Source organism: Streptomyces sp. NPDC046939 (assembly GCF_040644575.1).
In the GTDB taxonomy this organism is placed as follows: domain Bacteria; phylum Actinomycetota; class Actinomycetes; order Streptomycetales; family Streptomycetaceae; genus Streptomyces.
Genome location: NZ_JBEYWV010000011.1, coordinates 112,568 through 154,027 on the forward strand (window position 1 = coordinate 112,568; position 41,460 = coordinate 154,027).

Sequence of the window (41,460 nt, forward strand, 5' to 3'; positions counted from 1 at the left end):
GAAGTCGAGGCCGCGCCGGTCGGCGGCGCGCCGCAGCTCGGCCAGTTTCGCGGGGGTCAGCAGGAGCGGGCGGTGCCGGCCGTGCGCGCCCTTCTGGTTGCGGCCCCGCGCGTGGTACGGGACGCCGCGCCGGGAACCCGCGTACAGGACCGGCTCCCGGCCCGAGGGGCGGTAGCGGAGGCGGCCGGTCGCGGCGTCCCGCTCGAAGACGCCCCCGCGGCCGACGGTGAACAGCGCCACGTGATCGAAGAAGTTGAGCCCCAGCCCCCGCAGCAGCACCGGGGACCCGGGGAGGATCGCCCGCAGGTCGAGGTCGGCCGGGTTGGCGGGCAGCAGATAGACGAGGGAGTGCCGGGCGGCGAACCCGGCGAGCCCCCTCTGCACCGGGTCGGCCCGCTGCGGAAGGTGCCCCTGGGCGAGGACCACCGCGTCGAGGCCGCCGATCCGGGTGCCGTCGGCCAGGGTGACGCTCTGCAGCCCGCCCGGCCCGTCCTGGAGGCGGACGGCGCGCAGCGGATGGACCACGACCCGCACGCCGGGCGGCGCGCCCCGCACCACGCGCCGGAACACCCACTCCAGGTAGTGCCCGTAGAAGGCGCGGGTCGGGTACGAGTCCGGGGTCAGCGCCCGCGCCTGCGCAAGCAGCTCCTCGTCGACGGAGCCCGCGTACGCGGAGGACGCCACGTGCCGCGCCCACTCGTACAGGCTGGGCCCGGGCGCGACCTCCCCGGCCATCTCCACCGTCGGGTCCGTGAACAGGGTGACCTGCGAGGCGACCGTGTTCATCAGCAGGTGGCGCGACTGGCCCGTGCGCCAGACGCGGCCGGGCCCCGGCCGGTCCGGGTCCACGACGTGCACGGTCACCGCGACACCGGGCGCGTGCGTACGGGCGTCGGCGCACAGCCGCTCCAGCACGCTGAGGCCGCGCGGCCCGGCCCCCACGACACAGACCCTGAGCCGTCGTCCGCCGCCCCCGCCACGGTCCGGGCCGTCCCCGGACGGGGCGAGGGCCCGGCGACCGTCGGCGGGCCCCGGCCTCGTGGGCCGGGGCGCACCGACCGGAGCGGCCGCGCGGGATACGCCGGACGCTCCGTCCGGGGCGGGCGCGCCGACGGCGGGGTGGCTCTCGCCGGCACCCATCAGGTGGTCACGGGCGGCGCTCCGGCCGCCGCGACGACAGGCGTCCCCGGACCGTCCTCGGCCTCGGTGACCGCGGCGGCCGTCTCCACGGCGCAGAGGCCGAGATGCTGTGCGAGGCGGGCGCGGATCGCCTCGCCGAGAGCGGCGGCGGCGTCCGCGTCGGGTTTCGTCTCCCAGATCACGACCACGCACTCCTTTCCGGAAAAGCCGGCGGCCGAAAGGGCCGACACGGAATAAGAGTCGACGTGGAGCGCGCACACTCCACCGCATCCGGCGAAGTTTTCCGAATTCCGCCCCACACGCGGGTGAAGTCGCGTGAATTGTGGGACGGCAGCGTCCGGAATTGCTCACAGTGTTTTGCCTGGGCTTGACCGCACCTGATGAGGGTGCGAATCTCGTGCACACGACACAGAGGGGGACGCCATCATGACGGGTGCCGCGCGCGACGGCCGGCCGACAGCCGGTCTCGACCCCTTGCGAAGACTGCGGGTGCTCGCCTCGGCCGCCGCGCACGCCGGCTGCGTCGAGCGCCACTTCGACGTCCCCTTCGACACCCTGTGGTCGCTCGTCTCCGACCTGGAACGCGAACTTCCGCATCTCCTGCCCGAGGTGCGCTCCTTCACCCTCACCGCCCCCGCCGACGGCTCCGGCGGCGGGCGGCTCCAGGGCGAGGCCGTCGGCGCCCTCGGCCGCCGCGAGCGCTTCGAGGTGGTGCTGCGCCCCGGGTGGTGCCTGCTGCAGAGCGGGGCGCACGTGCACGGGATGGCCGCCGTGCCGGACCGGACCGGCTGTACGGTCGCCGTCTTCAGCGGCCCCCGCGTCAGCGGCGCGGAACCTCCGCCGCACCGGCACGAGCCCGGGGCCGAAAGGTGCTCGGCCCTGCTCCTCGACCGGCTCGCGCGGCGGCTCGCGGCCAGGTCAGTCCCAGGCGGTCCGGAATGACCGCCGCGCCCTGAACAGCCGCGACCGCACGGTCCCGACCGGAATCTCCAGCACGTCGGCGACCTCCTGCTCGCTGAGCCCCTCGACATGACGCAGCGTCAGGACCACGCGGTGCTCGGGCGCGAGACGCCTCATGGCGTCGGCGATGTCCGAGGCCAGCAACGTGTCCTCGGGGTGCGCCCGGTCCTCCCACTCCACCGGCACGGTCGGCCGGCCCTGGCGGCGCTTGGCGAACTTCACCGCCTCGCGCGCCGCGATCACCCGCACCCAGCCGAACAGCGCGGCAGGGGACTTGAGCTGCCGGATGTTGCAGAAGACGGCGATGAGCGCCTCCTGCGCCGCGTCCGGTCCGTCCTGCAGCGCGACCGGGCCGCAGATGCGGCCCACGTACGGCTCCAGCACGCTCAGCAGCTCGTCCATCGCCAGCAGGTCGCCGCGCTGCGCGCCCTCGACCAGGGCGGCCAGGACCTCCGGGTCCCGGTCGGTCACGTACCTGTTCTCCACTTCGGTCACAGCACCCCCGTGGCCCTCGGGAAAGAGTGCACGAAGGGGTGGCGACCAACCGGTGGAGAATGCACATCCGGAAGATTGTTTTCCGTCCGCAATTCGCGAGTTGTGTCATCGCGAGGAGACCTTCGCTCCACGATATCGACCCCCGTCGATGCCCCCGTTGACGGCGAATCCCTCTGGATACACGCCGTATCGAACCCTATCAGCGGATGAAGATTCCCGAGGCATTTTCCAGCCCTTCGCGAAGTTTCCCGGCCGCCGCGGAGTACGGGCCGCGCACGACCCCTCTATCTATCCGCCTGAGGCTCCTGCCTCGGTCACGGGGGCTTCATCACGACGTCCGAAGGGCGTGAGCACGATGACCGACTGGCCCGTCACCGCACTCGACCCCGTGCGCCGCCTCCGCGTCCTCGCCGCGGGCCTGCCCGCGGCCCTGTACGCCGAAGCCCGCCTCGATCTGCCCTTCACCGCCGTATGGCCGGCGGTGACCCTCCTGGCGGCCGGCCACCACCCACCGCTCGACGTCGTGCTCCGCCCCGGCCTGTGCCTGCTCCAGGGCGACCACGTGCTCGCCGCGACGGCCGCCGCCCCGGAGGGCACGGGCACCCGCCTGGCCCTCCTGGCCGCCCTGCGCCCGCCCCCGACGGCCGCCGCCTGCGCTGTACGCTGACGGCACAGCCCTTGACCTGCACACAGCGGGCAGGGAGCGACTCATTGGGAGTGAAGCATGTATCGCACCATGTTCAAGTCCAAGATCCACCGCGCGACCGTCACCCAGGCCGACCTCCACTACGTCGGCTCGGTCACCATCGACGCGGATCTGCTGGACGCCGCCGACCTGCTGCCCGGCGAACTCGTGCACATCGTCGACATCGACAACGGGGCGCGGCTCGAGACCTACGTCATCGAGGGGGAGCGCGGCTCCGGCGTCATCGGCATCAACGGGGCCGCCGCGCACCTCGTGCACCCGGGCGACCTCGTGATCATCATCAGTTACGCTCAGGTCGACGACGCCGAGGCGCGGTCGCTGCGGCCCAAGGTCGTGCACGTGGACCGGGACAACAGGATCGTGGCGCTCGGCGCCGACCCGTCGGAGCCCGCCCCGGGCGGCGACACCGAGCGCAGCCCGCACTCCGTGCCCGCCTGATCCGCACCCTCAGCCCGTCAGGAGCGCCCCATGAGCGACATCGACATCCGCGACGACCGCGCACGGGGCCTCCTGTCGGCCACGCAGGACGGCGAGACCGTCGGCGTCATCCAGTACTTCGTGCTCGACCACGACGGGCGAAGCGCCCTCGTCGCCGTGCACACCGTCGTCGAGCCCGCGCACGAGGGCAAGGGCATCGCCGGGTCCCTCGCCCGCGAGCTGTACGCGACGGCCGCCCGCGAGAGCCTGGCCGTCGTGCCGCTGTGCTCGTTCGTCGCGCGGTGGGCCGAGCGGCACCCGGGCGAGGCCCCGGCCGCACCGGCGGAGCTGGTCGCGAGCGCGGAGGAGGCCCTCGCCGCCGACCCCGACAAGTGGTGACCCCCGCCTGAGAGCCCGTCGGTAGGGTGCCGGACATGATCCTCGCCCTCCTCCACACCTCCCCGGCCCACGTCCCCGTCTTCGACGCCCTGCGCGACGCCGCCCACCCCGGGCTCACGCTGCGCCACGTCGTACGCGAGGACCTGCTGGTGCGGGCGGGGGAGCACGGGCCCGCGTCCGTCGCCGACGACGTGCGTACGGTCCTGGAGGCGGCGGCGCGGGACGGCGCGGACGCCGTGCTGTGCACCTGCTCCAGCATCGGCGCCGTCGCCGAGGACGTCGCGCCCGCGCTCGGCGGTGTACCGGTGCTCCGTGTGGACCGGCCGATGGCCGCGCGGGCGGTCGCGGCGGGGCGCCGGATCACCGTCGTCGCGACGGTACGCAGCACGTTCGGGCCCACCCTGGCCCTCATCGAGGAGGAGGCCGCGCGCGCCGGGCGCGACGTCGACGTGCGCACCCTCCACGTCGACGGGGCCTGGGAACGCTTCCTCGCCGGGGACCGGGACGGCTACCTGGGGCTGGTCGCGGCCGCCGTGGACACGATCACGGACGCCGATGCCATTGTGCTCGCACAGGCATCCATGGCCGACGCCGCCGACCGCGCCCGCGCCACCGGGACTCCGGTCCTCTCCAGCCCCCGCCCCGGGCTCGACGCCGCGGCGGCGGAATGCGGTGCCGCCCAAACGGCTTGAATTCTGGTGTAGTTGGCGCGCATCACCAAGTGCACCGAGCGAGAGGAGCCGGCATGACCGACCAGGACCACGAGGTCACCATCAGCCCCACCGGCTGGGTCGCGGACCAGGCCCGTACGTACGAGGAGTCCGGCGGCACCAAGGGCACCACCATCCAGGGCGTCCCCTGCCTGCTGCTCGACTACAAGGGGCGCAAGTCGGGGCAGTGGCGGCGCACCGTCCTGATCTACGGGCGGGACGGCGACGACTACCTGATCGTGGCCTCCTACGGCGGCTCCGACAAGCACCCGCAGTGGTACCTCAACCTGCGCGACGAACCGAACGTCCGCCTCCGCGTCGGCCCGGACCGCTTCCCCGCCCGAGCGGAAACCCTCTCTCCCGAGGAGAAGGCCCGGGTCTGGCCCTCCCTGGTCGAACTGTTCCCGAACTACGCGGACTACCAGAAAAAGACGACCCGAGACATCCCGGTCGTCCGCCTCACCCGCACGGAGGACTGACGCGAGCGCGCATGCGCGGCTGACGGGGTTCCACCCGGGTGGCTGACACAGCCCCACCCGGGCGGCCGAGTCCCCCCGCACGGGTAGCCGGCACGACCCCGGCCGGACGGGCGCACTGCCCCGGCCGGGCGGGCGTCCCCGGCCCTCCGTACGCGTGAGCCCCGCAGGCGGGGGCAGGCGGGGCGGGAGAGAGTGGGTGACGAAACCCTCCGAACCGATGGAGGCAGTGCGATGACTCAGCCGTTCCCCGATCCTGTCCCGCCGGGGCCGAACCCGGTTCCCGGGCCCGATCCGGTGCCGCCGAATCCGACGCCGGTGCCGGGGCCGGGGCCGGACGTGCCGGACCCGGTGCCGCCGTCGCCGGGCCCGTTCCCGACGCCGCAGCCGCCGCCCGCCCCGCCCGCGCCGGGCCCGGGCCCCGGCCCCGACCCGGCGCCGCCGGAACCGGAGCCGTCACCCGTCTGAGACCCGGCCCCGGCCACCGCTGAGGGTCAGGCGTCGACCTCCGACCGGTCCCCGCCCCACAGCGTGTGGAACGAGCCCTCCCGGTCCACCCTGCGGTACGTGTGCGCGCCGAAGAAGTCGCGCTGGCCCTGGGTGAGTGCGGCCGGGAGGCGCTCCGCGCGCAGCGCGTCGTAGTAGGCGAGCGCGGCGGCGAAGCCGGGCGTGGGCACGCCTTGCGTGGTCGCGGCGACCAGGACGGCGCGCCAGTCGTCCTGGGCCGCCGCGATCTCATCGGCGAAGCCCTTGTCGGCCAGGAGCGAGACCAGGCCGGGCTCGGCCTCGTACGCGGCGGTGATCCGGTCGAGGAAGGCGGCGCGGATGATGCAGCCGCCGCGCCAGATGCGGGCCACGGCGCCCGCGTCGATGCCCCAGCCGTACTGTTCGCTGCCCGCGGCGATCTCGTGGAAGCCCTGCGTGTACGAGACGATCTTCGAGGCGTACAGGGCCTGTTCCACCTTGTCGGCGAAGGCCCCCGCCTCCGACTCGTTCAGCGCCCGGGCCGAGGGGCCCGCAAGACCCCGCGACGCGGCGCGCAGGTCCGCGTGGCCGGACAGGGAGCGGGCGAAGACCGCCTCCGCGATGCCGGAGACGGGAACGCCGAGGTCGAGCGCGATCTGGACGGTCCAGCGGCCGGTGCCCTTCTGTTCGGCCTGGTCCTGGACGACGTCCACGAACGGCTTGCCCGTCGCCGCGTCCACATGGGACAGGACCTCCGCCGTGATCTCGATCAGGTAGGAGTCGAGGCGGCCGGTGTTCCAGGTGCGGAAGATGTCGGCGATCTGCGCGGGGGAGTACCCGGCGACGTCGCGCAGCAACTGGTACGCCTCGCCGATGAGTTGCATGTCGGCGTACTCGATGCCGTTGTGCACCATCTTGACGAAGTGGCCCGCGCCGTCCGGGCCGACGTGCGTCACGCACGGGGCGCCGTCCTTCGCCTTCGCGGAGATCTTCTCCAGCATCGGGCCGAGCGCTTCGTAGGATTCGGGGCTGCCGCCGGGCATGATGCTGGGCCCGTGCAGCGCGCCCTCCTCGCCGCCGGAGACGCCGGTGCCGACGAAGTGGATGCCCCGCTCGCGCAGCTCCTTCTCGCGGCGGCGGGTGTCGGCGAAGTGCGCGTTGCCGCCGTCGACGATCATGTCGCCGGGTTCGAGCAGCGGCGCGAACTCCTTGATCACCGCGTCCGTCGGCTCGCCCGCCTTCACCATGATCACGAGGCGCCGCGGCCGCTCCAGCGCGGCCACGAAGTCCTCCGCCGACTCCGTCGGCACGAAGACGCCCTCCTCCCCGAACTCCTCCACCAGCTGGTGCGTACGGGACGCGGTGCGGTTGTGCAGCGCGACCGCGTACCCGTTCCGCGCGAAGTTGCGGGCGAGGTTGCGCCCCATGACAGCGAGCCCGGTGACACCGATCTGGGCTGTAGTGCTCATGCCTGTCGCTCCTGGAGTCAGAATGTGAATGATCTTGTTCAGTTGTCGCACCGTACGGCGTAGCCTTGCCTTCCGCACTCTCTACGATGCCGGAGCCGCGCGTGCCTCATTTCGACCTGCCGCTCGACGAACTGCGTGCCTACCGGCCCGCGTTGACGGCCCCCGACGACTTCGACGCCTTCTGGGAGAAGACCCTGGCCGAGGCCAGGGAGCACGACCTCGGCGCGCGGTTCGAGCCGGTGAGGACCCCGCTGACGGCGGTCGACATCTTCGACGTTACGTACGCGGGCTTCGGCGGGCATCCCGTGAAGGGCTGGCTGATCCTGCCGGCCGGTACCACCGAGCCGCTGCCGGTGGTCGTCGAGTACATCGGCTACGGCGGCGGCCGGGGCCTGCCCCACACCCACCTCACGTGGGCCGCCGCCGGGTTCGCGCACTTCGTGATGGACACCCGCGGCCAGGGCAGCGGCCACAGCGTGGGCGACACCCCGGACCCGGTCGGCAGCGCCCCCGCCGCCTCCGGTTTCATGACCCGCGGCGTCCAGGACCCGTACGCGTACTACTACCGGCGGGTCTACACGGACGCCGTGCGCGCCGTGGAGGCGGCCCGCTCGCATCCGCTGGTCGACGCCGCGCGCACCGCCGTGACCGGCGGCAGCCAGGGCGGCGGCATCACCATCGCGGTCGCGGGCCTCGTCCCGGATCTGAAGGCGGCCGCGCCCGACGTGCCGTTCCTGTGCGACTTCCGGCGCGCGGCCACGCTCACGGAGCGTCACCCCTACCGGGAGATCGCCCTGTACCTCAAGGCGCACATCGGTGAGGACGAGCGCGTGTTCCGGACGCTCTCGTACTTCGACGGCATCAATTTCGCGGCGCGCGCCACCGCGCCCGGACTGTTCTCCGTGGCCCTGGAGGATCTGACCTGCCCGCCGTCGACGGTGTTCGCGGCACACAACCACTGGGCAGGCACGGAGCGCTCCATGGAGGTGTACGCGTTCAACGACCACGAGGGCGGCGGACCCTTCCAGGAGGCCGTGCAACTGCGGTGGCTTCCCGGCCACTTGAGGGGCTGAAAGCAGCCAGCGTGTTTCCCGGCGCCTCTTGTCACCCCGGTGCGCGGGCGGCAGACTGCCGCCCCGACGCATGCCTGTGCGGTGGGTGACAGAGGGGGCTTCCATGGCGATACGCGGCCGGCACCGCCGGTACCAGCCGAGCCGGGTCAACCGGGCGTCGCTCACCGTCACCGTCGGCGGCGCCGGTATGGCGATCCCGCTCATCGGGGCGGGCACCGCGCAGGCCGCCGACCTGCACACGTGGAACAAGGTCGCCGCGTGCGAGTCCAGCGGCAACTGGAGCGTCAACACCGGGAACGGCTTCTACGGCGGCCTGCAGTTCACCCGCTCCACCTGGGCCGCGTACGGCGGCACGGTCTACGCGGCCCGCGCCGACCTCGCCACCAGGGAGCAGCAGGTCGCGGTCGCCGAGAAGGTGCTGAAGGGGCAGGGGCCCGGTGCCTGGCCGGTGTGCGGGCAGCGCGCGGGGCTCTCCCGTACGGCGGACGCCGCCCGGACGACGCAGACCCCGCGGCCGCAGAGCGGGCCCCCGACGCGCACGGTCCGGGACGTCAAGCCAGAGGTGACCCCGCAGTCGACCGCCGGACGCGCCGAGATGTACACCGTGATCAGCGGCGACACGCTCTCCGGGATCGCGGAGACCCGCCGGGTGTCCGGCGGCTGGTCGCGGTTGTACTCGGTGAACCGCAGGACGATCGGCCCCGACCCGGATCTGATCCTGCCCGGTCAGCGGCTCTCGGTGCCGGGCGGCGCGTCCGCGAAGCCCGTACCGCGACCTGAGAAGCCCAAGGCGGAGAAGCCGAGGACGGAGCCGAGGAAGAAGACCCCGGAGCCGCGGAAGAAGACCGAACAGCACCACAAGACCGAGCAGCACCAGAAAGCACGGCCGAAGGCGCAGCCGCAGCCGAAGAAGACCGAGCCCGCGAAGGCCCACCCCAGGAAGGCCGCGCCCAAGAGGACCGAGGCCGCGCGGCCCGCCGCGCACGGGGTCGTCGCCCCGGTGAACGCGGGCATCGGCACCCCGTACCACGCGGCCGGTTCCTCCTGGTCGAAGGGGTACCACACGGGCGTGGACTTCGCGGTGCCGACCGGCACCTCCGTGAGGGCCGTCGCCGCGGGCCGAGTCGTCTCGGCGGGCTGGGGCGGCTCGTACGGCTACCAGGTGGTGATCCGGCACGCCGACGGCCGCTACAGCCAGTACGGGCACCTGTCGGCGCTCTCCGTGCGCGCCGGCCAGGGCGTCGTCGAGGGCCAGCGCATCGCCCGCTCCGGGTCGACCGGGAACAGCACGGGCCCGCACCTGCACTTCGAGATGCGGACGGGGCCGGGCTTCGGCAGCGACATCGACCCGCTGGCGTACCTGCGGGCCCACGGGGTCAGGATCTGACGTTCCGGTCCGTCGAACCGCTGCCGGACGGCCTGGGCTGACGCGGCAGCGAATCGAGCGCCGCCGGGCTGTCCGGCACCGTGGGCACCGGGGTGTGCTGGGCGACGACGTGCGCCGCGCTCTCCCGGCCGATGCGCTCGGTCGTCAGGAGGATGAGGCCGCCCGCGGCGACGACACCGCACCCCAGGGCGAGGACCGTGCCGATCGTGCCGTGCCGGAACGTCTCCCCGAACAGGGTGAGGCCGACGGCCGCCGCCACCACCGGGTTCACGACCGTCGCCGTGGCGAGCGGAGCGGCGAGTCCCGCGCCCCGGTAGGACGCCTGTGACAGCAGCATGCCGGCCGTGGCCAGCGCCGCGATCGCGAGCAGGGTCGTGAGCTGCTCGAACGGTTCGCCCGACCAGTCCACGGCCACCGACTTCGTGAACACCGACGCCATGCCGAACGCGCTGCCCGCCGCGACCGCGAGGAGCACCGCCCGCACCACGGGATGCCGGTGCGCGGCCCGCGCCGACATCATCAGGAGCAGGACACCGCCCGCCGTCGCCGCGCCCACGAGCAGGCGCTCGGCCCCGTCGAGCGAGTCCTCGGAGGCCGAGCCGGTCAGCGCGAGGAGGCCCGCGAGACCGACCGTCGCCATGATCGCCCCGCGCCACGCGGTGGCCCCGGCCCTGCGCCGTACGAAGAGGGCCGCCATCGGCAGCGCGAGCACGATCGTCAGCGCGCCCAGCGGCTGCACCAGGCTCAGCGGGCCGAAGGCGAGGGCGACGACGTGCAGCAGCGCGCCCGTGCCGTTCAGCGCGCCCGCGCCCCACCAGGCGGGCCTGCGCAGCGGCGCGTACGACTCCGGCGACGTCTGGGCGACCCGCTCCTGCACGATCGCGCCGCCCGCGTAGGCGACCGCCGAGACCAGGGAGAGCAGCACGGCCAACGCCAGGGCACTCATCCGGTGCCCCCTGCGGTGCGGTGCTGCGCGCGGTCGGTTCTCATACCCTCCACGATCTCTCGCCCCCGCCTTCCTGTCGTCCGACCTGAGCACGCATTGGGTCCTACTGCCGATGGAGTACGCCGCCTCCTGAGTCATCCCCAGGAGGGGTGCCACCGGGGCGGCGCGGACCCCGGCCCGTCCGCACTCCTTCCCGCACTCTTCCGCGACGGCCCTCCATGGGTGACCATGAAGTCGAGAGCGAGCACGACCGACCTGAGAGCCTGTGCAAGGACGACCGGAGACGGGGGCCCGCGCGTGCGAGTGGGACTGCTCAGCAGGGAGTATCCGCCGGACGTCTATGGCGGCGCTGGAGTCCACGTCGAGTTCCTCGCGAGGGAGCTGCGACCACTCGTCGACCTCGAGGTCCACACCTGGGGCGAGGGGTCGGGCGACGGCGTGCGCCGCCACCGCGCCTGGCCCGCGCTCGACGGCGCCAACGACGCGCTGCGCACCCTCTCCGTGGACCTGTCCATGGCCGCCGCCCTCGAAGGCCGCGAGCTGGTCCACTCCCACACCTGGTACACCAACCTCGCGGGCCACCTCGCCGCCCTCCACCTCGGCATCCCGCACGTGATGACCGCGCACTCCCTGGAGCCGCTGCGCCCCTGGAAGGCCGAGCAACTCGGCGGCGGCTACGCGCTGTCGGCGTGGGCCGAACGCACGGCGATCGAGGCGGCGGACGGCGTCATCGCGGTGTCCCGGGCGATGCGCGACGACATCCTCGCCTGCTACCCGGCGCTCGAACCCAAGCGGGTCCGCGTCGTGCACAACGGCATCGACGTGTCGCTGTACCACGCCGACCCCGGCACCGACGTGCTGACCCGGCACGGCATCGACCCGAACCGCCCGTACGTCGTCTTCGTCGGCCGCATCACACGGCAGAAGGGCGTACCCCATCTGCTGCGCGCGGCACGAGAGTTCACCCCCGACGCACAACTGGTGCTCTGCGCGGGGGCCCCGGACACGCCGGAGATCGGGCGGGAGTTCCGCGAGCTGGTCGACGAGCTGAAGCGGACCCGCGACGGCGTGCACTGGATCCCGTCCATGCTGCCGCGCCCCGAGATCGTCCAACTCCTCACGCACGCCGCCGTGTTCGTCTGCCCGTCCGTGTACGAGCCGCTCGGCATCGTCAACCTGGAGGCGATGGCCTGCGGCACCGCGGTCGTCGCGTCCCAGGTCGGCGGCATCCCGGAGGTCGTCGCGGACGGGGTGAACGGGCTGCTCGTGCCGTACGCGGAGGCCGACCCCGGCGCGTTCGAGGCGGGCCTCGCGCGCGCCGTCAACGAGGTGGTCGGCGACCCCGGCGCGGCGCGCCGCATGGGGGAGGCGGGCCGTGAGCGGGCGGCGGCGGAGTTCGGCTGGGCGGCGATCGCCCGGCGCACGGTCGAGGTGTACGGGGAGATCCTCGACGGCGCCTGAGACGCCGCACGGCGGAGACGCCACAACCCTGAGTCGCCACAACATGGAGGGGGCGGTCATGCGCGGTGGGCCTTCGGTGCTCGGCATCGTACTGGCGGGAGGGGAGGGGAAGCGGCTGATGCCGCTGACGGCGGACCGGGCGAAGCCCGCGGTCGTCTTCGGCGGCACGTACCGGCTCGTCGACTTCGCCCTGTCGAACCTGGTCAACGGCGACATCCTGCGGATCTGCGTCCTGACGCAGTACAAGTCGCACTCGCTGGACCGGCACGTCACCACGACGTGGCGGATGTCGAGCCTGCTCGGCAACTACGTGACGCCGGTCCCGGCGCAGCAGCGGCTCGGGCCCCGCTGGTACTCGGGCAGCGCCGACGCGATCCTGCAGTCCCTCAACCTCGTCCACGACGAACAGCCGGACTTCATCGCGGTGTTCGGCGCCGACCACGTGTACCGGATGGACCCGCGCCAGATGCTCACGCAGCACATCGAGTCCGGGGCGGGCGTCACCGTCGCGGGCATCCGGGTGCCGCGCGCGCAGGCCCCGTCGTTCGGCGTCATCACCCCGGCGCGCGACAGCACGCGGGTGGAGGCGTTCCTGGAGAAGCCGACGAACCCGCCGGCGCTGCCGGGCAGCGCGAACGAGGTGTTCGCCTCGATGGGCAACTACCTCTTCACCACGAAGACGCTGGTCGACGCCTTGTTGCAGGACGCCGAGGACGAGGACTCCGCGCACGACATGGGCGGTTCGATCCTGCCGATGCTGACCGAGCGCGGCGTCGCCCAGGTCTACGACTTCGACGAGAACCACGTCCCCGGCGAGACCGAGCGCGACCACGCCTACTGGCGCGACGTCGGCACCCTCGACACCTACTACGAGGCCCACATGGACCTCATCTCGGACGAGCCGGTGTTCAACCTCGACAACCGGCGCTGGCCGATCTACACCCACCCGGGCCAGCTGCCGCCCGCGAAGTTCTGCGCGGCGGGCATCGCGAGCGAGTCGATCGTCAGCCCCGGCTGCGTCATCCGCGGCCAGGTCACCGGCTCGGTCCTCTCACCGGGCGTGACGGTCGCGGACGGCGCGGTGGTCCAGGGCTCGGTGCTCCACGACAACGTACGCATAGGCCGCGGCGCCGTCGTGCGCGGCGCCGTCCTCGACAAGAACGTGGAGGTCCCGGCCGGGGCGACGATCGGCGTCAACCCGCAGCGGGACGCGGAGCTGTACACCGTCTCGAAGAACGGCGTGATCGCCCTCGGCAAGGGCCAGGCGGTGCACTGACCCGGTGCACCGACACGGGTGTGGGCGGCCGGAATCCGGCCGCCCACACCCGTGGCCCGTCACAGCACCCGGCGCCGCCGTCCCAGCCATGTCTGCGCGATCACCACGACCGCCAGGAACGCCCCGCTGACCACCTGCTGATAGGCGGAGTCGAGCGAACCGATTTGGTTGATGACGTTCTGGATGACCTTCAACAGGAGGACGCCCACCAGCGAGCCGCTGATGAAGCCGAAGCCGCCCGTGAGCAGGGTGCCGCCGATGACGACCGCCGAGATCGCCTCCAGCTCCATGCCGGAGCCGAGGATCGTCACGCCCGACACCAGCCAGGCCGCGTTCAGCGCCCCCGCCAGGCCCGCGCAGAGACCGGAGAGCGTGTAGACGCCGATCTTCGTGCGGGCCACCGGCGCGCCCATCAGGGCCGCCGCGTCCTCGTTGCCGCCGACCGCGTACACGTACTGTCCGAAGCGGGTCCTGCGGAGCACCACCGCGCCGAGCACGAACAGGACGAGCGTGATCCAGACCGGCAGGCCGATCCCGAACAGCTTCTCCTGGCCGAGCGAGGCGAAGACGGTCGACTTGTCGACCAAGTACGTCTCCGAGCCCTCGTCGGTGACGGCGAGGAGGATGCCGCGCGCGCCGAGCATCGCCGCGAGCGTGACGATGAACGGGGCGAGGCGGGAGCGGGCGATGAGCAGGCCGTTGACCAGGCCGATCAGTCCGCACACCGCGAGCGGGAGGAGCAGCGCCACCAGCGTCCCGTACTGCGAACCCCACGCCGCCAGGACACCGCCCAGCGCGAACAGCGAGCCGACCGACAGGTCGATGCCGCCCGTGATGATCACGAAGGTCATGCCGAGCGCCACGACCGCGAGGAACGCGGACGACAGCGCCATGTTCTCCAGGTTGTCGCCGGTCAGGAACGTGTCGAAGGAGAGCGACGCGGCGATCACCGCGATCACCAGGGTGACCAGCGCGCCGTGCTGCTGCGCGAGCGCGCTCAGCCGTTCCGCGCGGGTCGCGCCGAGCGCCTCCTCCTGCGCGGCCTCGGCCGGCTGTGCCGCGTCGACCTTGGTCATCGTCATCGCTTCCCCCGTTCCCTGGCCGCGTAGACGGCGAGCACGATCACCACGGCCTGGGCGATCTGCGTCCACGACGGCGGCAGGTCGTGCTTGATGAGCGTGGCCGTCAGGAGCTGGATGAGGACCGCGCCCGCGACGGTGCCGCCGATCCGGACCCGGCCACCGGTGAGCGGCGTACCGCCGACCACGACCGCGGTGATCGCGGAGAGTTCCATCAGATTGCCGAGCGAGGTCGGGTCGCTCGCGGTGAGACGGGCCGTCGCCAGGACGCCCGCCGTCGCGGCGAGCACGCCCGACACGACGTAGACCAGGATGAGGACCCGGCGCACCGGCAGGCCCGCGAGCTTCGCCGCCGGGCGGCTGTCGCCGATCGCGAGCAGCTGGCGGCCGAACGTCGTACGCCTGACGACGAAGGCGACGAGCAGCGCGAGCGCCGCCGCGATCAGTACGAGGTACGGGATGCCGAGCACGTCCCCGGTGCCGAGCGAGCGCAGGCCCGGGTCGCGGACGTCCTTGAGCTGCGGAAGCAGGACCAGCGCGAGACCACGGCCCGCGACCATCAACGCCAGCGTGGCGACGATGGGCTGGACGCCGATGAACGCGATCAACGCGCCGTTCGCGACGCCGACCAGGGCACCGCCGATCAACGCGACGATCAGCGCGATCCACACCCCGTACCCGAGGTAGAGGGAGATGAGCGAGGTGGCGAGCGCCATCACCGAGCCGACCGACAGGTCGACGCCCTCGGTGCCGATGGCGAGGGCCATGCCGAGCGCCACGATCAGGACGGGCGCCACCTGCACGGCCTGGGTGCGGAAGTTCTCCGCCGACAGGAAGTGCGGGGTGAAGGCGATGTTGGCCAGGAGCAGGACGGCGACGCCGACGTAGACGCCGTAGTCCTGGAGCAGGCGCAGGAGACGGGCGCGGTCGATGCCCGCCCTGCCGAGCGACAGGTCAGTCAAGGCTCGGCCCTCCCGCGGGTGTTGCCGCGATGGCACGCATCAGTCGGTCCTCCGTGACGGCGTCACCGGTCAGCTCCGCGACCACCGCGCCGTCCTTCAGGACGACGACCCGGTCCGAGCCCTCGATCAGCTCCTCCGTGTCGGAGGAGATCAGCAGGACGGCGAGGCCGTCGTCGGCCAGTTCGTCGATGAGTTTCTGCACCTCGGCCTTGGCGCCGACATCGATGCCACGCGTCGGCTCGTCGAGCAGCAGCACCTTCGGGTTCATCGCCAGCCAGCGCGCGAGCAGCACCTTCTGCTGGTTGCCGCCGGACAGCTCGCCGACCTTCTGGTGCGGGCCCGCCGACTTGATGCGAAGGCGCTTGACGAAGGTGTCGACGATGCGGTCGATGCGGCCCTCGTCCACGAGGCCGAAGCGGGACAGGGTCGGCAGCGCGGCGAGCGCGATGTTCTCCCGCACCGACAGGCCGGGCACGATCCCCTCGGCCTTGCGGTCCTCGGGCAGCAGGCTGATGCCGGCGCGGATCGCGGCGGGCGTGGAGCCCGTACGGACCTGAGCGCCCGCCACCGTGACCCGGCCGCTGTCCGTCGGCAGCGCGCCCGCGATCGCCTTCGCCGTCTCGCTGCGCCCGGAGCCGAGGAGCCCGCCGAGCCCGACGACCTCCCCGGGCCGCAGATCGAGCGAGACACCGTGCAACTGGTGCCGCACGGTCAACTCCTCTGCCCGCAGCACCGGTTCGGCCGCCGCGTCGTGCTCGCCGGAGAACTTCGTCAGGCCCTCGTCCTGCACGTCGCCGACGTCGCGGCCCAGCATGAGCGAGACCAGGCGCAGCCGGTCCAGGTCGGCCAGCTTGCCGGTGTGCACGACCTTGCCGTCCCGGAGCACGGTGACGGCATCGCAGACCGCGTACAGCTCGTCCAGGCGGTGGCTGACGTAGACGACGGCGATGCCGCGCTCGCGCAACATGCGGATCACACCGAAGAGCGTCTGCACCTCGCGCGGTTCGAGCGACGACGTCGGCTCGTCCATGATGACGACCTTCGCGTCGACCGAGACCGCGCGGGCGAGCGCCACCATCTGCTGGGCTCCGACCCCGAGTTCGCGCAGTGGGCGCTGCACGTCGACGCGGACGCCCAGCTCGCGCAGGGCCGCGTCCGCCTCCCGGTGCATGCGCCGGAAGTCGATCAGGCCCAGCCTGGTGCGGGGCTCGCGGCCCAGGAACAGGTTGCGGGCCACGCTCATCAGGGGGACGAGGTTGACCTCCTGGTAGATCGTGGAGATCCCCGCGTGCTGCGCTTCGAGCGGCGTCGAGAAGCTGACCTCGCGGCCGTCGTAGGTGAGGGCGGAGCCGCCTGCGTCGGCGGCCGGGTCGGGCTGGTACACGCCGGTCAGGACCTTGATGAGCGTGGACTTGCCCGCCCCGTTCTCCCCGATGAGGGCGTGCACCTCCCCGGCGCGCGCGGTGAAGTCGACACCGTCGAGCGCGCGCACGCCGGGGAACGTCTTGCTGAGATTCTTCGCCGACAGCATCAGAACGCCTTGTTCAGATCCGTCTTGGCGTTGGCCTCGGTGTACGCGCTGTCCTTGATGACGATGTCCTGGCCGACCTTCTCGCCCTTGGTGAAGGAGTCCAGGGTCTGGAAGGCGAGCGGGCCGAAGCGCGGGTTGGACTCGATGACGCCGGAGATCCAGCCGTCGACGATGCCCTGCACCGCGTTGCGCGTGCCGTCGACCGTGACGATCTTGACGGCGCCCGCCTTCTTGCCCGCGCTCTTGAGCGCGTTGACGGCGCCCAGGCCCATCTCGTCGTTCTCGGCGTAGATGCCGGTGATGTCGGGCTTCGACTGGATGAGCTGCTCGGTGACCTGCTGGCCCTTCTCGCGGGCGAACTCGCCGGTCTGCTTGAAGACGACCTTCAGTCCCGGCGCCTTCGCCTTGATCTGCTCCTCGAAGCCCTTGGTGCGCTCGGTCGTCACGTTGTTGCCCGCCGTGCCGAGCAGGATGGCGACGGTCCCCTTGCCGCCGGTCGCCTCGATCATCTGGTCCGCGGCGCGCTTGCCCTGCTCCACGAAGTCCGAGCCGATGAAGGACACGTAGTCCTTGCAGGCCGTCGCGTTGATCTTGCGGTCGACGGTGACGATCGGGATGTGCTTGGCGCCCGCCGCGCGCAGCACGGGCTCCCAGCCGTCGGAGTTCAGCGGCGCGATGACAAGGAGGTCGGCGCCCTTGGCGATGAGGTCCTGGACGTCGCTGATCTGCTTGGAGAACTGCGACTGCGCGTTGGCCGTGAGCAGCTTGATGCCGCGCTTCTTAGCCTCGGCCTTGATCGAGGCGGTCTCCGCGATGCGGAACGGGTTGGCCTCCTTCTCCGACTGCGAGAAGCCGACGGTCGCGCCCTTGAGGTCCAGCTTCTTGCCGCCGAACGTCGAGATGTCGCAGGTCTGGCCGCCCCCGGAGGAGGCCACCTCCTGCCCGGCGTTCGCGTCCTGCGCGCTGGAACTGCCCTTGTCGCCGGAGCCGGACCCGGCGTTGTCGTCCTCGGACTTGGCGCATCCGGTGGCGAGCGCGAGGCTCGCGACGAGACCGGCGGCGAGCAGGGCCCGGGAGGAGGTACGGCGAAATCGTGCGGTCTGCGTCATGTGGTGGTCCCCAAAACGGCACGGCCCGGCGCGTGAACGCGCTGACGGGGTAGGAGTGTTCGACCGGTGGAACGGCGGTACAGGGGAGGTTTTTACATCGTTAAAAAGGTGCTGTCTAGGTCTCGCGCAACGACTCGTGCCCCGATCCGCGCGACCGCCCGCCGTCCGGACCCCAGAGAGAATCAGCGACGGCCGAGGGTGCTTTCCCGCTCTATCAGCCGGTATGCGGCGGCGAGTTCACGCCCCGAGCGCTCCTCCGGATGCGCGAGACGGTTCAGCAGCGATTGCACCGCCAGCCGCGCGATGGACTGCTTGTCCGGCGAGATCGTCGTCAGCGTGACCGCCCCGAAGCGGCCCTCCGCGATGTCGTCGAAACCGACCACCGCCACGTCCCACGGCACGCGCAGGCCCCGCTCGTGCAGCACCCGCATCGCACCGATCGCGACCAGGTCGTTGTAGGCGAAGACGGCGTCGGGGCGCACCCCCGCGTCCAGCATCCGCGCCATCGCCTCCGCCCCGTCGCCCCGGTCCCAGCCGCCCGTCGGCCCGACCTGCGCGTCCGGCGCCGGAAGCCCCGCCTCGGTCAGCTCCGCGCGCCAGCCCGCGAGACGCAGATGCGCCGGCTGGTTGGCCGAGTCGGTGCGCTCGCCCAGATACGCGATGCGGGTACGGCCCCGGCCGATCAGATGCCGTACGGCGGTGCGGGCCGCCGCCACGTTGTCGATGGCGATGTGGTCGTAGGGCAGGTCGTACTCGCGCTCGCCGAGCAGCACGAGCGGCACGTCGTCGTCCCGGCCGCGCAGGTCCTCCGCCTCCAGCTCAAGGGGGCTCAGGATCAGGCCGTCGATCACCCGCGCCCGGAACCCCTGGCTGACCAGGACCTCCTGCTCGCGCTCGCCCCGCGTGTGGTCGAGCAGCACCGTCACGTCGTGCTCGGCGGCCGCGTCGATCACGGCGCCCGCGAGCTCCGCGAAGTACGGGTTGCCCAGCTCGGGCACGGCGAGCGCGATGATCCCCGTACGGCCTTTGCGCAGGTTGCGGGCGGTGAGGTTGGGCCGGTAGCCCAGCTCGTCGATGGCGGCCTTGACGCGGGCCCGCATCGCCGGTGTGACGTGCTGGTAGTCGTTCACCACGTTCGAGACGGTCTTGATCGAGACGCCCGCGCGCTCCGCGACATCCTTGAGGCTCACCCGCACGGAATCTCCTTCGGCTCGGCGCACCCGCTCACCGGGTGCGCGTGTCATGCCCCTGGACAGCACACCGGAATGCGTGCTGTCATGCCAACTGCCGTTCCTTCCAACGTTGTACAGACGAGTTGTACCGACTGGAACGGCGAGCCGCCACCCTTCCTCGACGTGTTCCACCGGACGCGTCCCGCACTGGAGGAACGTTGCGCACCAAAGCCCTCAGACGTCAGAGCCGCCATCTGGCCCCGCTGCTCACCGCGGCGCTCGGTCTCACCGCCCTCACCGTGGCACCGTCCGCCACGGCCGCGGACGAACCGGCCGTGCCGCACGGGCTCAAAGGCGAGTACTACACCCAATCCGCGCCCGGGGCCTTCGACTTCCACGAGTTGAAGGCCACCGGTTTCGACCCGCAGCTCGACTTCGGCAGCCTGGAGTCCCGGCTCCAGTCGGCGACGGGCCGCAACGACGACGTGAACGTGCGCTGGACCGGAAAGCTGGTGCCGGAGAAGACCGGCCTGACAACGTTTTCCGTCATCGGCGACAACGGTTTCCGGCTCTGGGTCGACGACAAGCTGGTGATCGACCACTGGGTCGACGACTGGGACAGGGAACAGACCTCGCAGGCCGTGCAGTTGACCGCCGGACAGGCGGTGAACTTCAAGGTCGAGTACTTCGAGCACTACGGCGGATCCAATCTGCACGTCCGCTGGACCGAGCCCGGCGAGCAGAAGGAGGCGATCCCGTCCTCCGCCTTCCGCATCCCGGACGACTGGGCCTATGACGGCGCCATCGGCACCACCGTCCTCGGCGACGGCCGCACCCTCAAGCTCGACTTCGCGCAGAAGCTCGGCGCGGTCCCGAGCGAGGTCAACGACCACCTCACCGCGGTGATCGGCGGCGCGAAGTGGCCGCTCAAGAGCGTCAAGGCGGACAAGAAGGACCCGCGGACGCTGCTCGTGAACCTCGCGGAGCCCGTCGTCGGCAACAAGGACGGCGACGCGCCGGGCCTGGCCGATGTCACGTACGACGGCAAGGGCGGTCTGACCGGCAGCGACGGCAAGGCCGTCGGCCCGTTCTGGTCCAGCGGCCCGAACCACTCCACGTACCAGCTCACCACCAAGTGGGGCGACAAGGTCACCCCGAAGAACGCGCACCGCGAGTACCCGCGGCCCCAGCTCACCCGCTCCGACTGGCAGAACCTCAACGGGACCTGGGAGTTCGCCGCCGCGAAGGACGGCGACCCCGTCCCGACCGGCAAGAAGCTCGGCGAGAAGATCCTCGTGCCCTACCCGGTCGAGTCCCAGCTCTCCGGGATCGAGCGCCAAGAGGACCGCATGTGGTACCGCCGCACCTTCACGGTCCCGAAGGACTGGAAGGTCGGCAAGGACCAGCGGCTCCGGCTCAACTTCGGCGCCGTGGACTGGAAGTCCGAGGTCTACGTCAACGGCAAGAAGGTCGCGGACCACAAGGGCGGCTACGACAAGTTCAGCGCCGACGTCACCGACGCGCTGAAGCCCGGCCGCACCCAGGAACTGATCGTCGGCGTCTACGACCCGACCGACGCCGCGAACGGCGAGAACCCGCCGCTCGGCAAGCAGCGCCTCGACCCGTCCGGCATCTGGTACACCCCGTCGTCCGGCATCTGGCAGACGGTGTGGATGGAGCCGGTCGCCAAGGACAGCGTCACCGACCTGAAGCTGACGCCGAACGTCAAGGACAGCAGCCTCGCCGTCGAGACGACCGGCGTGAAGGCCGGGCTCCCGGTCAAGGCCACCGCGTACGAGGGCAAGCGCAAGGTCGGCACCGTCACCGGCGTCTCCGGCAAGCCGCTCACCCTCAAGCTGAGCAAGCCGCACCTGTGGACCCCGGACGACCCGTTCCTCTACGACCTCAAGGTGAGCGTCGGCAAGGACCGCGTCGGCAGCTACTTCGGGATGCGCTCGGTCGCCGTCGAGAAGATCAACGGCACGCCGCGCACCGTCCTCAACGGCAAGCCGGCCTTCCTGATGGCCACGCTCGACCAGGGCTTCTGGCCGGACGGCCTGCACACCGCGCCCAGTGACGAGGCGCTCGCCTACGACCTGAAGATGCACAAGCAGATGGGCTTCAACTCCGTCCGCAAGCACATCAAGGTCGAGCCCGACCGCTGGTTCTACTGGGCCGACAAGCTGGGCCTCCTCGTCTGGCAGGACATGCCGGCGATGACGGCCGGGGTGAACCCCTCCACCGCCGCCCGCGCCGAGTTCGAGCGCGAGATGAAGATCATGATCGACCAGCACTACAACCACCCGTCGGTCGTCATGTGGGTCACGCTCAACGAGGGCTGGGGCCAGTACGACGAGGCGCGCCTCGCCGACCAGGCCAAGGCGTGGGACCCGACCCGCCTGATCAACTCGATGTCCGGCATCAACCTGGGCCGCGACGGCGGCACCGGCGACATCCTCGACGAGCACGGCTACCCGAGCCCGGCGCTGCCCCCGAACCCGGACGGCAAGCGCGCCCTGGTCGCGGGCGAGTACGGCGGCCTCGGCCTCGCCGTGCCCGGCCACGCCTGGTCGGTCCAGCAGTCCTACGTCGACGTGGACCCGGCGACGTACACGGACGACTACCTCACCAAGCTCGACGAGGTGCACAAGCTGGCCTGCAAGGGCGGCAACGGCGCCGTCTACACGCAGATCTCCGACGTGGAGGGTGAGCTGAACGGGCTCCTCACCTACGACCGCAGGGTCGTCAAGCCGGACGTGAAGCGCGTGCACGACGCACAGGTGAAGCTGATCAAGGACGCCTCGCAGGCGACCGTGCAGAACTGCGCCTGATCCCTGAAGTTCTCCGGGGCGGGTCCGGCAGCCGCCGGGCCCGCCCCGTCCCCTTGGCCCCCTTGGCTCCAACCACCCCCGTGAGGAGCAAGAAGATGACCGTGACACGACGTGGCGTCCTGCAAGGCGGCACCGTGGCCGCGGCGGCGACGGTGCTCGGTGTCCCGGCCGCCGGAGCCGCGACCGCGAGCCCGGCCGCCGCCCGTACGACCGTCGCCCCCGACGCCTTCACCCGCCTCCCCGTCGGCAGCATCACCGCCCGTGGCTGGCTCGCCGGACAGCTCAGGCTCCAGCTCGCCGGGCTCTGCGGCCGCTACGAGGAGAAGTCCCACTTCCTGAACATGGACACCAGCGGCTGGGTCCACCCCGAACTCGGCGGCTGGGAGGAACTCCCGTACTGGCTGCGCGGCTTCGTGCCCCTCGCCATCGCGACCCGGAACGCCGACGCGCTGGCGACCGGCAAGCGCTGGATCGACGCCATCCTCGCCACCCAGGAACCGGACGGCTTCTTCGGCCCGCGCGCCCTGCGCACCTCGCTCAACGGCGGCCCCGACTTCTGGCCGTTCCTGCCGCTCCTCATGGCGCTTCGCACGTACGAGGAGTACACGCACGACACCCGGATCGTGCCGTTCCTGACCCGCTTCCTGCGCTACATGGAGGCGCAGGGCAAGGGCGCCTTCGATTCGAGCTGGGTCTCCGTGCGCTGGGGCGACGGCATCGACACCGCGCGCTGGCTGCACGACCGCACGGGCGAGCCGTTCCTCGCGAGCCTCGTCGGGAAGATGCACCGCTACGGCGCCGACTGGACGGGCCCGCTGCCCACCCCGCACAACGTCAACATCGCCCAGGGCTTCCGCGAACCCGCCCAGTACGCGCAATGGGCGAGCAGCGGAGCCGACGACCTGGTGCGGGCCACGTACCGCACGTACGAGCAAGTGCTCGCCGAGTACGGCCAGTTCGCGGGCGGCGGCATCGCGGGCGACGAGAATTACCGGCCCGGCTTCGGTGATCCACGGCAGGGCTTCGAGACCTGCGGCATCGTCGAGTTCATGGCCAGCCACGAACTCCTGACCCGGATCACGGGCGACCCCGTGTGGGCCGACCGCTGCGAGGACCTCGCGTTCAACATGCTGCCCGCCTCCCTCGACCCCCAGGGCAAGGGCGTCCACTACATCACCAGCGCCAACAGCGTCGACCTCGACAACGCCCGCAAGACCAACGGGCAGTTCCAGAACGGCTTCGCCATGCAGTCGTTCCAGTCGGGCGTCGACCAGTACCGCTGCTGCCCGCACAACTACGGCATGGGCTGGCCCTACTTCACCGAGGAGCTGTGGCTCGCCACCCCGGACGGCGGGCTCGCCGCCGCCCTGTACTCCGCGTGCGAGGTACGGGCGAAGGTGGGCGCGGACGCCGTCCCGGTGACGATCGTCGAAGAGACGGACTATCCCTTCGACGAGACGATCACGCTGACCGTGCGCGTGGACCGGCCCGTCGCCTTCCCGCTGCGGCTGCGCGTGCCCGGCTGGTGCGAGAAGCCACGGCTCGCCGTCAACGGACGCACGGTCACGGCGGACCCGGGCCCGTCCTTCGCCGAGATCCGCCGCACCTGGCGCACCGGCGACCGCGTCACCCTGCGCCTGCCGCAGCGCACCACCCTGCGCACCTGGCCCGGCAACCACGACAGCGTCAGCGTCGACCACGGGCCGCTCACCTACTCCCTGAAGATCACCGAGAAGTACGTGCGCACCGGGGGCGACGACACCTTCCCCGAGTACGACGTGCACGCCGCCTCCGCCTGGAACTACGGTCTCGTGCCCGGCAGCACCCCCACCCTGCGCCGCAGGCCGGGCCCGCTGCCCGCCAACCCGTTCGCGCCCGGCGCCGAGCCCCTCACGCTCGCCGCGCGGGCCCGCCGGCTGCCCGAGTGGATCGCGGACGAGGAGCACGTCGTCGCGCCGCTGCAACCGAGCCCGGCCCGCAGCCGGGCGGCCGTCGAGACGGTGACGCTCGTGCCGATGGGCGCGGCGCGCCTGCGCATCACGTCCTTCCCGACGGCGGCCCCGAACGGGAGGCCCTGGACGCCCGAGGCCCCGTACCACCGGATCCAGAACAAGCACAGCGGCAAGGTCCTCGCCGTCGACTCGATGTCCACGGACAACGACGCGCGCGTCGTCCAGTTCGACAACTCGGGGACCGGCGATCACGCCTGGCAACTGCTCGACGCGGGCGGCGGCAGACTCCGTGTCCGCAACGGCCAGAGCGGCAAGTACCTGTCCATAAAGGGCGGTTCCACCGCCGACAGCGCCTGGGCCGTCCAGCACGAGGACGACGGGCGCCCCGACCTGCTGTGGACCCGCGTCGACCAGGGCGAGGGATGGTTCCTGCTCCGCAACGAGCACAGCGGCAAGGTGCTCGGCGTCGACGGGATGTCCACGGCGAACAGCGCCCAAGTGGTGCAGTTCGCCGACAACGGGACGGAGGACCATCTGTGGCGCCTGGTGTCTTGACTGACCCCCGCGACGGACGAAGAATGAGCGCGCCCGCTGACAACGTTGTCGAAAGGCCCACGATGACAACCCGCACGACACTCCGCAGAACCGCCCGCCTCGCGGTGGGCGTACTCGGAGCCGCCGTCCTGCTCGGCACCGGGCTCGGCGCGCCGGTGGCGCAGGCCGCGGCGTCCGCCGACCCCGGCCGGCTCACCGATCTGGTCAACCCGTTCATCGGCACCGAGAACGAGGGCAACACCTACCCCGGTGCCGCCGTCCCGTTCGGCATGGTCCAGTTCTCGCCGGACACCGGGCACAACACCGGCTACGACTACTCCGAGAACCACATCCGCGGCTTCTCCACGGTCCACATCTCGGGTGTCGGCTGCGGCCTCGGCGGCGACCTGCCGGTGCTGCCCACGACCGGCGACATCACGAGCACCGACTACGCCAAGTACGCGGCCGAGTTCAGCCACGACGACGAGACGGCCTCGCCCGGCTACTACAAGGTCGGCCTGAAGACCGGGATCGACGCCGAGCTGAGCGCCACCAAGCGCACCGGCGTCCAGCGCTACACCTTCCCGGCCACCGACAAGGCCAACGTCCTGATCAACGCGGGCCAGTCGCTGCACAAGTCGGTGCACACCAAGGTCGAGATCCTCGACAGCCGCACCGTGCGCACCGCCATCACGGGCAGCGGCTTCTGCCAGGACACCAAGCCGTACACGGTCTACACGATCACCAAGTTCGACCGTCCCTTCACCATGTCCGGCACCTGGAAGGGCGACACCGTCACCGCGGGCTCCAAGGCGTCCGCCGCGGACGCCGAGCGCAACGGCGCCTACGTCCGCTTCGACACGCGCAAGGACCGCACTGTCGAGGCGACCACCGCGATCTCCTACGTGGACGCCAAGGGAGCCGCCCTCAACCTCCGCGCCGAGGGCGGGCGCTCCTTCGACAAGGTGCGCCGCGCCGCCACGGCCGCCTGGGAGGACCGCCTCGGCGACGTGCGGGCGCAGGGCGGCAGCGAGACGCTGCGCCGCACCTTCTACTCCTCGCTCTACCGCTCGTTCCTCGCGCCGAACGTCGGCAGCGACGTGGACGGCCGGTACACGGGCTGGGACCAGAGGATTCACCGCGCGAAGGGTTATACGTACTACCAGAACTGGTCGCTCTGGGACACCTACCGCACCCAGGCGCAGCTCCTGGCGCTGCTCGCGCCGCGTGAGTCCCGTGACATGGCGCTCTCGGTCATCCAGATCGACAAGGACAGCGGCTGGCTGCCCAAGTGGGGCTACGGCACGGTCGAGACCAACATCATGACCGGCGACCCGGTCACCCCGTTCCTCACCAACGCCTACCAGCAGGGCCTGCTCAAGGGGCACGAGGAGGACGCGTACCGGGCGCTGAAGAAGAACGCCGACGGTGTGCCGCCCGCCGACTCCGCACCCGTGGGCCGCGAGGCCAACAAGGAGTACATCGCCGACGGCTTCGCCCCGTACATCAAGGGCCGCGCCCATGTGAAGCCCGGCGACTCCGACTACGACCACGGGGCCTCCGCCACCCTGGAGTACGCGCTGTCCGACGCCATGCTCGGCCAGATGGCCAAGGAGCTGGGCCACAAGGCCGACGCGAAGCGGTACGCCGAGCGGGCGCAGAACTACCGCAAGATCTTCGACGCCTCGACCGGCTTCTTCCGCGCCCGCGACGCCTCCGGCGCCTTCACCGGGCCCACCGACCCCGCGCAGAGCGAGGGCTTCCACGAGGGCACATCCTGGCAGTACCAGTGGCTCGTGCCGCAGGACCTGCCCGGCATGGTCTCCCTCATCGGCGGCAAGGACGCGGCGAACAAGCGCCTCGACTCCTTCTTCGCCTACGACCAGCTGGTCGCCGACCCGGCGAGGACCGCCCGCGAGGTGTGGGTCAACGGGCCGTACGACTACTACAACGCGGACAAGTACAACCCGCAGAACGAGCCCGACCTCATCGCCCCGTACACCTACCTCTCCACCGGCCAGCCGTGGAAGACCACCGACGTGGTGCACGCCGCGCTGACCCTCTTCACCGACGGCCCGACCGGCATGACCGGCAACGACGACCTCGGCACCATGTCCGCCTGGAACATTCTGTCGTCCATCGGCATCTTCCCGGTGCAGCCCGGCACCGACACCTGGGGCCTGTCGACGCCCGTCTTCGAACGCGTCGACCTCACCCTCGACCGCCGCTACTACCCGAAGGGGAAGCTGACGGTACGGGCGCCGGGCACGTCCGGCACCGAGCGGTACATCCAGTCGGCGCGGGTGAACGGGGCCGCGTACGGCAAGACGTACCTGACCACCGAGGACCTGCGCGGGCTGCGCGATCTGTCGTTCACGGTGGGCGGTACGCCCTCGGCGTGGGGGACCGGTGCGGATGCCGCGCCGCCCGCGCTGAAGTGACGTACTAGACACGTAGGAGGAAGTCACAGGAGTCACAGGAGACCCGCCTTTCCCAGGAGTTCTGCGGAGAGGCGGGTCTTAACCTGTTGTTAACTGTGCGTATCTAGATCGTACTTGACCGTAATCGACGGCGGAGGGTTGACTGTGCCCTTCTCCAACCCCCCGTCGCCGACGCGAGAGCACTCCATGACTGCCACAGGACCGGACCTGCTCGCCCCTCTCGACCTCGCCTTCTGGAACATCGAGACCGCCGAACACCCCATGCACCTCGGTGCCTTGGGCGTCTTCGAGGCCGACGGCCCCGGCGCCGCTCTCCACGCGTACGAACTCCTCGCCGCCCGCGCCGCCGGGGTGCCGGGGCTGCGCATGCGCATAGCCGGGGTGCTCGTGCCCGTGGGCGGCGCCGCGCGCGTGCCCGTCGCCGAGTTCGACCCGCTGGACCACGTGCGGATCGCGGAGCCGGTCGCCGACTTCCACGCCGCCGCCGGAGCGCTGATGGAGCGGCCCCTCGACCGGGCGCGGCCCCCGTGGGAGGCGCACGTGCTGCCCTCGGCGGACGGTGCGTCCTTCGCCGTCCTGTTCAAGTTCCACCACGCCCTCGCCGACGGGCTGCGCGCGCTGACGCTCGCCGCCGCCGTCATGGACCCCATGGACCTGCCGGCCGCACGAGCGCCGAAGGACGAGCCCGCGCCCCGGCGCGGCCTGCGCCTGCCGTTCCCCGGCCTGCGCGAGATCACCCTCGGCGACCTCGACCCGCGCCGCTACCCCGGCCACGCCCGTTCCCTGGCGGCCGGCGCCGTCCAGGCCGTCTCGATCGGCGCCTCCGTGGCCCGCGCCACCTGGGGCGTGCGCACCTCGCCCGCGCTGACCTCGAAACCCAGCGGCGAACGCGCCACCGCAGGGGTCGTCCTCGACCTTGACGACGTGCACCGCGTCCGCAAGAGCGCGGGCGGCACCGTCAACGACGTGCTCATCGCGATCGTCGCCGGAGCCGTGCGGCGCTGGCTCGACGAGCGCGGCGACGGCAGCGAGGGCGTCGAGCCGCGCGCCCTCATCCCCGTCTCCCGGCGCCGCCCGCGCACCGCCCACCCGCAGGGCAACCGGCTCTCCGGCTACCTCCTTCGCCTGCCCGTCACCGAGCCCGATCCCGAGCAGCGGCTGCGCGTCGTCCGGGCCGCCATGGACCGGCACAAGGACGCCGGGCCGAACCGGGGCGCCGGGGCCGTCGCCCTGCTCGCCGATCACCTGCCGCCCCTCGGGCACCGGCTCGGCGGCTCCTTCGTCGGGCAGAACGCGCGGCTGCTCTTCGACCTCCTCGTCACCAGCGTGCCGCTGCCCAGCCTCGGCCTGCGGCTCGGCGGCTGCCCGCTCACCGAGGTCTTCCCGCTGGCGCCGCTCGCCCAGGGGCAGTCCCTCGCCGTCGCCGTCTCCACGTACCGGGGGCGCGTGCACTACGGGCTCGTGGCCGACGCGCAGGCCGTCCCGGATCTCGCCGTGCTGGCCCGCGCCGTGACGGAGGAGCTGCCCGCGCTGACCGCCGCCTGCGCGCCCTGAGGCGCATCGAGTTTGGAGACTGGACCGGGCCGTTTGTAAAATTTGGCTCTCATCGTTCTCGACAGCGCCCGCGCACCGGGCGTGACGTGCGAGAACTCCTTCCCAGAAACGGCAGCGGCGATGACGGTGACAGACGACAACCAGGCCCCGGGGGCCCCTGACCTCACCGGGGCCGCCCCCGGTCCGGGCATCGACCCCGAGCGGCTCGCCGTCTGCCTCAGCGTGCTCGACGAACTCGACCGCCTCGACGTGGACCACCCCGACGCGATCGCCGTGCGGCGCGCCACCGCCGGGATCTACCGCACCGTGAAGCAGCGCCGCCGCCAGGAGCGCCGCGCCGCCAAGACCGCCCACGACAAGGCCGTCACCGAGGCGACCGCGACGGGCTCCGCGCAGCGCATCGACGACGAGACCGAGGGCCTGCTGCCGCAGTCCCGCACCGAGGAGGGCACGATCGCGGGGATACTCCAGCGCCCGCGCTCCTGCTACACCTGCAAGACCCGGTACGTCGAGGTGGACTACTTTTACCACCAGCTCTGTCCCGACTGCGCCCGCGTGAACCGGTCCAAACGCGACGCCCGCGCCGACCTCAGCGGCAAGCGGGCCCTGCTCACCGGCGGCCGCGCCAAGATCGGCATGTACATCGCGCTGCGGCTCCTGCGGGACGGCGCGCACACCACGATCACGACGCGCTTCCCCAAGGACGCCATCCGCCGCTTCAAGGCGATGGAGGACTCCGCCGAGTGGATCCACCGCCTGGAGGTCGTCGGCATCGACCTGCGCGACCCGGCGCAGTCGGTCGAGCTGGCCGAGCGCGTCGCCGCGCAGGGGCCGCTCGACATCCTCATCAACAACGCGACGCAGACCGTGCGCCGCCTGCCCTCCGCCTACGCCGCCCTCGTCGAGGGCGAGAGCGCGCCGCTGCCCGCCGGTGAGCTGCCCGCCCACTCCGTGATCGGCGCCTTCAACTCGGGCGCGGTCGACGGCATCGCCGCGCTGCCCATCGGCACCAGCGGCCTCGACGCGCAGAAGGTCGCCGACCTCGCGCTCGTCGCGGGCAACGCGAGCGTCGAGCGGCACCTGGACGGCACCGCCATCGACGCGGGCGGCCTCGTCCCCGACGTCGTCGACTCCAACACCTGGGTGCAGACCATCGACCAGATCTCCCCGGTCGAGCTCCTGGAGACCCAGCTCTGCAACTACACGTCGCCGTTCATCCTGATCAGCGCCCTGCGCCCGGCCATGGCCGACGCCGCGAAGAAGGCGTCGAGCGGTCGCGCGTACGTCGTCAACGTCTCCGCGATGGAGGGCGTCTTCGGCCGCGGCTACAAGGGCGCGGGCCACCCGAACACCAACGCTGCCAAGGCCGCCATGAACATGGTGACCCGGACCAGCGCGCAGGAGATGTTCCAGAGCGACGGCATCCTCATGACCTCCGTCGACACCGGCTGGATCACCGACGAGCGCCCCCACTACGACAAGCTGCGCCTCGCCGAGGAGGGCTTCCACGCCCCGCTCGACCTGATCGACGGCGCCGCCCGCGTCTACGACCCGGTCGTGCGCGGCGAGGCGGGCGAGGACGTGTACGGGGTCTTCCTGAAGGACTACGAACCCGGCAAGTGGTAGCGGAGCCGGTGGTGGACGGCGTCCGCAGCGCCGCCGCCCGGTGAGGCGGCCCGCACCCGCGTGCCGCCGTCCACCACCAGATCCGCGCCGGTGATCCACGACGCCTCGTCCGACACCAGCCAGCGCACCGCCCGCGCCACGTCCTCCGGCTCGCCGATGCGCCCGCACGGCAGCCCGGCCGCGACGCTCTCCTCGGCCCGCTCCCACACGAAGCGGGCCATCTCGGTGCGGACCAGACCGGGGGAGACCGAGTTGACCCGCACCGTCGGGCCCAGCTCGCCCGCCAGCTGAGCCGTCAGGTGCAGCAGCGCCGCCTTGCTCGTGCCGTACGCGCCGACGTGCGGGCCGACATGGGCGGCGCCCTCCGTGCACACATTGACGACCGCGCCGCCGTGCTCGGCCATCCACGCCCGCCACGCGCACTGCACGAGCCGCAGCGCCGCCTCGACGTTCACCGTGAACGCCGTGCGCCACACGTCCGGGTCCACGTCCATCAGCGGCCCGTACGGCTGATTCGTCGCCGCGTTGTTCACCACGACGTCCACCCGCCCGAACGCGGCCGTCGCCCGCTCCGTCACCTCCCACAGATGCGCCGGGTCGGCGACGGACCCGGCCACGCCCACCGCGTCCGCGCCGCGCGCCCGCAGCGCCGCGACCGTCTCCCGCACGCCGTCGGGGTCGCGCGCCGTGACGCACAGCGCGGCTCCGGCGCGGGCGAACTCCTCGGCGACGGCCCGCCCGATGCCGCGCGAGGCACCGGTCACGACAGCCGCCCTGCCGTCGAGGGCGCGGGGCGGGACCATGAGGGCCACGGTCCCACACGCCGCTCAATTCCTCATCTGCGTACGGCGGTTGTGCGCCGGGCCGCCACCAGTTCCAGGACCGGGCGCCAGTCCTCCATGACCCCCGCGTCCATCCCCGCCACCCAGGCCGCGTCCGCCGCCTGGCGCAGGGCCAGCGCGTCCTCGGCCAGGGGATCGGAGGCGAACGCGGCGATCTCGTGCGCCGGCATCGCGCCGCGCGCCGGCAGGCCACGGACCGGTTCCAGCGCGGCCACGTAGCGTCGCGCCGCCTCGTTCAGCCGGACCAGGCGCGCCACCCGCTCCCCGAGCAGCCCCCGCACCGCGTTCGCGACCCCCACGTCACCGCCCGGGTCAAGAAGTGGTCCCAGCGCGTGCACCAGCCCCGCGACCTGCAACTCCTTGTCGCTGGGCCGGCCGCGCCTGAGCAGCGCCGCTGTCTGCAGCGCGTGGTCGTGCAGGTCCACCCGGGCACCGCCGCGGCCGGGGGCGCCCCACGCGCCCCGGCAGGCGTGCAGCACCGCCATCAACTCCTCGACAGTGCGCAGCTCGACGCGTTCCACGCGGTCCATGGACGACTCCTCCCGACATCCCTGCGCTGCCTGTGCGTCTGTCCGGAAGCAGACCAGGGGGAGGCCATGCGCAGCGGACCGGCAGCCGACGGGACGGTCAACGGGGCGTTAACGATGCGTCGTCGGTGGCGAGGCGGTGAGGGCGAGGAGAGGCGTCGCGGGGCTGAACATCCCGGCCGCCCCGCCCGTATCTTTCCGTACCAACAACTGGCTTGCCCGCACGGGCATCACGCGGGCGAGCCGACGTCGGTCACCAGGAGGACCGCTTGCGTCGCGTGAACGGCACCACCCTCATCCTCGCCGCCCTGGTCGCCACCCTGGGCGCCCTGGCATTCCCGATCTGGTCGTACGCCGACCGGTCCGGAACCGGCCAGGCCAACCTGGCCGCGAGCACGGTGTCCACGCCGTGGGGCCCGCTGTCGGCGACGGACCGGGACTTCCTCGTCAAGGTCAGGCTCGCCGGGCTGTGGGAGATCCCGGCCGGCCAGCAGGCCATGGAGCGCGCCCCGACACAGGCGATCAGGGACGCGGGGGACCACCTCGTCATCGGCCACACCGACCTCGATCAGCGGGTGCGCTCGGTGGCCGCGCGCCTCGGCGTCGAACTGCCGAACCAGCCGTCCGCGCAGCAGCAGGGGTGGCTCCGGGAGATGTCCGCGGCGAGCGGCAAGGACTACGAACGCAAGTTCGCCAATCTGCTCCGCGATTCGCACGGCAAGGTGTTCGCGCTCGTCGCCCAGGTCCGGCACACCACGCGCAACAGCCTCGTACGCGACTTGGCCACGGACGCCAACCAGACGGTCCTGGACCACATCACCATGCTGGAGAACACCGGCGACGTGGACTTCGACTCGATCGCGAACGAGGCCGCGGGCACCGCCACGGCCAGCCCGACGGGCCCGCCCCCGCCGGACGGCCAGGCCCCGCCCGCCCCCTCTCCCGCCCAGCCCACGGGCTCGCCCGACGCGACCTCCCGGCCCTCGGCCGAGGTCACCGACGGGCCGGGCCGCACCGTCAACACGGACCGGCCCGCCCCGGACTACTGACGAAAAACCCAGAAGTCTCCTCCTGGCGCCGAAAATCGCTCGCGCGGGCCGCCTCCGCATGGCTGAATGAACACACGGCGACCCGTGCGCGACGTACGGGTTTCAGCCCCATCGAGCGGACCCCCGCTCATTTGGTTACTCTGTAGCCGGACGGTTACTGCAAGTGGGTCCCACCCGTACCCATGGAACCGCCCGGGGAGAAGCCGGTCACCACGGCCGATCCCACCAGCGACAACCGGCGCCACCGCGCCCGGACTGGCCCTCTACTCAAGCCCTATCGGGCGTCCGGTGCCCCGCGCGACGCTGGGCCGGTCACGCCGGAGCGGGTTACCCGACACATGAGGAGTGCGCGGTGACACCAGAGAAGACGAATCGCGAACAGCGCCCGAAGGACCGAACCGAGCGGGCCGGCCGTCGCAGGCCGGAGAAGCTCGGCAGCCTCGACGTCTGGGCCCGGTCGGCCCCCATCCGCCTCGCCGGGTACGAGGACGACCTCGCCGAACCGCACATCCTGCCCAGCGTCGACTGAGGCGTGTTTCCGTAGTCCGCTCGTCCGCCCGCACCCCCCGAAGCCACCCGGCCATGGGGTGCGGGCACACGTGCGAGCAGTCGCTCCCGGACCACCCCACGCGAACGGAGCCGGACGGTGACGTCGATGCGGACCCGCCCCCTCGGCCGGACCGGCGTCCGGGTCACCGCGCTCGGCTTCGGCGCGGCGGGCATCGGCAACCTGTTCACGCCGGTCCGCGACGACGAGGCGTACACCGCGCTCGACACCGCCTGGGACGCGGGCATCCGCTCCTTCGACACCGCCCCGCACTACGGCCTCGGCCTGTCCGAGCGCCGCCTCGGCGAGTTCCTGCGCTCCCGGCCCACCGGCTCGTACACCCTGTCCACGAAGGTCGGCCGCCTCCTGGAACCGTACGACGGCGGGGGCGACGACGTGCGGAACGGGTTCGCCGTGCCCGCCACGCACCGCCGCGTATGGGACTTCAGCGCGGCCGGGGTGCGCCGCTCCCTCGAGGACAGCCTCGGCCGGCTCGGCGTCGACAGAATCGACGTGGTGTATCTGCACGACCCGGACCACCACGCCAAGCAGGCGTTCGGCGAGGCGTATCCGGAGCTGGAGCGGTTGCGGGGCGAGGGGCTGATCGACGCCATCGGGGCGGGCATGAACCAGGCGCGGATGCTGACCCGGTTCGTGCGCGACACCGACGTCGACGTGGTCCTGTGCGCGGGCCGCTACAGCCTCCTGGACCAGGGTGCCCTGCCCCATCTCCTGCCCATGGCGTCGGCGCGCGGCGTCTCCGTCGTCATCGGCGGCGTCTTCAACTCGGGCCTCCTGGCCGACCCGCGACAGGGCGGCACATTCGACTACACGCTGGCCGCGCCGGTCATGGTGCGCAAGGCGCTGAAGTGGAAGAAGCTGGCCGAACGGCACGGCACGACGCTGCGGGCCGCCGCGCTCGCCTTCCCGTTCGGCCACCCCGCCGTCACGGGTGTGCTGGTCGGCACCCGCTCGGCGGCCGAAGTCCTGGACGCGGTGGAGCAGTTCGACACCCCGGTGCCGGAGGCGTTCTGGTCGGAGGCCCGTGCCCGCAACCTCCTCGCTCCCGGCGCCCCCACCCCCGGACCGTAGGAACTACCCGCTCAGCCGCGTCGGCGCCAGGAACTCCCGTACATAGGTCCGCTGCCACCAGGCGCCGGTCGCCCGCAGCTCGCGCCACGTCGAGAACCGGTAGCGATAGACCAGGACCCGGATGTGGGTGGGCGGTTCGTCGGGGAAGGGGCAGTGGCGAAGAAGGCGGAGCGTGTCCCGGTCGCCTTCGAGGAGGCGCTCGACGAGCCCGTCGAACCACGGCCTGGCGTACGCGGGCGACAGCGCGGCGAACCACATCATCCAGTCCAGCCGCAGATGATAGGGCGCGAACTGGCGCGGCAGGCGGCGCGGATCACCCGGCTTGCCCTTGAACTCGTAGGCCAGCCACTCGGAGTCGCGGCGTGGCTTCGGGGCCGCCGTGCCCTCGATCACCAGCTCCTGCCGGACCCGGCCCACCGTGCCGAAGGCCCCGTACGTGTTGACGAGGTGCAGGGGATCGTACGAGCGGTTCATGGACTGGCGCCGGGAGAGGAGATTGCGGGCGGGGTGCCGGCTGAGTACCGCCACGAGGACGGTCAGGGCGAGGACGAGGACCTCGTACCAGAGCGGTGCCCTCGGCATCTCGGGAGGCGTGTGCAGCGGGGTGAGGTCGAGCGCGGCGGCGGCGATCACCACCGTCAGCCAGTTCAGCCAGGCGAAGTTCCCCGACAGGATCAGCCACAACTGCGTGACGATCATGATGGCGGCGGCCACCGTGGCGACGGGCTGCGGCGTGAACAGGAGGAACGGGACGACGAGTTGCGTGACGTGGTTCGCCGCCGCCTCCACCCGGTGCAGCGGACGCGGCAGACGGTGGAAGAACCAGCTCAGCGGCCCTGGCATCGGCTGCGTCTCGTGGTGGAAGTACAGGCAGGTCAGCTTCCGCCAGCAGGTGTCGCCGCGCCACTTGATGAGGCCCGCGCCGAACTCCAGACGGAACAGCAACCAGCGCAGCAGGAACAGGACGAGGACCGGCGGCGCCACCTCGTCGTTGCCGAGGAACACCGCCAGAAAGCCGGTTTCGAGGAGCAGGGACTCCCAGCCGAAGCCGTACCAGGTCTGCCCGACATTGACGATCGACAGGTACAGCGCCCAAGGCGCCAGCCACAACAGCATCGCCGCCCACAGCGGCACCAGCCCGTCGACGCCCGCGAGCAGCGCCACGGCGAGAGCGGCACCGGCCCACGCGCACCCGGCGAAGAACCGGTCCGAGTAGCGCAGCCGGAACAGGCTCGGCGCCCGCCGCCACCCCACCCGCGCCAGGAACCGCGGCACCGGCTGCATGCCGCGCTCCCCGATCAACGCACGGAACTGCAGCGCGGCCCCGACGAACGCGGCCACATAGACCGCGGCGAGCCCACGCTGGAACACCAGCCGCCCGAGCCAGTAATCACCGTCACCGAACCACTCCACACCTCCCAGTCTGCGCCGCACGGCCCCCCAACACCACGAACCCCCGACGGCGCGCCCCGCGGTCAGGTCGGCGGTCGGGCATGTCACCCGTATGGCGTAATCCCTGCGACGCCCGTGCGATACGCCACATCCGCTCTGTCGCACGGCGGAAGCCCGGTTCGGTACTCCGTTCGGCTACCCGGGGTGAAGTCCTCTGTTGCACGTGGCCGGGCGGCGTCGCGCCATGGAGACGAGGCACATGGTCGAAGCGGCGACCTCCGTTCGCCCCCATGTTCCCGGAGGGAGTGATCACGCATGACGCAGGGCGAAACCTTCAACAATCCCGATGCCCTCGTGGGGCTCACGGCGTACGACCGCACGGGAGAGAAGATCGGCAGCGTTGAGCGGGTCTATCTCGACGACGCCACGGGCCGCGCCGACTGGGTGACGGTGAAGACCGGCCTCTTCGGCATGAAGGAGACCTTCGTGCCGCTGGCGGGCGCGAGCCGCGAGGAGGACAGGCTGAAGGTCGCGTACACCAAGGAGGCGGTCAAGGACGCGCCCCGCGTCGATGCCGACCAGCACCTCGACCAGGACGAGAAGCAGGAGCTGTACCGGCACTACGGCCTCTCGTCGCCGTCCGCCGCCCCCATGGGCGGTACCGGGCGCACCGGCATGCGGGGCGACGCCGCCGCCACCGGCACGGCCGCCGGCGCGGGCATGGGCGCGGGTATGCGGGGCGAGGAGCACCACGGGCGCCACGCCGCTGCCGCCGGTGCGGGCGCCGGGCAGCGCGAGCCCGCCATGCGCTCCGGCACCGGCAGGGACGGCAAGGACGAGATGATCCGCTCCGAGGAGCGGCTGCGCATCGGCACCGAGGAGCACGAGGTGGGCCGGGCCCACCTGCGCAAGGTCGTCGAGACGGAGGACGTCACCACGTCCGTGCCGGTCTCCCACGAGGAGGTCCGCGTCGTCCGCGAACCGATCCGCGAGGGCGACGCGAGGCGTGCCAGCATCGGCGAGGCCGAGACCGAGGTGACGCTCCACGAGGAGCGCGCGGTCGTCAGCAAGGAGACGGTCCCGGTCGAGCGCGTCCGCCTGGAGACCGAGAAGGTCACCGAGACGGACGAGGTCTCCGGCACGGTCCGCAAGGAGCGGATCGAGTACGACACCCCCGAGCGGACCGACCGCAAGGGCATGCCGCGCGACGGCAGGTCCGGCCCGGGCCACGGCCCGCGCCACTGACGCCTCCCTCCGGCGGTACGGCGGGCCCGGTCGGGAATCTCCGGCCGGGCCCGCCGGCGTGCGCCGTGGCACTCTTGTACGTATGCCGGAATTGCCCGAGGTCGAAGCGTTGACGGACTTCCTCACCGAGCATCTGGTGGGACACGAGATCACCCGCGTCCTGCCGGTCGCGATCAACGTCCTCAAGACGTACGACCCCCCGCCCATGGCCCTCGAACGCCGCACCGTGACCTCCGTCGCCCGGCACGGCAAGTTCCTCGACATCGACACCGGCGGCCTCCACCTCGTCACCCACCTGGCCCGCGCGGGCTGGCTGCACTGGCGCGAACGGCTCCCCGACGGCCCGCCCAAGCCGGGCAAGGGCCCGCTGGCACTGCGCGTCGCGCTGGAGAACGGCGCGGGCTTCGACCTCACGGAGGCGGGCACGAAGAAGGGCCTCGCCGTCTACGTCGTCGCCGACCCCGGCGATGTACCGGGCATCGCACGCCTCGGCCCCGACCCGCTGGCCGACGACTTCGACGAGGCGGCCTTCGCCAAGCTCCTCGCCGGGGAACGCCGCCAGATCAAGGGCGCCCTGCGCGACCAGAGCCTGATCGCGGGCGTCGGCAACGCCTACAGCGACGAGATCCTGCACGTGGCCCGCATGTCCCCGTTCAAGCAGACGGCGACCCTCAAGCCGGAGGACGTCCACACCCTGTACGAGGCGCTGCGCACCACGCTCAAGGACGCCGTGGAACGCTCACGCGGCGTCGCGGCCGGCCGCCTCAAGGCCGAGAAGAAGACGGGCCTGCGCGTCCACGGCCGCACCGGCGAACCCTGCCCCGTCTGCGGCGACACCATCCGCGAGGTCAGCTTCAGCGACAGCTCCCTGCAGTACTGCCCGACGTGCCAGACGGGCGGCAAGCCGCTGGCCGACCGCCGGTTGTCCCGGTTGCTGAAGTAGGCCGCGTCAGCCGGTCACCGGCAAGGCCAGCAGCCGGCCGCCGTCCGTGGCCCGCACCTCGAACCTGCGGATCTCGTCGGGGCGGTCCGCCGCACCGCCCTGCACCCTCACCCGGTCACCGCCGTGCACCGTCCAGCTCGCCACCGTCTGTTCCGTGCCGTCCCGGTCCACCGCGACCAGCGCGCAGACGCGGGGCCCGCCCCCGTCACGGACGTCCAGGTCCACCTGCGTGCCCCAGCCGCGCTCATGGGCGGTGAGGGTGGCGGCGACCCCGGTCGTACGGTCCCGGCCGCGCAGAATCAGCGGCGCCGGGCCCGCACCGCCGTGCTCGGACAGGAGCGCCGCGCCCTGCCCGGCCGCGCCGAGCAGCAGCACCGCCGCCACGGCCGCGCCCCACAGCCTCCGCCGCGTCCTGCGATGCAGCGCGGCGAGCCGGTCGACGGCACGGTCCACCAGCGTCGGCGCGGGCCGCGCGAACAGCTCCACGCAGCGCGGTGTCGCCCGCGCGTACACGTCGAGGACGTCGGCGGCGGGGCCGAGCTCACGCAGGTGTGCCGCGCACACCCCGCACTCGGCGAGATGGTCCTCGAAGCGGAAGCGGTCCGCCGCGTCCAGGACCCCCAGCGCGTAGGCGCCGGCGTCGCGATGCCGTTCCAGGGACCTCATGCGTTCCTCCCGCTCTCGCCCACCGGTACGCACCCGGCGCCCGAATCACTCAAGCGACCGTCCGGCGACCGCCCGATTACACTCCGCCGCATGCTGCGCGTACTGGCCGTCGACGACGAGGAACCCGCCCTCGCCGAACTCCTCTACCTCCTGCGCGCCGACCCGCGCGTCCGCAGCGCCGAGGGCGCCACCGACGCCACCGAGGCGCTGCGCCGCATCGGCCGAGCCCTGGAGGAGGGGCCCGGCGGCGGCGACGCCATCGACGTACTCTTCCTCGACATCCAGATGGCGGGCCTGACGGGACTCGACGTGGCGCGCCTGCTCGCCGGGTTCGCGCGCCCCCCGCTGGTCGTCTTCGTCACGGCGCACGAGGACTTCGCCGTCCAGGCCTTCGACCTGAAGGCCGTCGACTACCTGCTGAAACCGGTGCGCCGCGAACGCCTCGCCGAAGCCGTCCGCCGGGTCGCCGAGCGGGCGGCCAGCGCGCCGCCCCCGGCGACGGTCGCGGACCGCATCCCCGTCGAGCTGGGCGGCGTCACCCGCCTCGTCCCCGTCTCCGACATCACGTACGCCGAGGCGCAGGGCGACTACGCGCGCCTGCACACCACGGACGGCGCCAGCCACCTCGTCCGCATCCCGCTGACCACGCTGGAGGAGCGCTGGCAGCCGCTCGGCTTCGTCCGCGTCCACCGCAGCCACCTCGTCTCCCTGCACCGCATCGACGAACTCCGGCTCGACGGCACCGGCATGACCCTGCGCGTCGGCGCCGCCGAGATCGCCGTGAGCCGCCGCCACGCCAGCCGCGTACGGGAGCTGCTGATGCGCCGGGCCACCGGCTGACCAGCGCACCCCTTCCTTCACCACCTTCCGCCCGCCTACACTCCGCCCGTGTCCGAACCACGGCGGCAGGTGGTGACCGGCGAGCCGCGCACCGTGCACGGCGCGGCCGGTCCGCCCGGGCTGCGCACCCAGGGCGAGATCGACGAACAGACGCCGCTCGGCGCCGCGTACGTACGCTCATTGATGCGCAGCCAACTGCGGGCGGCGACGGCGGCGTTCGCGGTCCTCGCGCTGCCGGTGGCGGTCCTGCCCCTGTTCTTCGGAGCCCTGGGCAACACGGCGGTGGAGTGGCTGGTCCTGGGCTTCGGCTGCTACCCACTCCTTGTCCTCATCGCCTGGTGGTACGTGCGCCGGGCCGAGCGCAACGAACGCGACTTCGCCGACCTCGTCCGCGGCCGTGACAGCGGAGCGCCGTGAACGAGGCGTACGCGATCCCCGCGGTGGCCGTCGTCGTCCTCGCCACCGTCCTCATCGGCGGCTTCGGCCTGCGGATCTCCCGCACGACGTCCGACTTCTACGTGGCCTCGCGCACCGTCGGACCACGCCTCAACGCGGCGGCGATCAGCGGCGAGTACCTCTCGGCGGCGTCCTTCCTCGGCATCGCGGGCCTCCTCCTCGTCCACGGTCCCGACATGCTCTGGTACCCGGTCGGCTACACGGCGGGCTACCTCGTCCTCCTGGTGTTCGTCGCGGCCCCGCTGCGCCGCTCGGGCGCGTACACGCTGCCCGACTTCGCGGAGGGCCGCCTGGAGTCGCGCCAAGTGCGCCGCGTCGTCAGCGTCCTCGTCGTCGGCGCGGGCTGGCTGTACCTGGTGCCGCAGCTCCAGGGCGCGGGCCTGACCCTGCAGATCCTCACCGGGGCGCCGCGCTGGTTCGGCGGGGCGCTGGTCGCCACGGTCGTCGTGCTCGCGGTGGCGGCGGGCGGCATGCGCTCGATCACCTTCGTGCAGGCGTTCCAGTACTGGCTGAAGCTGACGGCGCTCCTCGTCCCGGTGTTCTTCCTGCTCCTGGCCTGGCGGGGGAGCGGCGGCCCGCCGGGCGTGGTCCCGGCCGATCTGCCCTCGGCGGGCGTGGGCGCGGGCCAGCCCCTCGCCACCAGCCGCGCCGACCATCCGCTCTACGCCACGTACGGGCTGATCGTCGCGACGTTCCTCGGCACGATGGGCCTGCCGCACGTCGTGGTCCGCTTCTACACGAGCCCGAACGGCCGTGCGGCGCGCCGGACGACGGTGGTGGTCCTGGCCCTGATAGGCGCGTTCTACCTCCTCCCTCCCCTCTACGGCTGGCTGGGCCGCCTGTACGCCCCTGGTCTTGCGGCCACCCACGACGCGGACGCGACGGTGCTGCTGCTGCCGGGCCTGATGGTGGACGGTGTGGCGGGCGACCTGCTCGGCGCGCTCGTGGCGGGCGGGGCGTTCGCGGCGTTCCTCTCGACGGCGTCGGGGCTGACGATGGCGGTCGCGGGTGTGGTCAGCCAGGACGTGCTGCCGAGGCGCGGGGTACGCCACTTCCGGGTCGCGGTGGCGCTGGCGATGGCGGTGCCGCTGGCAGGGGCGCTCCTTGTGGACGGGGTCCCGGTGGCGGACGCGGTGGGCATGGCGTTCGCGGTGTCGGCCTCCTCCTTCTGCCCGCTCCTCATCCTGGGCATCTGGTGGCGCCGCCTGACCCCTCCGGGGGCGCTGGCGGGCCTGCTCCTGGGCGGCGGCTCGGCGTTCGTGGCGGTGACATCCACGGTGGCGGGCACGGCCCCGCACGGCTGGCTCCACACCCTGCTGGCCTGGCCCGCGCTCTGGTCGGTCCCGGTCGGCTTCCTGACAATGACCCTGGTCTCACTGGCCACCCCCCACACGATCCCCCCACACACCACAGCAACAATGACCCGCCTCCACCTCCCAGAAACCCTCCGATCCCCCACGGCGAGCGGGGCTTTTCAGGGACGCGGGGAACGGCGCGAGCAACCACGAAAAACCCGCACCCGCGCAACAACCACACCCCCCACGGCGAGTGGGGCTTTTGAGGGGCGCGGGGAACTGCGCGAGCAACCACAAGAAACCCGCACCCGCGCAACAACCACACCCCCCACGGCGAGTGGGGCTTTTCAGGGGCGCGGGGAACTGCGCGAGCAACCACAAGAAACCCGCACCCG

At 72.1% G+C, this 41,460-nt stretch carries 37 protein-coding genes (1 of these 37 running past the window's edge); 23 read left to right on the top strand and 14 right to left on the bottom strand.

The window, feature by feature from the left end; translation table 11 throughout:
• Positions 1-942, bottom strand: the start of a protein-coding gene (locus tag ABZ877_RS14570; protein WP_361069753.1) for an FAD/NAD(P)-binding protein. Its footprint begins 993 nt before the window's first position; the window shows 942 of its 1,935 coding nt (coding positions 1-942); it begins with the start codon at positions 940-942; the stop codon falls past the left edge of the window.
• 197 nt (positions 943-1,139) lie between these two features.
• Entirely contained in the window at positions 1,140-1,322 is a 183-nt protein-coding gene (locus ABZ877_RS14575; RefSeq protein WP_361069755.1) for a hypothetical protein, read from the bottom strand.
• A gap of 244 nt (positions 1,323-1,566) precedes the next feature.
• On the opposite strand from ABZ877_RS14575, the gene ABZ877_RS14580 reads away from it, so the two are divergent.
• A complete protein-coding gene (locus ABZ877_RS14580; protein ID WP_361069758.1) occupies positions 1,567-2,082 on the top strand; it encodes a hypothetical protein in 516 nt (171 codons plus the stop codon).
• Here the strand turns inward: ABZ877_RS14580 and ABZ877_RS14585 are convergent.
• Positions 2,059-2,595, bottom strand: a complete 537-nt coding sequence (locus ABZ877_RS14585; protein ID WP_361069761.1) for a sigma-70 family RNA polymerase sigma factor — start codon at positions 2,593-2,595, stop codon at positions 2,059-2,061. The two genes, ABZ877_RS14580 and ABZ877_RS14585, sit on opposite strands and share 24 nt — an antisense overlap.
• Positions 2,596-2,950: 355 nt before the next feature.
• Between ABZ877_RS14585 and ABZ877_RS14590 the strand changes: the two genes are divergently transcribed.
• The 5 genes from ABZ877_RS14590 to ABZ877_RS14610 are packed head-to-tail and all read left to right on the top strand — an operon-like array spanning position 2,951 to position 5,306.
• On the top strand, positions 2,951-3,262 hold the full coding sequence (locus ABZ877_RS14590; RefSeq protein ID WP_361069763.1) for a hypothetical protein: 312 nt from the start codon (positions 2,951-2,953) through the stop codon (positions 3,260-3,262).
• 57 nt (positions 3,263-3,319) lie between these two features.
• The gene (gene panD / locus ABZ877_RS14595) at positions 3,320-3,739 is read left to right on the top strand and encodes an aspartate 1-decarboxylase (protein WP_361069766.1); all 420 of its coding nucleotides are present in this window, start codon (positions 3,320-3,322) and stop codon (positions 3,737-3,739) included.
• Positions 3,740-3,769: 30 nt separating this feature from the next.
• On the top strand, positions 3,770-4,117 hold the full coding sequence (locus ABZ877_RS14600; protein WP_361069768.1) for a GNAT family N-acetyltransferase: 348 nt from the start codon (positions 3,770-3,772) through the stop codon (positions 4,115-4,117).
• A gap of 35 nt (positions 4,118-4,152) precedes the next feature.
• Complete coding sequence (locus ABZ877_RS14605) at positions 4,153-4,809, top strand: aspartate/glutamate racemase family protein (protein WP_361069771.1); 657 nt, start codon at positions 4,153-4,155, stop codon at positions 4,807-4,809.
• Between the two features lie 53 nt (positions 4,810-4,862).
• Positions 4,863-5,306: a nitroreductase family deazaflavin-dependent oxidoreductase gene (locus ABZ877_RS14610; protein WP_361069773.1), complete on the top strand. Its 444-nt coding sequence runs from the start codon at positions 4,863-4,865 to the stop codon at positions 5,304-5,306.
• Positions 5,307-5,797: 491 nt separating this feature from the next.
• On the opposite strand, the gene gndA is transcribed toward ABZ877_RS14610, so the two are convergent.
• Positions 5,798-7,237 carry an NADP-dependent phosphogluconate dehydrogenase gene (gene gndA / locus ABZ877_RS14615; RefSeq protein ID WP_361069776.1) on the bottom strand — a complete coding sequence of 480 codons (1,440 nt, stop codon included), beginning with the start codon at positions 7,235-7,237 and terminating at the stop codon, positions 5,798-5,800.
• 101 nt (positions 7,238-7,338) lie between these two features.
• On the opposite strand from gndA, the gene ABZ877_RS14620 reads away from it, so the two are divergent.
• Together ABZ877_RS14620 and ABZ877_RS14625 are read left to right on the top strand one after the other, a co-directional pair.
• On the top strand, positions 7,339-8,310 hold the full coding sequence (locus ABZ877_RS14620) for an acetylxylan esterase (RefSeq protein WP_361069779.1): 972 nt from the start codon (positions 7,339-7,341) through the stop codon (positions 8,308-8,310).
• A 103-nt stretch (positions 8,311-8,413) separates the two neighbouring features.
• A complete protein-coding gene (locus ABZ877_RS14625; protein ID WP_361069781.1) occupies positions 8,414-9,697 on the top strand; it encodes a transglycosylase family protein in 1,284 nt (427 codons plus the stop codon).
• On the opposite strand, the gene ABZ877_RS14630 is transcribed toward ABZ877_RS14625, so the two are convergent.
• Positions 9,687-10,643 (bottom strand): DMT family transporter, encoded by a 957-nt coding sequence (locus tag ABZ877_RS14630; RefSeq protein WP_361069784.1) that lies wholly within the window; start codon positions 10,641-10,643, stop codon positions 9,687-9,689. The two genes, ABZ877_RS14625 and ABZ877_RS14630, sit on opposite strands and share 11 nt — an antisense overlap.
• Before the next feature lie 303 nt (positions 10,644-10,946).
• Here ABZ877_RS14630 and glgA point away from each other — a divergent pair, with 303 nt between their 5' ends.
• Both glgA and glgC read left to right on the top strand, forming a co-directional pair.
• The gene (gene glgA, locus ABZ877_RS14635; RefSeq protein WP_361070002.1) at positions 10,947-12,104 is read left to right on the top strand and encodes a glycogen synthase; all 1,158 of its coding nucleotides are present in this window, start codon (positions 10,947-10,949) and stop codon (positions 12,102-12,104) included.
• 58 nt (positions 12,105-12,162) lie between these two features.
• The gene (glgC, locus tag ABZ877_RS14640; RefSeq protein WP_361069786.1) at positions 12,163-13,380 is read left to right on the top strand and encodes a glucose-1-phosphate adenylyltransferase; all 1,218 of its coding nucleotides are present in this window, start codon (positions 12,163-12,165) and stop codon (positions 13,378-13,380) included.
• 59 nt (positions 13,381-13,439) lie between these two features.
• On the opposite strand, the gene ABZ877_RS14645 is transcribed toward glgC, so the two are convergent.
• The 5 genes from ABZ877_RS14645 to ABZ877_RS14665 all read right to left on the bottom strand — a co-directional run bounded on the left by ABZ877_RS14645 (position 13,440) and on the right by ABZ877_RS14665 (position 19,257).
• A complete protein-coding gene (locus ABZ877_RS14645; protein WP_361069789.1) occupies positions 13,440-14,462 on the bottom strand; it encodes an ABC transporter permease in 1,023 nt (340 codons plus the stop codon).
• The gene (locus tag ABZ877_RS14650) at positions 14,459-15,421 is read right to left on the bottom strand and encodes an ABC transporter permease (RefSeq protein WP_361069791.1); all 963 of its coding nucleotides are present in this window, start codon (positions 15,419-15,421) and stop codon (positions 14,459-14,461) included. Before ABZ877_RS14650 ends, ABZ877_RS14645 begins: the two co-directional genes overlap by 4 nt.
• Entirely contained in the window at positions 15,414-16,952 is a 1,539-nt protein-coding gene (locus tag ABZ877_RS14655) for a sugar ABC transporter ATP-binding protein (protein WP_361069794.1), read from the bottom strand. Before ABZ877_RS14655 ends, ABZ877_RS14650 begins: the two co-directional genes overlap by 8 nt.
• Complete coding sequence (locus ABZ877_RS14660; protein ID WP_361069797.1) at positions 16,952-18,061, bottom strand: ABC transporter substrate-binding protein; 1,110 nt, start codon at positions 18,059-18,061, stop codon at positions 16,952-16,954. Before ABZ877_RS14660 ends, ABZ877_RS14655 begins: the two co-directional genes overlap by 1 nt.
• 182 nt (positions 18,062-18,243) lie before the next feature.
• Complete coding sequence (locus tag ABZ877_RS14665) at positions 18,244-19,257, bottom strand: LacI family DNA-binding transcriptional regulator (protein ID WP_361069800.1); 1,014 nt, start codon at positions 19,255-19,257, stop codon at positions 18,244-18,246.
• Between the two features lie 194 nt (positions 19,258-19,451).
• On the opposite strand from ABZ877_RS14665, the gene ABZ877_RS14670 reads away from it, so the two are divergent.
• The 5 genes from ABZ877_RS14670 to ABZ877_RS14690 all read left to right on the top strand — a co-directional run bounded on the left by ABZ877_RS14670 (position 19,452) and on the right by ABZ877_RS14690 (position 30,171).
• Positions 19,452-22,064 carry a PA14 domain-containing protein gene (locus tag ABZ877_RS14670; protein ID WP_361069803.1) on the top strand — a complete coding sequence of 871 codons (2,613 nt, stop codon included), beginning with the start codon at positions 19,452-19,454 and terminating at the stop codon, positions 22,062-22,064.
• A gap of 95 nt (positions 22,065-22,159) precedes the next feature.
• Complete coding sequence (locus ABZ877_RS14675; RefSeq protein ID WP_361069805.1) at positions 22,160-24,571, top strand: beta-L-arabinofuranosidase domain-containing protein; 2,412 nt, start codon at positions 22,160-22,162, stop codon at positions 24,569-24,571.
• 62 nt (positions 24,572-24,633) lie between these two features.
• Entirely contained in the window at positions 24,634-26,991 is a 2,358-nt protein-coding gene (locus tag ABZ877_RS14680; RefSeq protein ID WP_361069806.1) for a GH92 family glycosyl hydrolase, read from the top strand.
• A 186-nt stretch (positions 26,992-27,177) separates the two neighbouring features.
• Positions 27,178-28,545: a wax ester/triacylglycerol synthase family O-acyltransferase gene (locus ABZ877_RS14685; protein WP_361069809.1), complete on the top strand. Its 1,368-nt coding sequence runs from the start codon at positions 27,178-27,180 to the stop codon at positions 28,543-28,545.
• A gap of 120 nt (positions 28,546-28,665) precedes the next feature.
• Entirely contained in the window at positions 28,666-30,171 is a 1,506-nt protein-coding gene (locus ABZ877_RS14690; protein ID WP_361069812.1) for an SDR family NAD(P)-dependent oxidoreductase, read from the top strand.
• Here ABZ877_RS14690 and ABZ877_RS14695 read toward each other — a convergent pair.
• Positions 30,150-30,974: an SDR family oxidoreductase gene (locus ABZ877_RS14695; protein ID WP_361069815.1), complete on the bottom strand. Its 825-nt coding sequence runs from the start codon at positions 30,972-30,974 to the stop codon at positions 30,150-30,152. The two genes, ABZ877_RS14690 and ABZ877_RS14695, sit on opposite strands and share 22 nt — an antisense overlap.
• 32 nt (positions 30,975-31,006) lie before the next feature.
• The gene (locus tag ABZ877_RS14700) at positions 31,007-31,543 is read right to left on the bottom strand and encodes a metal-dependent phosphohydrolase (RefSeq protein ID WP_361069817.1); all 537 of its coding nucleotides are present in this window, start codon (positions 31,541-31,543) and stop codon (positions 31,007-31,009) included.
• Positions 31,544-31,809: 266 nt separating this feature from the next.
• Here ABZ877_RS14700 and ABZ877_RS14705 point away from each other — a divergent pair, with 266 nt between their 5' ends.
• The 3 genes from ABZ877_RS14705 (at position 31,810) to ABZ877_RS14715 (ending at position 34,228) form a co-directional block, all read left to right on the top strand.
• Positions 31,810-32,589 (top strand): DUF4142 domain-containing protein, encoded by a 780-nt coding sequence (locus ABZ877_RS14705; RefSeq protein WP_361069820.1) that lies wholly within the window; start codon positions 31,810-31,812, stop codon positions 32,587-32,589.
• Positions 32,590-32,941: 352 nt separating this feature from the next.
• Entirely contained in the window at positions 32,942-33,118 is a 177-nt protein-coding gene (locus tag ABZ877_RS14710; RefSeq protein WP_361069823.1) for a hypothetical protein, read from the top strand.
• A 126-nt stretch (positions 33,119-33,244) separates the two neighbouring features.
• The gene (locus ABZ877_RS14715) at positions 33,245-34,228 is read left to right on the top strand and encodes an aldo/keto reductase (protein WP_361069826.1); all 984 of its coding nucleotides are present in this window, start codon (positions 33,245-33,247) and stop codon (positions 34,226-34,228) included.
• Positions 34,229-34,231: 3 nt separating this feature from the next.
• Here the strand turns inward: ABZ877_RS14715 and ABZ877_RS14720 are convergent, their stop codons facing one another.
• A complete protein-coding gene (locus ABZ877_RS14720) occupies positions 34,232-35,641 on the bottom strand; it encodes a lipase maturation factor family protein (RefSeq protein ID WP_361069828.1) in 1,410 nt (469 codons plus the stop codon).
• A 294-nt stretch (positions 35,642-35,935) separates the two neighbouring features.
• Between ABZ877_RS14720 and ABZ877_RS14725 the strand changes: the two genes are divergently transcribed.
• Positions 35,936-36,865, top strand: a complete 930-nt coding sequence (locus ABZ877_RS14725; protein ID WP_361069831.1) for a PRC and DUF2382 domain-containing protein — start codon at positions 35,936-35,938, stop codon at positions 36,863-36,865.
• Positions 36,866-36,947: 82 nt separating this feature from the next.
• Positions 36,948-37,808, top strand: coding sequence for a DNA-formamidopyrimidine glycosylase family protein (locus ABZ877_RS14730; protein WP_361069834.1), 861 nt, complete (start codon positions 36,948-36,950; stop codon positions 37,806-37,808).
• A 6-nt stretch (positions 37,809-37,814) separates the two neighbouring features.
• Here the strand turns inward: ABZ877_RS14730 and ABZ877_RS14735 are convergent, their stop codons facing one another.
• On the bottom strand, positions 37,815-38,474 hold the full coding sequence (locus tag ABZ877_RS14735; protein ID WP_361069837.1) for a zf-HC2 domain-containing protein: 660 nt from the start codon (positions 38,472-38,474) through the stop codon (positions 37,815-37,817).
• A gap of 90 nt (positions 38,475-38,564) precedes the next feature.
• On the opposite strand from ABZ877_RS14735, the gene ABZ877_RS14740 reads away from it, so the two are divergent.
• From ABZ877_RS14740 to ABZ877_RS14750, 3 genes are all read left to right on the top strand, one after another.
• Complete coding sequence (locus ABZ877_RS14740; protein WP_361069840.1) at positions 38,565-39,314, top strand: LytTR family DNA-binding domain-containing protein; 750 nt, start codon at positions 38,565-38,567, stop codon at positions 39,312-39,314.
• A gap of 72 nt (positions 39,315-39,386) precedes the next feature.
• Complete coding sequence (locus tag ABZ877_RS14745) at positions 39,387-39,731, top strand: hypothetical protein (protein WP_361070005.1); 345 nt, start codon at positions 39,387-39,389, stop codon at positions 39,729-39,731.
• The coding region (locus ABZ877_RS14750) for a cation acetate symporter (protein ID WP_361069843.1) at positions 39,728-41,460 on the top strand (1,733 nt) is incomplete at its 3' end. The genes ABZ877_RS14745 and ABZ877_RS14750, both read left to right, overlap by 4 nt.

Coding starts and splice junctions, on each gene's coding strand:
- ABZ877_RS14580 (WP_361069758.1), top strand. CDS start 1,567: ATGACGGGTGCCGCGCGCGACGGCCGGCCGACAGCCGGTCTCGACCCC.
- ABZ877_RS14590 (WP_361069763.1), top strand. CDS start 2,951: ATGACCGACTGGCCCGTCACCGCACTCGACCCCGTGCGCCGCCTCCGC.
- panD (WP_361069766.1), top strand. CDS start 3,320: ATGTATCGCACCATGTTCAAGTCCAAGATCCACCGCGCGACCGTCACC.
- ABZ877_RS14600 (WP_361069768.1), top strand. CDS start 3,770: ATGAGCGACATCGACATCCGCGACGACCGCGCACGGGGCCTCCTGTCG.
- ABZ877_RS14605 (WP_361069771.1), top strand. CDS start 4,153: ATGATCCTCGCCCTCCTCCACACCTCCCCGGCCCACGTCCCCGTCTTC.
- ABZ877_RS14610 (WP_361069773.1), top strand. CDS start 4,863: ATGACCGACCAGGACCACGAGGTCACCATCAGCCCCACCGGCTGGGTC.
- gndA (WP_361069776.1), bottom strand. CDS start 7,237: ATGAGCACTACAGCCCAGATCGGTGTCACCGGGCTCGCTGTCATGGGG.
- ABZ877_RS14625 (WP_361069781.1), top strand. CDS start 8,414: ATGGCGATACGCGGCCGGCACCGCCGGTACCAGCCGAGCCGGGTCAAC.
- ABZ877_RS14630 (WP_361069784.1), bottom strand. CDS start 10,643: ATGAGTGCCCTGGCGTTGGCCGTGCTGCTCTCCCTGGTCTCGGCGGTC.
- glgC (WP_361069786.1), top strand. CDS start 12,163: ATGCGCGGTGGGCCTTCGGTGCTCGGCATCGTACTGGCGGGAGGGGAG.
- ABZ877_RS14645 (WP_361069789.1), bottom strand. CDS start 14,462: ATGACGATGACCAAGGTCGACGCGGCACAGCCGGCCGAGGCCGCGCAG.
- ABZ877_RS14655 (WP_361069794.1), bottom strand. CDS start 16,952: ATGCTGTCGGCGAAGAATCTCAGCAAGACGTTCCCCGGCGTGCGCGCG.
- ABZ877_RS14660 (WP_361069797.1), bottom strand. CDS start 18,061: ATGACGCAGACCGCACGATTTCGCCGTACCTCCTCCCGGGCCCTGCTC.
- ABZ877_RS14675 (WP_361069805.1), top strand. CDS start 22,160: ATGACCGTGACACGACGTGGCGTCCTGCAAGGCGGCACCGTGGCCGCG.
- ABZ877_RS14680 (WP_361069806.1), top strand. CDS start 24,634: ATGACAACCCGCACGACACTCCGCAGAACCGCCCGCCTCGCGGTGGGC.
- ABZ877_RS14685 (WP_361069809.1), top strand. CDS start 27,178: ATGACTGCCACAGGACCGGACCTGCTCGCCCCTCTCGACCTCGCCTTC.
- ABZ877_RS14690 (WP_361069812.1), top strand. CDS start 28,666: ATGACGGTGACAGACGACAACCAGGCCCCGGGGGCCCCTGACCTCACC.
- ABZ877_RS14695 (WP_361069815.1), bottom strand. CDS start 30,974: ATGGTCCCGCCCCGCGCCCTCGACGGCAGGGCGGCTGTCGTGACCGGT.
- ABZ877_RS14700 (WP_361069817.1), bottom strand. CDS start 31,543: ATGGACCGCGTGGAACGCGTCGAGCTGCGCACTGTCGAGGAGTTGATG.
- ABZ877_RS14715 (WP_361069826.1), top strand. CDS start 33,245: ATGCGGACCCGCCCCCTCGGCCGGACCGGCGTCCGGGTCACCGCGCTC.
- ABZ877_RS14725 (WP_361069831.1), top strand. CDS start 35,936: ATGACGCAGGGCGAAACCTTCAACAATCCCGATGCCCTCGTGGGGCTC.
- ABZ877_RS14730 (WP_361069834.1), top strand. CDS start 36,948: ATGCCGGAATTGCCCGAGGTCGAAGCGTTGACGGACTTCCTCACCGAG.
- ABZ877_RS14735 (WP_361069837.1), bottom strand. CDS start 38,474: ATGAGGTCCCTGGAACGGCATCGCGACGCCGGCGCCTACGCGCTGGGG.
- ABZ877_RS14740 (WP_361069840.1), top strand. CDS start 38,565: ATGCTGCGCGTACTGGCCGTCGACGACGAGGAACCCGCCCTCGCCGAA.